Annotated in this window: 40 protein-coding genes and 11 pseudogenes (2 of these 51 cut by a window edge); 24 read left to right on the plus strand and 27 right to left on the minus strand. The window is 67.1% G+C overall.

All coding sequences use genetic code 11. The annotated features are described in order from the left end of the window. The 7 genes and pseudogenes from KZO24_RS17050 to KZO24_RS17080 form a co-directional block, all read left to right on the plus strand. Positions 1 to 675: pseudogene (locus tag KZO24_RS17050) on the plus strand (beta-ketoacyl synthase N-terminal-like domain-containing protein); its annotated part reaches 375 nt to the left of the window's first position; the annotation flags it as partial. A gap of 98 nt (positions 676 to 773) precedes the next feature. Next, positions 774 to 950: pseudogene (locus tag KZO24_RS17055) on the plus strand (ketoacyl-synthetase C-terminal extension domain-containing protein); the annotation flags it as partial. A gap of 143 nt (positions 951 to 1,093) precedes the next feature. After that, complete coding sequence (locus tag KZO24_RS17060; RefSeq protein WP_486486662.1) at positions 1,094 to 1,984, plus strand: acyltransferase domain-containing protein; 891 nt, start codon at positions 1,094 to 1,096, stop codon at positions 1,982 to 1,984. 11 nt (positions 1,985 to 1,995) lie between these two features. Next, positions 1,996 to 5,961: an SDR family NAD(P)-dependent oxidoreductase gene (locus KZO24_RS17065; protein ID WP_486486663.1), complete on the plus strand. Its 3,966-nt coding sequence runs from the start codon at positions 1,996 to 1,998 to the stop codon at positions 5,959 to 5,961. Beyond that, positions 5,943 to 6,134 (plus strand): hypothetical protein, encoded by a 192-nt coding sequence (locus tag KZO24_RS17070; protein ID WP_486486664.1) that lies wholly within the window; start codon positions 5,943 to 5,945, stop codon positions 6,132 to 6,134. Before KZO24_RS17065 ends, KZO24_RS17070 begins: the two co-directional genes overlap by 19 nt. Before the next feature lie 8 nt (positions 6,135 to 6,142). Further along, entirely contained in the window at positions 6,143 to 7,153 is a 1,011-nt protein-coding gene (locus tag KZO24_RS17075) for a glycosyltransferase family 2 protein (RefSeq protein ID WP_486486665.1), read from the plus strand. 4 nt (positions 7,154 to 7,157) lie between these two features. Next, positions 7,158 to 7,853 carry a 4'-phosphopantetheinyl transferase family protein gene (locus tag KZO24_RS17080; RefSeq protein ID WP_271181366.1) on the plus strand — a complete coding sequence of 232 codons (696 nt, stop codon included), beginning with the start codon at positions 7,158 to 7,160 and terminating at the stop codon, positions 7,851 to 7,853. 39 nt (positions 7,854 to 7,892) lie between these two features. Here the strand turns inward: KZO24_RS17080 and KZO24_RS17085 are convergent, their stop codons facing one another. Together KZO24_RS17085 and KZO24_RS17090 are read right to left on the minus strand one after the other, a co-directional pair. Further along, the gene (locus KZO24_RS17085; RefSeq protein WP_008830144.1) at positions 7,893 to 8,126 is read right to left on the minus strand and encodes a response regulator transcription factor; all 234 of its coding nucleotides are present in this window, start codon (positions 8,124 to 8,126) and stop codon (positions 7,893 to 7,895) included. Between the two features lie 217 nt (positions 8,127 to 8,343). Then, entirely contained in the window at positions 8,344 to 9,177 is an 834-nt protein-coding gene (locus KZO24_RS17090) for a response regulator transcription factor (RefSeq protein ID WP_271181365.1), read from the minus strand. Between the two features lie 429 nt (positions 9,178 to 9,606). On the opposite strand from KZO24_RS17090, the gene rfbC reads away from it, so the two are divergent. Together rfbC and rfbA are read left to right on the plus strand one after the other, a co-directional pair. Next, positions 9,607 to 10,185 carry a dTDP-4-dehydrorhamnose 3,5-epimerase gene (gene rfbC / locus KZO24_RS17095; protein WP_271181364.1) on the plus strand — a complete coding sequence of 193 codons (579 nt, stop codon included), beginning with the start codon at positions 9,607 to 9,609 and terminating at the stop codon, positions 10,183 to 10,185. 91 nt (positions 10,186 to 10,276) lie between these two features. Further along, positions 10,277 to 11,139: pseudogene (gene rfbA / locus KZO24_RS17100) on the plus strand (glucose-1-phosphate thymidylyltransferase RfbA); the annotation flags it as partial. Between the two features lie 203 nt (positions 11,140 to 11,342). On the opposite strand, the gene KZO24_RS17105 reads toward rfbA, so the two are convergent. Both KZO24_RS17105 and KZO24_RS17110 read right to left on the minus strand, forming a co-directional pair. Beyond that, a complete protein-coding gene (locus KZO24_RS17105; RefSeq protein WP_271181362.1) occupies positions 11,343 to 12,608 on the minus strand; it encodes a family 43 glycosylhydrolase in 1,266 nt (421 codons plus the stop codon). Between the two features lie 175 nt (positions 12,609 to 12,783). After that, positions 12,784 to 15,639 carry a TonB-dependent receptor gene (locus tag KZO24_RS17110; protein WP_271181361.1) on the minus strand — a complete coding sequence of 952 codons (2,856 nt, stop codon included), beginning with the start codon at positions 15,637 to 15,639 and terminating at the stop codon, positions 12,784 to 12,786. A 445-nt stretch (positions 15,640 to 16,084) separates the two neighbouring features. On the opposite strand from KZO24_RS17110, the gene KZO24_RS17115 reads away from it, so the two are divergent. Together KZO24_RS17115 and KZO24_RS17120 are read left to right on the plus strand one after the other, a co-directional pair. Further along, entirely contained in the window at positions 16,085 to 17,431 is a 1,347-nt protein-coding gene (locus tag KZO24_RS17115; RefSeq protein WP_486486666.1) for an MFS transporter, read from the plus strand. Then, positions 17,428 to 19,266 (plus strand): DUF8034 domain-containing protein, encoded by a 1,839-nt coding sequence (locus KZO24_RS17120; RefSeq protein WP_271181359.1) that lies wholly within the window; start codon positions 17,428 to 17,430, stop codon positions 19,264 to 19,266. Before KZO24_RS17115 ends, KZO24_RS17120 begins: the two co-directional genes overlap by 4 nt. A gap of 129 nt (positions 19,267 to 19,395) precedes the next feature. On the opposite strand, the gene KZO24_RS17125 is transcribed toward KZO24_RS17120, so the two are convergent. Then, positions 19,396 to 20,028, minus strand: coding sequence for a LysR substrate-binding domain-containing protein (locus KZO24_RS17125; protein WP_486486667.1), 633 nt, complete (start codon positions 20,026 to 20,028; stop codon positions 19,396 to 19,398). A 128-nt stretch (positions 20,029 to 20,156) separates the two neighbouring features. Next, positions 20,157 to 20,285 (minus strand): annotated as a pseudogene (locus KZO24_RS17130) (LysR family transcriptional regulator); the annotation flags it as partial. 161 nt (positions 20,286 to 20,446) lie between these two features. Between KZO24_RS17130 and kdgD the strand changes: the two are divergent. Then, on the plus strand, positions 20,447 to 21,373 hold the full coding sequence (gene kdgD, locus KZO24_RS17135; protein ID WP_271181358.1) for a 5-dehydro-4-deoxyglucarate dehydratase: 927 nt from the start codon (positions 20,447 to 20,449) through the stop codon (positions 21,371 to 21,373). A 133-nt stretch (positions 21,374 to 21,506) separates the two neighbouring features. Here the strand turns inward: kdgD and KZO24_RS17140 are convergent, their stop codons facing one another. The 3 genes and pseudogenes from KZO24_RS17140 to KZO24_RS17150 form a co-directional block, all read right to left on the minus strand. Beyond that, positions 21,507 to 22,487, minus strand: a complete 981-nt coding sequence (locus KZO24_RS17140) for an alpha/beta hydrolase (protein WP_486486668.1) — start codon at positions 22,485 to 22,487, stop codon at positions 21,507 to 21,509. Between the two features lie 2 nt (positions 22,488 to 22,489). Further along, positions 22,490 to 23,769 (minus strand): annotated as a pseudogene (locus tag KZO24_RS17145) (MFS transporter). A 52-nt stretch (positions 23,770 to 23,821) separates the two neighbouring features. Beyond that, positions 23,822 to 24,619, minus strand: coding sequence for a 2-keto-4-pentenoate hydratase (locus KZO24_RS17150; protein WP_271181355.1), 798 nt, complete (start codon positions 24,617 to 24,619; stop codon positions 23,822 to 23,824). A 293-nt stretch (positions 24,620 to 24,912) separates the two neighbouring features. Between KZO24_RS17150 and KZO24_RS17155 the strand changes: the two are divergent. From KZO24_RS17155 to KZO24_RS17175, 5 genes and pseudogenes are all read left to right on the plus strand, one after another. Continuing rightward, a pseudogene (locus KZO24_RS17155) lies at positions 24,913 to 25,931 on the plus strand (LacI family DNA-binding transcriptional regulator). Between the two features lie 182 nt (positions 25,932 to 26,113). Then, a complete protein-coding gene (kduI, locus tag KZO24_RS17160; protein ID WP_008831744.1) occupies positions 26,114 to 26,950 on the plus strand; it encodes a 5-dehydro-4-deoxy-D-glucuronate isomerase in 837 nt (278 codons plus the stop codon). 121 nt (positions 26,951 to 27,071) lie between these two features. After that, positions 27,072 to 27,830: a 2-dehydro-3-deoxy-D-gluconate 5-dehydrogenase KduD gene (gene kduD, locus KZO24_RS17165; RefSeq protein ID WP_271181353.1), complete on the plus strand. Its 759-nt coding sequence runs from the start codon at positions 27,072 to 27,074 to the stop codon at positions 27,828 to 27,830. A 41-nt stretch (positions 27,831 to 27,871) separates the two neighbouring features. Continuing rightward, entirely contained in the window at positions 27,872 to 28,882 is a 1,011-nt protein-coding gene (locus tag KZO24_RS17170) for a sugar kinase (RefSeq protein ID WP_271181352.1), read from the plus strand. 116 nt (positions 28,883 to 28,998) lie between these two features. Continuing rightward, a pseudogene (locus KZO24_RS17175) lies at positions 28,999 to 30,538 on the plus strand (carboxylesterase/lipase family protein); the annotation flags it as partial. A 65-nt stretch (positions 30,539 to 30,603) separates the two neighbouring features. Here the strand turns inward: KZO24_RS17175 and KZO24_RS17180 are convergent. Together KZO24_RS17180 and KZO24_RS17185 are read right to left on the minus strand one after the other, a co-directional pair. Beyond that, positions 30,604 to 30,957 (minus strand): cupin domain-containing protein, encoded by a 354-nt coding sequence (locus tag KZO24_RS17180; RefSeq protein ID WP_036530740.1) that lies wholly within the window; start codon positions 30,955 to 30,957, stop codon positions 30,604 to 30,606. Positions 30,958 to 30,995: 38 nt separating this feature from the next. Further along, positions 30,996 to 32,297, minus strand: coding sequence for a pectate lyase family protein (locus KZO24_RS17185; RefSeq protein WP_271181350.1), 1,302 nt, complete (start codon positions 32,295 to 32,297; stop codon positions 30,996 to 30,998). 299 nt (positions 32,298 to 32,596) lie between these two features. Between KZO24_RS17185 and KZO24_RS17190 the strand changes: the two genes are divergently transcribed. Together KZO24_RS17190 and KZO24_RS17195 are read left to right on the plus strand one after the other, a co-directional pair. After that, positions 32,597 to 35,479 carry a TonB-dependent receptor gene (locus KZO24_RS17190; protein WP_486486669.1) on the plus strand — a complete coding sequence of 961 codons (2,883 nt, stop codon included), beginning with the start codon at positions 32,597 to 32,599 and terminating at the stop codon, positions 35,477 to 35,479. Positions 35,480 to 35,554: 75 nt separating this feature from the next. Continuing rightward, entirely contained in the window at positions 35,555 to 36,565 is a 1,011-nt protein-coding gene (locus KZO24_RS17195; protein ID WP_271181348.1) for an alpha/beta hydrolase, read from the plus strand. A 271-nt stretch (positions 36,566 to 36,836) separates the two neighbouring features. Here KZO24_RS17195 and KZO24_RS17200 read toward each other — a convergent pair whose 3' ends face one another. The 6 genes and pseudogenes from KZO24_RS17200 to KZO24_RS17225 form a co-directional block, all read right to left on the minus strand. Next, a complete protein-coding gene (locus KZO24_RS17200) occupies positions 36,837 to 37,610 on the minus strand; it encodes an aldose 1-epimerase (RefSeq protein ID WP_486486670.1) in 774 nt (257 codons plus the stop codon). Next, positions 37,607 to 39,055, minus strand: a complete 1,449-nt coding sequence (locus tag KZO24_RS17205) for a sugar porter family MFS transporter (protein ID WP_379525476.1) — start codon at positions 39,053 to 39,055, stop codon at positions 37,607 to 37,609. Before KZO24_RS17205 ends, KZO24_RS17200 begins: the two co-directional genes overlap by 4 nt. A gap of 153 nt (positions 39,056 to 39,208) precedes the next feature. Next, positions 39,209 to 40,087 (minus strand): SMP-30/gluconolactonase/LRE family protein, encoded by an 879-nt coding sequence (locus tag KZO24_RS17210; RefSeq protein WP_271181556.1) that lies wholly within the window; start codon positions 40,085 to 40,087, stop codon positions 39,209 to 39,211. Further along, positions 40,071 to 40,861, minus strand: a pseudogene (xylB, locus tag KZO24_RS17215) (D-xylose 1-dehydrogenase). The gene KZO24_RS17210 and the pseudogene xylB overlap by 17 nt, the downstream one beginning before the upstream one ends. A gap of 159 nt (positions 40,862 to 41,020) precedes the next feature. Next, the gene (locus KZO24_RS17220; protein WP_379525477.1) at positions 41,021 to 42,157 is read right to left on the minus strand and encodes a fumarylacetoacetate hydrolase family protein; all 1,137 of its coding nucleotides are present in this window, start codon (positions 42,155 to 42,157) and stop codon (positions 41,021 to 41,023) included. Positions 42,158 to 42,313: 156 nt separating this feature from the next. After that, a pseudogene (locus KZO24_RS17225) lies at positions 42,314 to 43,959 on the minus strand (family 43 glycosylhydrolase). Positions 43,960 to 44,062: 103 nt separating this feature from the next. Between KZO24_RS17225 and KZO24_RS17230 the strand changes: the two are divergent. Continuing rightward, a complete protein-coding gene (locus tag KZO24_RS17230) occupies positions 44,063 to 44,935 on the plus strand; it encodes a LacI family DNA-binding transcriptional regulator (protein ID WP_486486671.1) in 873 nt (290 codons plus the stop codon). After that, positions 44,896 to 45,096: a substrate-binding domain-containing protein gene (locus KZO24_RS17235; RefSeq protein WP_486486672.1), complete on the plus strand. Its 201-nt coding sequence runs from the start codon at positions 44,896 to 44,898 to the stop codon at positions 45,094 to 45,096. The genes KZO24_RS17230 and KZO24_RS17235 overlap by 40 nt, the downstream gene beginning before the upstream one ends. 138 nt (positions 45,097 to 45,234) lie before the next feature. On the opposite strand, the pseudogene KZO24_RS17240 reads toward KZO24_RS17235, so the two are convergent. Beyond that, positions 45,235 to 46,664 (minus strand): annotated as a pseudogene (locus KZO24_RS17240) (mannitol dehydrogenase family protein). After that, positions 46,661 to 48,101, minus strand: a pseudogene (uxaC, locus tag KZO24_RS17245) (glucuronate isomerase). The pseudogenes KZO24_RS17240 and uxaC overlap by 4 nt, the downstream one beginning before the upstream one ends. Before the next feature lie 80 nt (positions 48,102 to 48,181). On the opposite strand from uxaC, the gene KZO24_RS17250 reads away from it, so the two are divergent. Then, positions 48,182 to 49,684, plus strand: a complete 1,503-nt coding sequence (locus KZO24_RS17250) for a UxaA family hydrolase (RefSeq protein WP_370424842.1) — start codon at positions 48,182 to 48,184, stop codon at positions 49,682 to 49,684. Between the two features lie 113 nt (positions 49,685 to 49,797). Here KZO24_RS17250 and KZO24_RS17255 read toward each other — a convergent pair whose 3' ends face one another. The 5 genes from KZO24_RS17255 to panC form a co-directional block, all read right to left on the minus strand. Further along, complete coding sequence (locus KZO24_RS17255) at positions 49,798 to 51,153, minus strand: sensor histidine kinase (protein WP_271180771.1); 1,356 nt, start codon at positions 51,151 to 51,153, stop codon at positions 49,798 to 49,800. A 55-nt stretch (positions 51,154 to 51,208) separates the two neighbouring features. Then, complete coding sequence (locus KZO24_RS17260) at positions 51,209 to 51,895, minus strand: response regulator transcription factor (protein ID WP_271180772.1); 687 nt, start codon at positions 51,893 to 51,895, stop codon at positions 51,209 to 51,211. Positions 51,896 to 52,084: 189 nt separating this feature from the next. Next, complete coding sequence (locus KZO24_RS17265; RefSeq protein ID WP_271180774.1) at positions 52,085 to 52,222, minus strand: hypothetical protein; 138 nt, start codon at positions 52,220 to 52,222, stop codon at positions 52,085 to 52,087. Positions 52,223 to 52,334: 112 nt separating this feature from the next. Then, positions 52,335 to 53,099, minus strand: coding sequence for a CsgG/HfaB family protein (locus KZO24_RS17270; protein WP_271180775.1), 765 nt, complete (start codon positions 53,097 to 53,099; stop codon positions 52,335 to 52,337). A gap of 311 nt (positions 53,100 to 53,410) precedes the next feature. Beyond that, positions 53,411 to 54,268 (minus strand): pantoate--beta-alanine ligase, encoded by an 858-nt coding sequence (panC, locus tag KZO24_RS17275; RefSeq protein WP_271180776.1) that lies wholly within the window; start codon positions 54,266 to 54,268, stop codon positions 53,411 to 53,413. 131 nt (positions 54,269 to 54,399) lie between these two features. Here panC and KZO24_RS17280 point away from each other — a divergent pair, with 131 nt between their 5' ends. Both KZO24_RS17280 and KZO24_RS17285 read left to right on the plus strand, forming a co-directional pair. Then, positions 54,400 to 55,212, plus strand: coding sequence for a division plane positioning ATPase MipZ (locus tag KZO24_RS17280; protein WP_271180777.1), 813 nt, complete (start codon positions 54,400 to 54,402; stop codon positions 55,210 to 55,212). Positions 55,213 to 55,223: 11 nt separating this feature from the next. After that, a complete protein-coding gene (locus tag KZO24_RS17285; RefSeq protein ID WP_271180778.1) occupies positions 55,224 to 55,508 on the plus strand; it encodes a J domain-containing protein in 285 nt (94 codons plus the stop codon). Positions 55,509 to 55,652: 144 nt separating this feature from the next. Here the strand turns inward: KZO24_RS17285 and KZO24_RS17290 are convergent, their stop codons facing one another. From KZO24_RS17290 to pheT, 3 genes are all read right to left on the minus strand, one after another. After that, positions 55,653 to 56,402 (minus strand): SDR family NAD(P)-dependent oxidoreductase, encoded by a 750-nt coding sequence (locus KZO24_RS17290; protein WP_271180779.1) that lies wholly within the window; start codon positions 56,400 to 56,402, stop codon positions 55,653 to 55,655. Between the two features lie 10 nt (positions 56,403 to 56,412). Beyond that, complete coding sequence (locus tag KZO24_RS17295; protein WP_271180780.1) at positions 56,413 to 57,294, minus strand: aldose 1-epimerase family protein; 882 nt, start codon at positions 57,292 to 57,294, stop codon at positions 56,413 to 56,415. 130 nt (positions 57,295 to 57,424) lie between these two features. Continuing rightward, positions 57,425 to 57,671, minus strand: the end of a protein-coding gene (gene pheT / locus KZO24_RS17300; RefSeq protein WP_271180781.1) for a phenylalanine--tRNA ligase subunit beta. The gene runs 2,144 nt beyond the window's last position; 247 of the gene's 2,391 nt are visible here — the last part of the coding sequence; its start codon lies off the right edge, out of view; its stop codon occupies positions 57,425 to 57,427.

Below are 57,671 nucleotides of genomic sequence, written 5' to 3' on the forward strand. Positions count from 1 at the left end.
CTTACCAACGGCAAGCTGGTGAACGAGGTCGGCCTGTTCCTGCTGCGCCATACCAGCAACGACAAGGACTTCCTGACGACGCGGGTGTCGTACCTGTTCGACCTCAAGGGGCCGAGCATCAACGTCCAGACCGCGTGCTCGACCTCGCTCGTCTCGATCCACATGGCGGCGCAGAGCCTGCTGTCGGGCGAGTGCGACATGGCGCTCGCGGGCGGAACCTCGATCGAACTGCCGCACCGCCGGGGCTACCTCTACGAGCAGGGCGAGATCCTTTCCCCCGACGGCCTGTGCCGTCCCTTCGACGCGGACTCCAAGGGCACCGTGTTCGGCAGCGGCGTCGCCGTGGTGGCGCTGCGCCGACTGGAGGATGCCATGGCCGCCGGCGACCACATCCATGCGGTGATCCGGGGCTCGGCGATCAACAACGACGGCGCGGGCAAGGTCGGCTACCTCGCCCCCAGCGTGGACGGGCAGGCGGCGGTGATCGCCGAGGCCCTCGCGGTGTCCGGCATCGCGCCTTCGGCCATCGACTATGTCGAGGCGCACGGCACCGGCACGCCGATCGGCGACCCGATCGAAGTGGCGGCGCTGCGGCAGGTCTTCGCCCAGTCTGGTGCAAGGCCAGAGCCCTGCGCGCTGGGTTCGGTGAAGGCCAACATCGGCCACACCGACACCGCCGCAGGCGCGGCGGGCGTCATCAAGGTGGCGCTGGCGATGCGCCACGCCGAGCTTCCCCTGTTCCGCATTTCGGGGCCGCAAATCCCGAATGCGCGCTGGATACTGGCCTTTTCCGCGTACAGGCCACCAGCGCGCCCTGGCTCCGGCGCGACGATCGCCCCCGTCGCGCCGGGGTCAGCTCACTCGGCGTGGGAGGCACCAATGCCCACATCGTCATGGAGGAAGCGCCGCCGCGCGCGCCCAGCGGGCCGAGCCGCCGTCGCCAGCTGCTGATGACCTCGGGCGCCACGCAAGGTGCGGCGGATGCCAATGCTGCGGCGCTGTCCGCGTATTTTGGGGCGCAGCATTCTGCGGCAACCCCTCCGTCATTGCGAGCGAAGCGAAGCAATCCAGGGCCGTTGACGCCGCCTCTGGATTGCCGCGCCCCTTCGGGGCTCGCAATGACGAAGCAGGGGAGGAGGGCTGTGTCCTCGCCGATGCGGCCTTCACCCTCAACACCGGCCGTCGCGCGCTGGCATGGCGCCGGTTCGCCGTAGGGCAGGACGGGGCTGAAGCCGCCGCTGCGCTCGAAACCGCAAGTCGCCAGTCGTCCGCGAAGCAGGTTTGCGTGCCCGGCCGCCCGGTCGCCTTCCAGTTCTGCGGCGGCGGGCTGCAGCATGTCGACATGGCGCTGGGTCTCTATCAGACCGAGGCCACGTTCCGCGCCGACGTGGACAAGGGCCTCGCCGTGCTTGCGCGCATCGGCGTGCCGGACCTCAAGCGCTGGCTGTTCCCGGTCGAGGCCGACCGCGACGCCGCGGCCGCCGAGCTGGAACGTCCCTCCAACGCGCTGCCCGCGCTGTTCATCGTCCAGACCGCGCTCGCCCGTTTCTGGATGGCGCTGGGGATCGCGCCGGCCGCGATGATCGGCCACAGCTGCGGCGAGTATGCTGCGGCGCATGTTGCGGGCGTGGTGGACCTCGAAGCGGGCCTGCGCATCGTCCACGCGCGCGGCCGCCTGTTCGAGACGACCGCGAAAGGCGGCATGATAAGCGTGCCGCTTTCCGAGGCGGAACTTGCGCCGATGCTGCCGCCCGGGGTTTCGATCGCGACGATCAACGCCCCGTCCCTGTGCGTCGTATCGGGCGCGGCGGACGCGGTGGCGGCCTTCCTCGACGACTTGCGCGCGCGTGAGATCGAGGCGCAGCCGATCCCCATCGAGGTCGCCGCGCATTCGGCGATGCTCGACCCGATCCTGCCCGAATTCCGCGCCCTGCTGAAGACGATCACGCTGCGCGCGCCGCAGACCCCTTCGCCTCGAACCTGACCGGGCGCTGGGTGAGCGCGGCGGAGGCGACCGATCCCGAATACTGGGTGCGGCACTTGCGTGAGCCGGTGCGCTATACCGACGGCCTCGAATGCCTGCTGGGCGAGGCGGACCAGGTGCTTCTGGAAGTCGGCCCCGGCCGCGCCATGACCAGCCTCGCCCGCCAGCACCCGGCGCGCAAGGCCAGCCAGCCGGTGGTCGCCTCGATGCGCCATGCGGGCGAGGACGTTGCTGACGACCAGCGGTTGCTCGAAGCGCTCGGCGAACTCTGGGCGCTGGGCGTCGAGATCGACTGGACCGCATGGTGGGGCGAGGAGCGCCGCCTGCGCGTGCCGCTGCCGACCTATCGCTTCGAGCGCGAACGGCACTGGATCGAGCCGGGTGCGAGCCTGCACACGGCGGCGTCCGGGGGCGATGCAGATACCCGCCTCGCGCTGGGCGACTGGGGCTACGAGCCGGTGTGGAGCCGCGAGGATCCGGTGGCGGGAGAAGCCGTGGGCGGGGCTGCAGGCGGTCCGGCTCTGGTGCTCTGCGATGACGACGGGTTCGGCGCCAGCCTTGCCGCGCGGCTGCGCAAGGCGGGGGTGGAGACCGTCACCGTCCACGCCGCGACGCGCTTTGCCGCGAGCGCCGCCGACGCCTTCGCGCTGCGGCCCGACGTGCGCGAGGACTGGGCGCGGCTGTTCGTCCGGCTGGGCCGTGACGGGCGGATGCCGCGTCAGGTCTATCATTGCTGGCTGGCGGGCGGGGTAGCCGCGCCGAAGCGCCGGGATGCGGCGATCCTCGACCGGGGGCTGCATGCGCTGATCGCGATGGTGCCCGAACTCGCCGCTCAGGTGGACGAGGGGCCGGTGGTCGTCGCGCTCGTCACCGACAAGGCGCAGCGCGTGGCGGGCGATGCGGACCTCATGCCGCTCAAGGCCACGGCGATCGGCGCCGCGCGCACCGTCTCAGCCGAGTATCCGGGACTCGAGGTGCGCGCGATCGACATCGATCTTGCCGCCGTGAACGCCGCCGACCTTGCCGACGCGGTGATCGCCGAGGTTTCCGGCCCCCGTGCTTCCGGTGACGTCGCCTTGCGCGCGGGCGAGCGCTGGACGCTCGCCTACCGCAACGCGCGCGAGCCGCTGGCCGAGGGACAGCCGACATGGCTGCGCGAGGGCGGTGTCTATCTCGTCACCGGCGGGCTGGGCGGGCTGGGCCTGTCCATCGCCGACCACCTTGCGCGCGGATACAAGGCGCGCCTCGCTCTCGTCGGGCGCAGCGCCTTACCGCCGCGCGGGGAGTGGGCGCAGCGCCTCGCAAGCGGCGACCTGCCGCTGGGCGTCGAGGACAAGGTGCGCAAGCTGCTCGCGCTCGAAGCGGCGGGGGCGGACGTGGAACTGATCGTCGCCGACGTCGCCGATGCGAAGGCGCTGGCGAAGGGCGTGCGCAAGGCGGTTTCCCGCTTCGGCCCGATCGACGGCGTGTTCCATGCCGCCGGCGCGCTCGACGACGGGCTGATCGAGACCCGCAGCCGCAAGGCGGTGGACGCCGTGCTGCGACCCAAGATCGCGGGCACCCTGGCGCTGGAGGAGGCGCTCAAGGGTCAGGCGCCGGGCTTCCTGCTGCTGTTCTCCTCGGTCAGCGCCTTCGCGGGGCTGCCGGGGCAGGTGGACTATGCCGCCGCCAATGCCTTCCTCGACGCCTATGCGCAATCGCGGCGCAGCGATGCGCGCACGCGGGTGCAGTCGGTCGGCTGGAGCCAGTGGGCCGAAGTCGGCATGGCCGCCGCGCTCGGCGGGCGCGAGGGCGGAGCGCCTGAAGGAGGGATGGGCGCGCTGCCCGACGACCTCGGGGCAGGGAAGGCGATCGAGCATCCCTTCCTCGAACGGCTCTGCACCATTTCCGACGATGAGTTTGTGGTCACCGGCATCCTAACCCCCGTGCGGCATTGGGTGCTCGACGAGCACCGAGTCGTTGATGCCGGTGCGCTGCTGCCCGGGACATCTTTCCTGGAGATGTCTCGGGCAGCAGTTGCGCTGGTCCACCAGGGCGCGCTGGAACTGTCCGACTTCACGTTCCTCAAGCCCTTCGCTGTGCCTGACGGGGAGGCGCGCGGCTTGCGGGTCCATGTCCGTCGGCGCGGCGCGAGCGGGTGGAAGGTCACCATCCTCGGCCGCCCCGAACAGGGCGGCGAATGGATCGAGCACGCACACGGCGTGGTCCGCCCGCACACGCTGACGCCGCTGCGCTCCACGCTTGACCTCGGCGCTATCGCCGAGCGCTGCAGCCCCGCGATCTGCGGCGGCGCCGACCAGCCGATGATGAACTTCGGCCCGCGCTGGGATACGCTCGTGCAGGCGCTTGCTTCCCCTCATGGCGAAGCGCTGCTCCAGCTGGAACTCCCTGCGGCCTACACCGCCGAGGCCGAGGCGATGGGCCTGCACCCGGCGCTGCTAGACTTCGCGACGGCGGGCGCGCAGACGCTGATTCCCGGGCGCGACCGGAGCCGTGATTTCTACGCGCCGTTCACCTATCGCCGCTTTCTCCTCCACGCCCCGCTGCCCGCGCTCGCGTGGAGCCACATCCGGCTGGTCTCCTCCGATGGCCAGACGGCGGTGTTCAACGTGACGATCACCGACGCCGACGGCCTCGTCGTCGCCGAAGTGCGCGAATTCACGATGATGCACATGGGCGACGCGGCGCTGCTCGCCCGCGCCTCCGCGACGCCGCCGCGCGCCGCGAAGGCCGCCACCGGCGAGATCGCGGCAAGCTCCGAGGGCATACTGCCCGAAGAGGGCACCGAAGTGATCGCGCGCCTGCTCTCGGGCCGGTGCCGCCCGCATACGGTGATCTCGCCCTACGACCTCGCGCCGGTGCTCGCGCGCCTGCGCAGCCCGCCGCGCGCCAGCCGCCGGGAGGCTGCGAGCGGCGATCCGGCGGATCTGCCCGCGACCCCGGCCGAACAGGTCATCGCCGACTTGTGGTGCGACCTGCTGGGCATGGAGGCGGTCGGGCGGCACGACAACTTCTTCGATCTTGGCGGCCATTCGCTGCTGGCGGTGCAGTTCACCAACCGCCTGCGCAAGAAGACCGGCCGTACCCTGCCGCTCGCGGCGATGCTCGGCCAGCCGACCGTCGCGGGGCTTGCCGCCGTGATCGACCCGGACAGCCGCGCGCCCGATATGCCCGCCGCCGCCGAGGCGGAAGGACCGGGTCTTGGCTTGGGTCACGGCATCGTCACCATCCGCAAGGGCGGCCCGGCGACGCCGCTGTTCCTGATCCACGACGGCCTCGGCGAAACGCTGCTCTATCGCGGCCTGGCGCTGCGGCTGGACGGCGCGCGGCCGGTACTGGGGATAGAGCCGCTGCGCAAGGCGGACGGCAACTACGCCCACACCCGCATCGACGAGATGGCGACGTACTATATCGGCAAGGTGCGCAGCGTTCAGCCGCAAGGCCCCTATCTCCTCGCCGGGCTCTGCGCCGGGGGCGTGATCGCCTTCGAGATGGCGCAGCAACTTCAGGGGATGGGCGAGCAGGTGGCCTTCGTCGGCGTGATCGACGCCGCCGACGTCGAGGCGCGCAAGCATCGCTTCGGCGAGAGCCGCGCCCGCCTTGGCCGCGTGCTGGGCGTGCTGAAGTCCGGCAATCCGCTGCAGATCTTGCCCGACCTCGGCCGCCGCGCCTGGAACCTCGCGCGCTGGGAGGTCGAATCGCGGATGCGACGGGCCGAGGACCGCCGCACCGTCGATGCCCTGCGTACCGCCGATGCGGGCGCCAGGATGGAGGAGGCGGGCTCCCCCGCGATCCCGTTCCTCAGGCTCTACGAAGCGGCGCACAAGGAGCACCGCCCGATCGGCATCCTGCAATCGACCAGCGTGGCGCTGTTCAAGGCCAGCGACGATACCGACCTTGCCGACGACACCCCTACCGCGCGGTCTATCGCGACTATGCGCTCGGCTGGGGCAAGCGGGTGCGCGAGGACATCGTGATCCTCGACATTCCCGGCGGCCACATGTCGAACCTGCAGGAGCCGCACGTCGCCACGCTGGCGCCGCTGTTCCAGAATGCGCTCGACGATGCCGTGTCCGAGCATGGTCCGTGGAGCCGCCCGGCGACGACGCACGGAGAACCGATCGACTTCTTCGAGGAGGCCGCAGAATGAGCGGAGGCATGACAGAGGCCATGAGCGGGGGGATCAGCGGGCGCAATTTCCGCCGGGAGCCGGATTTCCCGATCGACGTGGTCATCGTCAATTACCGGACCGGGCCGCTGGTGGTCGAGTGCCTGTCCAGCCTCGATGCCGAGCGCCGCTCGGGCGCGCGGCTGCGGGCGATCGTGGTCGACAACGATTCGCGCGACGGTTCGGCCGAACTGCTGCAGGCGACGATCGCGCGCGAGGGCTGGGACTGGACGACGCTGGTGCGCTCGCCGACCAACGGCGGGTTCGGCACCGGCTGCAACATCGGCATCGAGCATGCCCTACGTGACAGCGAGGCGCGGGGTGTCTGGCTGCTCAATCCCGATACGCGGGTGATGCCCGGTGCCGTCAATGCGCTGGCGAGCTTCATGGCGGCGATGCCGCGCGCCGGGATCGTCGGCACCGCATTGCTGCTGGGCGACGGATCGCCATGGCCTTACGCCTTCCGCTTTCCCACCGTGCTCGGCGAACTGGAGCGCGCCTTGCGCTGGGGGCCCGCCACACGCCTGCTGGCCGGGCACATGACCGCGCGGCGGATGGACGGGCGCGCGCAGCAGATGGACTGGGTCTCCGGCGCCAGCATGGCCGTGCGTCGCGAGGCCTTGCAGCAGGGGCTGCGGTTCGACGAGGACTACTTCCTCTATTATGAGGAGACCGACTTCTGCCGCGAAGCCAAGGCGCGCGGGTGGCAATGCTGGTATGCGCCCCGGCCGACCGTGCTGCACGTCGCGGGCCAAAGCACCGGGCTTACCGCCGCGGATGCTCATGCGCGGCGGGTGCCGCAATACTGGTTCGCCTCGCGGAGGCGCTACTTCCGCAAGAACCACGGCTGGGCTTATGCGCTGGCGGCCGATCTCGCCTGGGTGGCGGGGCACTGTCTCCACCTCGTCAAGCAGCAGCTGCGCCGCAAGCCGCGCGAAGACCCGCCGCGGCTGCTGAGCGATTTCGTCTGGTTCGGGATGCTCGCACCCGAACGGCGTTGAGGCGATGAAGGCCATGGGAGAGGACTTCATCGCCACGCTGGCCCGCCACGGGATTATCGGCGAGCGGATCGCGGCGCCGTTCGTGCTCTGGCTGGTGCGCCCTGACACGGGCGACCAGGCCGCAGTGTCGGCGCTCCTGAGCGATGCGGAGGCAGAGCGGGCGGGGCGGTTCAGGATCGACGCTCTCGCCCGGCGTTACCGGGCGGCGCATGGCGCGCTGCGGCTGCTGGTCGAGGCGGAGTTCGGAATCGCGGCGGCGCGGCAGCGCTACGGAGCCAATGAATTCGGCAAGCCGCATCTGCTCGATGAGCCGGATGTGCAGTGCAATGTGAGCTACAGCGGCGATTTCGCGATGGTCGCCCTGGCGCGGGGCGTGGAGATCGGCATCGACCTTGAGCGGGTGCGCCCTGTCGATGACGCGGCCGGACTGGCTGCGATGTACTATACCGATCGCGAATTAATGCAGCTGAATGAAAGGCCGGGTGCGTTTTCCGACCATGAATTCCTGACGGTCTGGGTCAGGAAGGAAGCGTGTTCGAAGGCACTCGGGCGGGGTCTTTCGATTGCCCCGTCATCGTTCGAGTGCGGAGTGGGCTGCGGCCCGAGGAACGTGCTTGTCGATGGAGAAGTGGTGGAAAGCGATGTTGTCGACCCGAAGGGCGGTGTGCTGATGTCTTGGGCCGTACGAGGCCAGTGTTAGTTCCCTGGTACTAACCGACATTCTTGCTTTTCTCTGCTCTTAGTTAGCCTGCGACTGAAGAAGGCCTTCGCGGATGACGTAGGCGATCATGTGCGCGCGGTTGCGCGTGCGGGTCTTGAGACGCACGTTTTCCACGTGGCGCTCGACCGTGCAGGGTGCGATGTTGAGTTCGATCGCGGTTTCCTTTGCGGAACGACCCATTGCGACAAACTGCAATACGTCGAGTTCGCGCGAAGTGAGCTGGACGTTTTCGGTGCCTTCAATTCTGTACATTTAAACCCCCGTTGATTCAAATGGAGTCAGTTAACCCCATAAACCCAATGTCGCATCGCTCTTCCGGAGAGTCACGCAATATTTTGGGGGAATATACCTACTTCATCATCCTCTTGAGGCACTAATCAGTACTACAATGGGACTCTGAAAATTCAGGATAGGTACGTCATCTGGAACGCGATCGCCTAACAAATGCAGTTAGATGACTCTAAATCACCTATTGCAACAACGTGTTCCTGCTCTTGGGTGCAAGAGTCGTTTCAGGCAGGCGGGGACCGGAAAAATGCCTAATGCTTGAATCGGAAGAGATCGAACCAAGATCGAACCGACTCGCTAGCGGCGGATGGCTCGTCTGGGGAACCTCGACGTTTCCCTCCACGGCCTCCTGTCCGACGAGGCTGGATGGACGGTTAATTAATTCGCGAGCCATCACCGCGGCCTGGGTGCGGTTTTCGACGCCAAGTTTGCGCAGGATGGCCTTAACTGCGGCTTTTACTGCGGTCTCGTTGATCCCCATCTCGCGTGAGATCGCCTTGTTCGGCTGGCCGAGCGCCAGATGTTCCAGCACCCGGACTTCCCTGTCGCGGAATCCGAACGCCTCGATCGCCGGGGCGGGGGCGGCATGGCGGGTGGCTGCAGGCAGGCTGACGAGGAAGTCGATCACTTCCGGAGGCGCCACTTTCTGCCCGTTCGAGACCATCTGCAGGATCGCGACCAGCGAAAGATAAGGCACGTTGTCGGGAAAATAGGCATAGGCTCCCGCCGCATAGAGCGCGACCATCTCGTCGAAGTCGAAAGCACCGGTGAGGACGATGATCCGCATGTCCGGATCATCGCGCTGCATGGTCTCGATGGTGTGGGTACAGTTGTCCTGCAGCAATTCGCGCTCGACGACGATGATCTGCTGAATGTCTTCAGCATGGCCCCCAAGGGTCAGTTCTTCGAGCGCGGATACCGATTCCGCCACCTCGAAAGACGCATCGGTGAAGATGCGTCGAAGGCCTTCGCGGATGATCGAGTTCGTGATCGCAATGGAAATGGATGCCGGCATGTCGGTTCGTATGCCCCTCTTCGCATTTTCGCCCCCATGCGTGGCGGGCACCATGGATGATGATTAATAGTTTGACAATGCCGTAAAAATCAGTGCTCAGAAGAGTAAGGATTGTTGCTGATATGTTGCAACATAGGCTCAAGTCACATGGTCATTATTAATGATCGGCGGTGTTTCTGAGAAGTTATCATCCCGGTCTTCATTTCATCGTATCGTCGAAAGGTCGCCAGATGTGCGTTCGACTCTTTTGGGATACGTAAAATTCATAGGGCCCAAGTCGGAATAGGATACTCGGGCCGGTCATCGCCGAATAGCAGGTTCCCGGCAAAACTGGCTTCCTGTCTCTAGCGGGGCCTGCCGGTCGTGCGTTCATGCGAATACGCGAATGAAGACATTTCTCGCCCGGCAGGAGGAGCGGGAGCCTCGATAATGATCGTCAAGTCGTATGAAATAGCCGGCCCCTGCGCCTTCGTGCCCAGTCGGATTGCAGACATGCGCGGCTGGTGCGCCGAGACTTTCCGACATGACCTGTTCGCAAGGTACTGCGGGGAGGCGATCTTCGTGCAGGACAACGAATCCCGCAGCCTGGCCGTCGGCACCGTGCGGGGCCTGCACTATCAGCGCCCGCCGCATGCGCAGGGCAAGCTGGTGCGCTGCACCGCCGGGGCGATTCTCGACGTGGCGGTCGACATCCGCGCAGGCTCGCCCACCTATGGGCACTGGATCGCGGAGACGCTGACGCCTGACAACGGCACGCAGCTCTGGATACCGCCCGGCTTCGCGCATGGCTTCTGCACATTGCTTCCCGACACCGTGGTCGCCTGCAAGGTCACGGACTATCACTGCGCCGAGTGCGACCTTGGCATGCGCTGGAACGATCCGGTGCTGGCAATCGCCTGGCCCGAGCTTGTCAATCCCGCGAGCCTCTCGCCCAAGGACCGCGCGCAGCCGCTGGTCTGCGAGCGGCCTGCCCATTTCATCTTCGAGGAGCTTGCCGAATGCGCCTGATCGGTTCGCCTGTCCGCAGCTGCGGGGAGAATGCGCACGACCGGGCCATCGCCCGGCACCAATCCGTGAACCAGTCTTCGGGAGTCCGCGCATGAAGGGCATCATTCTTGCTGGAGGCAGCGGTACCCGGCTTTATCCGATGACGCTGTCGACTTCCAAGCAGCTGATGCCGGTCTACGACAAGCCGATGATCTATTATCCGCTCAGTACCCTGATGCTTGCGGGCATCCGGCAGATCCTGATCATCTCCACCCCGCGCGACCTTCCTTCCTTCCGCGAGCTGCTGGGTGACGGATCGCAATGGGGGCTTGAACTGGAGTACGCGGCCCAGCCGCGCCCGGACGGGCTGGCGCAGGCTTACGTGATCGGTGCGGATTTCGTGGGCTCTCAGCCATCGGCGCTGATCCTGGGCGACAACATCTTCCACGGCCACGGCCTGCCCGACCTGCTCGCCCGCGCGGGGAGCGCAAGCGCGGGGCGAGCGTCTTCGCCTATCACGTGCAGGACCCCGAGCGTTACGGCGTGGTCGAGTTCGACAGTCGGGCGCGCGCCATCTCGATCGAGGAGAAGCCGAGCCTGCCGCGTTCCAACTGGGCGGTGACCGGGCTCTACTTCTACGACGCGCAAGTGGTGGAGATCGCCGCCAACCTCGCTCCTTCGCCGCGCGGCGAACTGGAGATCACCGACGTCAACCGCGCCTATCTGGAGCGCGGGCAACTGTCGGTGGAGATGATGGGGCGCGGCTATGCCTGGCTCGATACCGGGACGCCCGACAGCCTGATGGACGCAGCCGAGTTCGTGCGCATCCTCGAGAAGCGGCAGAGCACCAAGATCGCCAGCCCCGAGGAAGTCGCCTATCGCCGGGGCTTCATCAGCGAGGCGGGGCTGGAACGCGCCATTTCGCGGCTCGGCAAGTCGGAATACGCGCGTTACCTGCGGCACGTTCTGGAGCAGGGAGGGATCACGCCCGACACGGCGTTGCCGGGGGGCGGCTGGAAATGGACCCGCATCCCTCGGTGCAGTAAAATCCAGCTGCACCCGTTCGTCATTGCGAGCGCAGCGAAGCAATCCAGGGCGGCCCAAGACTGCCCTGGATTGCTTCGCTGCGCTCGCAATGACGAAGTGTGGTGGGTTAGCGAAGGGGCCGGAGCCGAGCCTCAGGCGCGCGGCGTGAAGTCCGGCACCAGATGGCCCTTCTCGTCCATCCGCGCCGGTACGATCCCCGGTTTCTCGCGGAAGGGCGCTTCGTCGTCGTTGCCGAAGATGGTGCACCACCAGCGGCCTTCCTTGTCCTTGAAGATGTTGCCGCCGCCGCCGCACGGCACGCTCTCGTAGCGATCGCGGTACGGGCCGAACGGCGTGTCCGAGGTCGCCAGCGCGAAGGAATAGCGGTTGGGGTGGAAGCGATCGACGGCGCCGAGGTAGTATTTGCCGTCATGCTTGAACATCGTCGCGCCCTCGAAGCCGATGTCCTTGAAGCCGCGGTGGACGCACTTTTTGTTGTGGTGCAGCGGGTCTGGGGCGGGTGTTTCCAGCGTGATCGGGGTCCACTCTCCGTCGTAGCCAGAGAGGTCGGGCTTCAGGCGCACCATCTCGAAGGCGCCGCCGTAGGTCAGGTAGACCGCGCCGTCGTCGTCGCCGAACAGGGTGGCGTCGATGCCGTTGCGCAGCGGCTTGTCGGGCGAGAAGGCGTGGACGTAGGGGCCGGTCGCCTTGCCGGTGGTGCTGCGCAGGATCGCGATGCCGGAACGGCTGATCGAATGGCAGATGTAGTAGTTGCCGTTGATGTAGTGGATCTCCGGCGCCCAGATCGCGCGGAAGTAGTCGCCCTTGCGCACGGTCCACTGCTTCTCCCAGCCGCCGTCCTTCTCGATGCTCCAGACGAGGCCGAGGTAGTCCCACTGCTCGAGGTCGGCCGAGCGCCAGAGTTCGACGCCGTCGTTGGCCTTCCAGATGTCGTCGCCGGTGGAGCCGGTCATATAGTAGAAACCGTCACCGCCGAGGCACACGATGGTGTCGCGCAAGTGGACGTGGATCAGCGGCTTCACCGGCGGGATCAGGCCCTGCGTGACGACGCGGCCGGAGTCGGAATCGTTCCACGGCAGCGCGTTCTTCGGCGGCGTGCCGGGGCCTTTGAAACGCACGCCCTTGCGGTCCACCGCCGCCTCGCTGGTGACCCAGCCGCCGCGCTCGGTTTCGGGAGTGACCGGCAGGCCGGGACCGCTGCGCGTGGCGACGTCGTAGTAGCCCGCAGGCGGTGGGGCGATTGGACGGCCGTTGTCGTCCTCGACCGGGAAGGGCGGGCGCTTCAGCGGCTCGGCGGCAAGGCCGAGCGAGGGGCGCGTGCCCAGCAGCGCGAGGCTGCCGGCAACCACCGCGCGGCGGCTCAGTTCGAAGCCCTTGGTCACGTCATCTCTCTCCATCGGTTCGTTCCCCCAACGGTTCGTCATTGCGAGCGTAGCGAAGCAATCCAGGGCGTTCTTGCGCCGCTCTGGATTGCTTCGCTACGCTCGCAATGACGAAGGGTTTTTGGTCATTGCCCGGCACTCGAACGAAAAAGTCCCGGCCCTCGCGTTAAGCGGGGACCGGGACAGGTCGTCAGTACTTGAAGCGGACGCCGAAGTAGAACTGGCGGCCGAAGCTGTGGTTGAGGACGACGCGGTCGGCATCGCCGATGTACATGTCCTTCACCTCGTTCGTCAGGTTGTTGCCCTCGATGGTGAGGGTGATCTTGTCGGTCAGGTTGACGCCGATCGAGGCATCGACGTTGATCGCGCTGTTGACGCCTTCCTGCGTGCTCTGTTCACGCGCGCCGCCGCCGAAGGCTTCGACGTAGCCAGAACGGTAGGACACCGAACCGCGCAGGGAGAGCAGCTTGTCCTCGTAGAACAGGGTGCCGTTGGCGGTGTGCTTCGACAGGTTGGTCAGCGGGCCGACCACGGTGCCGATGCCGCCGGGGCCGGGGTACTTTAGGTCCGCCTTGACGTACGTGTAGTTCGCCAGGACGCCGAGGTTGCTGAGGAAGCCCGGCAGGAAGTCCAGCTGGTGCTGGTAGTTCAGCTCGAAGCCGCGCAGCTTGCCGCCGTCGCCGTTGATCGTGCGGCGCACGGTGACGGGCACGTTGGCGGGCAGGCCCTGATCGGTCGCGAGGTTGAGCGGGAAGCCCAGCTGGTCGAACGGCACCAGCGTCGAGATCTGCGTGCCCGAGAGCGAGCCGATGTCCTTCTGGAACAGGCTGACGCCCAGCAGCGAGCCCGGTGCGAAGTACCACTCGGCCGAGAAGTCGAGGTTGAAGGCTTCGGTGGGGTTCAGGTACGGGTTGCCCTGGTTGAACACCTGGTTCGCCTGCTGCAGCGTCAGGCTGCCGCCCGGCGACAGCGAGCCGAGGCCCGGACGGGTGATGACCTGCGCGGCGCCGAAACGCAGCAGGAAGTCGGGGGTGATCTCGGCGACGAGGTTCATCGAAGGCAGCCAGTTCTCGTAGCTGCGCTTGACGGTGATCGGGGTGGCGACGCCGCTGGCGAGGCCGTAGCCGAACGAGGTCTGGCCGGTGCGGACATAGCGCACGCCCGCATCGCCGCGGAACATGATGCCGCCGATCTCGCGCTCGAAATCGATCTGGAACCACGCCGCCTTGTCGACTTCCTTGATCGAGCCGGTGTTGCTGGCCGCCGTCGCGTTGGGGTTGGTGCCCGCCACGTCACGTCCGTTGACGCGGAAGTCCACGTCGCGGCCGTTGATGTTGGTCACGCAGTTGCAATAGATATTGAGCGTATCGACGAAGCCCTGCAGGTCGGGGATCACGTAGCCCGAATAGTTCGGGTCGCCGGTCTTGCCGTTCAGCGGCTTGGTCAGCGCCGCGATCTGCGCCGGGGTCAGCGTGCCCGAGGAGGTTTCGGCGACGAAGCGGCGGCTCTCGAAAGTTTCGTAGCGGAAGCGGCGGTATTCGCCGCCGAACGACAGCTTGAAGCCGTCGGCCACGTCCCACTCCGCGCCCAGCTTGGTCGAGAGATAGTCGTTGGTGACCTCGTTCCTGCGGATGCGCACGTCCGAGGTGCCGTTGGTGAACGACCAACTGGCCGGGTCGCTGGGATCGAAGCCCCAGTTGATGGTCGGCGCGCGGCTGTTGTCGCGGTAGTCCCACGAGAACCCGTCCGAGTTGGCGCGGTCGAGGACCACGGCGGTCTGCTCGGGGCTGTCGAACTTCGACTTGGAGTAGCCTGCGTAGCCGTTGAGGCGGAAGGTATCGCTCAGTTCCTGCTTCACCACGGTGTTGTACTGATAGAAGGTGGTGCTGAAGCGGTCGTGGCGCGATTCGATGCGCATGTCGACGTCGTCGAATACGCCGTAGACCAGCGAGTTGTTGGCATCGACCACGCCGTCGCGGATGATCGTCTGCGACTTGCCCGAGGAGCCCGAGCGGCTGAACGAGAGCGCCTCGATGTAGTTTTCCCAGCGCTGCGTCTTGGACTTCGCATAGAGCCCCTCGACGACGATTTCGGTGCGATCCGAGGGCTTCCACTGGACGGCGCCGGTGAGACCCAGGCGCTTGATGTCGTTCTTCCAGGTGTCGTAGCGGGGAATGCGCGGGTGATAGATCAGGTCGCCCCAGTTCGAACCGTCGGCGGCGGGGGCCTGGTTGATCTGGGCGGCGGTGTAGCCGGGCAGGGTGGAGGCCGCGTTGAAGCCGCCGTTCACGCCCGCCGGGCTCCAGCGCACGGTCGAGTGGCCTTCCTCCTCGATGGTGCGGGTGGAGTACGCGGCCGAGGCGAGGACGCCGAACGTGCCCGAATCGTTCTGCCAGCTGACGAGGCCCGCAAGGCGCGGGTCCCATGCCTTCGACAGATCGTTGTAGCCCGCGCGGGCGGACCCGGCGACGACGAAATTGTCCTTGAAGTCCAGCGGGCGGGCGGCCTGCAGGTCTACCGTGGCGCCGAGCGAGCCTTCCTCGACCGAGGCCGAGGCGGTCTTGCGCACGGTCAGCGAGTTGAACAGTTCCGAGGCGAAGATGTTGAAGTCGAAGCCGCGGCCGCGGTTGACGCCGCCGCCTGCATCCGAACCGCCGGTGGTCGCCACGGCTTCCATGCCGTTGATGCGCACGCGGGTATATTCGGGGCCAAGGCCGCGCACCGAGATCGCGCGACCCTCACCGCCTTCGCGGCTGATCGCGACGCCGGGAATGCGCTGGAGCGATTCCGCCAGGTTGTTGTCGGGGAACTTGGCGACGTCCTCGGCCTTGATCACGTCCACTGCGGCGGTGGACTGGCGCTTTTCGGCCTGCGCGGTCTGCACCGAGTTGCGGAAGCCGGTGACGATGATGTCGGCGGGCGTCGCGCCGTCGATCTCGGAGGTCTGCGCGTCCTGCGCATAGGCCGGCGAGATGCAGGCGACGGCCAGAACGGTCGCGGACGCACCGCGCACCAGGCGACGACGAAGAATTGCGGAACTGCGCACCCTGATTTCCTCCCCATTTGTAGACCGGCGACGCGGGACTTTCCCGTCCTCGCCTTGACCGGCCCAGCCTCCCTTTTATGGTCGAGCTTGATACCGGTGTCAGAGACTACGAACAACACGCAGATTGATACGCCCGGCGCTTCATTGCTTCGTGCGCGAAAAGGGCTTGATCGATGCAGTCGGTGCATCGGTTCGGGGAAGAAAGCGGGATTGTCGAATGCCGAACTTCCGTCCCGTCATTGCGAGCGTAGCGAAGCAATCCAGGGCAATTCCACCCCGCTCTGGATTGCTTCGCTACGCTCGCAATGAAGAAGCGACGGCGACGATGCACAGCGCACATCGATCAAGCTGCACAGCGGCATGGATGGAGTGGACGCCGCGCGCGTAAGTCTGAAGGCACGGAAAAAGCCGCAAACCAGTGCGGCGGATGTGGGGCGATGGAGAGATGGATTTGTCAGGTTCGATAGAAGCGGCCACCCCGGCGGGTACGCGCCCGACGAAGGTGCGTTTTCTCATCATCGCGCTGATCTTCGTCATCACCTCGCTGAACTACGCGGACCGCTCGACCTTCTCGATCGCGGGGGCTTCGGCCTCGGCGGAGCTGGGGCTGGATGCGGTGCAGACCGGGTTCATCCTCTCCGCCTTCGCCTGGGCCTATTCGCTGGCGCAAATCCCCGGCGGCGCGCTGCTTGACCGGTTCGGGACGCGGCCGATCTATATCGCCGCGATCGGGACGTGGTCGTTCTTCACGGTGCTGCAGGGCTTCGCGGGCTTCATCCTCGGCGCGACGGTGGTGACGCAGCTGTTCCTGCTGCGCTTCCTCGTGGGTCTGTGCGAGGCGCCCTCGTTCCCCGGCAATGCGCGCATCGTCGCCGCATGGTTCCCGGCGCGCGAGCGCGGGACGGCCTCGGCGATCTTCAATTCGGCGCAGTATTTCTCGCTGGTCGCCTTCGCGCCGCTGATGGGCTGGGTGGTCCATGAATTCGGCTGGCGCGCGGTGTTCTTCGTGATGGGCGCGCTGGGCCTGATGGCGATGTGCGCCTTCGCCGCCTTCATCCGCGAGCCGACTCGCCACAAGTGGGCCAACGCCGCCGAAGTCGAACTGATCCGCGAAGGCGGCGGCCTCGTCGAACCGGAAGGCCGCAAGGACAAGGCCGCCGAGCCGACCTTCACCTGGAGCAACGTGCGTCAGCTGCTGACCAGCCGCATGATGATCGGCGTCTACCTCGGCCAGTACTGCATCAACGTGCTGACCTATTTCTTCGTGACCTGGTTCCCGATCTATCTGGTCAAGGATCGCGGCTTCAACATCATGGAGGCCGGCTTCGTCGCCGCGCTGCCCGCGCTGTGCGGGTTCGTCGGCGGCGTCGCGGGCGGCGTGATGTCGGACGTGCTGCTGGCGCGCACCGGCTCGATCACGATGGCGCGCAAGGCGCCGCTGCTGGCGGGGATGCTGCTCGCCAGCCTCATCATGGTCGCCGCCAAAGTGGAAAGCCAGGTCGGCGTGGTGCTGCTGATGTCGGTCGCGTTCTTCGGCAAGGGCGTCGCTTCGCTCGGCTGGGCGGTGATGTCCGACGTGGCGCCGCGCAAGCTGGCGGGGCTGGCGGGCGGCGTGTTCAACACCTTCGGCAATGCCGCCGGAATCGTCACGCCCATCGTCGTGGGCATCCTCGTCGCGCAGGCGGGGTCGTTCGACACCGCGCTCGTCTTCGTCGGCGCGCATTGCCTCTTGACCATCGTTGCCTATTTCGTCGTCGTGCAGAAGCTCGAGCGACTGGAGCTTGCCGCATGAATCTCGACCGTCGTACCGTACTGCTGGCCACCGGCGCGCTGATGCTGGTTCCGGCCATAGCCCGCGCCGGATCGGCCGAGATCGCCATCGACACGCCGATGGCCGCGCCGCGCTGGGCGGTGCTGCAGCGCCACCTCATCGCCATGCAGGGTGACGCCGCCCGCGCCTTCCACGACCGCTACTTCAACGCGAAGCATGAGATCGAGGCGTTCCTGCGCTGGGGCGCCAACGACGGCCCCGACGACGCCATCGAGGCGATCAACGACTGGCCCTACCTCTACCTCATTGGCGGCGAGGCGGGCCTGCTCGACCTCGCGCAGAAGGTGCAGGAAGCCCACTTCGCGCAATACTCCCGCGCCCGCACCAAAGACGTGCTGATGGGCCGGAACGGCATGTACGTGCGCGAATTCCCGCCGCAGATGGACTGGCAGCACATCAGCGAGGGCCTGACGACCTTCAACCAGCTCGGCCTGTGCAACCCGGACGACCGCAAGCTGATCGAGCGTGCCCGCCGCTTCGCCGATTTCTACACCGGCCGCGATCCCATCGCGCGCAACTACGATCCGAAGCTGAGGCTCATCCGTTCGATGTTCAACGGCAGCATCGGCCCGCTGATGCGCCCGGCGACGATGCTCGACTGGGCAGGCGACCCCTTCGACACCGCGCCGTTCGAGATGGTCCACGGCGAATCGAGCTACAAGGACACGCTGGAGCACTACCGCGAATATACCGAGACGGTCGGCGACAACCCGCTGAACCTGCACTCGACCGCGCTGGGCTTCAACGCCTGGATGCTGACCGGCGAAGCGCGCTTCCGCGACTGGATGCTGGAGTATGTCGAGGCATGGGCGGCGCGGGCCAAGGCCAACGGCGGCATCCTGCCCAGCAATATCGGGCCGGACGGCAAGGTCGGCGGCGGCGCGGGCGGTCACTGGTGGGGCGGCACCTACGGCTGGGGGTTCAGCCCGATCAACCCCGTCACCGGCAAGCGCGAGGACCGCAACCGCATCCCGCGCGCGATCATGGGCTTCATGAACGCCTACATGGCGACCGGCGACGACCGCTACCTGCAGGTCTGGCGCGACCAGAACGCGGCGATCAACGCACAGTCGCGCAAGATCGACGGCGTGCTCTCCGCGCCGACGATGCACGGCGCGCAGGGCTGGTACAGCTTCAAGCCCGGACCCTACCGCTTCAACACCGGCGAGATCTGGTATCTCTCCCAACGCGAGGCCGACCGCGCGGCGATGGAGCCGACGCCGTGGACGCAGTTCCTCGAGGGCAAGCAGGACGGCTGGGCCGAACAGGCGCTGCTCGACGACATGGAGCGCGTGCGCACGCAGATGGTCCGCGTCCACGAGGACAAGACGACTGCTGCGACGCGCCTCGCCGACAACCCGATCGAGCGCAACCCGGTCTCGGTGACGGCGCTGCTGCACCAGACCATGGGCGCGATCCACGTCGCGCGGCCGCCGTGGTCGAAGACCTCGCCCAATCAGGGCGGCACGCTGCTCTTCGCGCGGTTGCGGCACTTCGACGCCGACCGCAAGCGTCCGGGCCTGCCCGAGGACGTGGCGGCGCTGGTGGAGAAGATGGATGCCGGGACGACGACGCTCTCGCTGGTGAACCTCAACCCCGCGCTGGCGCGGCGGCTGGTGATCCGCGGCGGCGGCTACGGCGAGCATCGCATCGAGGCGGTGCGGATCGGCGACAGGCGCATGCCGGTGGGCGATCGCGACGTGGCGCTCAGGCTGGAGCCGGGCGCGGGCGCAAGGGTTGTGCTGGAGATGAACCGGTTCAGCCAGCCGCCGACACTGGCGTGGCCGCAGATGTAATCGTCGTCCCGGACTTGATCCGGGACCGCTGGCCATGAACGGCCCACCTTGCTGCGCGCGCAGCACGCTCTCGCCTAAAGACAGCCACCGGTCCCGGATCAGGTCCGGGACGACGTCATTACTATCGCGTCATTCCGCCATCGCCTTCAGACACAGTTCCCTGAACGCCGGCAGCGCCGGGTTCTCGCTCTCCCGCCGCCACGCCAGATGCAGTTCCACCGGCGCGGCGGGCTCGCTCTCGAAGGGCCGGAACACCACCCCGCGCGGATGGAGCCCCGCCGCCGCCTCGGGCACGATCCCAGGCGCGAGCCCCGCGCCGACCAGCCCCAGCAATGAGTGGATCTGCGTCACGTACTGCACGTAGCTGGGCGCTGCCCCGGCCCGCTCGAACAGGCTGGACAGCAGCAGGTTGAAGTACCCGGCCCCGCGCTGGGCGTACATGACGAGATCCTGCCCGTCGAAATCCCCCGGCGCGAAACGCTCCTGCCCCGCGCGCGGATCGTCCTCGTGCAGCGCCACCAGCAGGCTTTCCAGCAGCAGCGGCGCCGAATCGAACTGTACCTTGTCCACCGGCGGGCGCACCAGCGCGAGGTCGATCATGCCGGTATGCAGCGCCTCGAACTGATCGCCCGAGACCAGTTCGTGCAGCTGCAGTTCCAGCCCCGGCAGTTCCACCGCCGCGCGCTTGACGATGCGCGGCAGCAGGACATAGCCCGAGACCGCCGTAAAGCCGATCGAGATGCGCCCGGTCTCCCCTTCCACACCCGCCGCGCCGCCAGCGCCGCGCTTTCGGACAGGCGCACGATGCGGCGCGCTTCGTGAAGGAAGGTCTCGCCCGCCAGCGTCAGCGTCACCCGGCGGCTGGTGCGGTTGAACAGCTCGACGCCGAGGATGCGTTCGAGCACCTGGATCTGGCGGCTGAGCGGCGACTGGGTCATGTGCAGCCGCTCGGCGGCGCGGCCGAAGTGCAGTTCCTCGGCGAGGACGACGAAGCAGCGCAAGTGCGTGAGTTCGAACATCGTCGATGCCTACCGCGCATGAGGCCGGAGGAAAAGCGCGCGATGCATCGATGGGCGCTGATCGATGCCGCTGCGACATAAATCGATCCAGTCCCAGCGATGGGCGCGGCCGCCCCGCGCAGGTAGCAAAGGCTCTACAGGATCAATTGGAGCATTAAGCGATGTCGCCTCAGGATTTGGCCGCCCGTATCGGCGGGGGTCTCCTCTCGTTTCCGGTCACGCATTTCGACGCCGACCTGAAGTTCGACGAGGCGGCCTATCGCGACCATCTCGGCTGGCTGTCGGACTACGACGTGGCCGGCCTGTTCGCGGCGGGCGGCACCGGCGAGTTCTTCTCGCTCACCCCGGCCGAAGTGCCGGGAATTGTCAAGGCGGCGGTCGAGGAAGCGGCGGGCAAGGTGCCGGTGCTTTCGGGCTGCGGCTACGGCACCGCGATCGCGGTGGAGATGGCGCAGAACGTCGAGAAGGCGGGCGCCAACGGGCTGTTGCTGCTGCCGCCCTACCTCGTCAATTCGACTCAGGAGGGCCTTGCCGCCCACATCGAGGCGGTCTGCAAGGCGACCTCGCTGGGCGTCATCGTCTACAACCGCGACAACGCGATCGTCACCGAGGACACGCTGGCCGGTCTTGCCGAGCGCAACCCCAACCTCATCGGCTACAAGGACGGCGTCGGCGATGTCGAGCTGATGATGCGCATCTACGCCAAGCTGGGTGACCGCCTGACCTACATCGGCGGCCTGCCCACGGCCGAGACCTTCGCCCCCGCCTATCTGGAAATGGGCGTGACGACGTACTCCTCGGCGATCTTCAACTTCATGCCGGAGTGGGCGCTGGCTTTCTACAAGTCGGTCCGCGCGCGCGACAAGGCGGCGATCCTGGCGGGCCTGATCGACTTCGTGCTGCCCTATATCGCCATCCGCAATCGCGGCACCGGCTATGCGGTGTCGATCGTCAAGGCGGGCATGAACGTGATCGGCCGCCCGGCGGGTCCGGTCCGCTCGCCGCTGACCGACCTCTCCGCAGAAGAGCAGGCGATGCTCGCCGCGCTCGTCGAGAAGGCCCAGGCTTCGCTGCGCGAGACGGCCTGACGGTACTCACCCAAGGCGCGGGTGGCTCCAAACGCCCGCGCCGTGACGCAGGGATGAACTTGCTCCCACCCCTCCGGGAGCCGGTTCATCCCTGTTTTTGTGTCCGTCGTCCCGGGTCGAGCCCGGGACGACGTCAGCCGAGCCCCACGCCGCTCGCCCAGTCGAGCCAGAGGCCCGGCCACGCGGCCACAGGCTTGCCCGCGATGTTCCACAAGTTGAACCCGTGCCCGCCCTCGGCGAAGAGGTGGAGGTCCACGCTCACCCCCGCTTTTCTCAGCGCCGCGCGCAGACGCAGCGAGTTCTCGACCGGCACGGTGGCGTCGTCCTCGGCATGGACGATGAAGTGCGGCGGGCTTTCGGGCGTCACGTTGCGATCCACCGAATGCGCCGCCTCGAGCGCGGGCGTCGGGTTCGGGCCGAGCAGCTTCTCGCGCGATCCGGCATGGGCGATGGCGCGGTCCATGCTCACCACCGGGTAGAGCGGCGCGGCGCAGAACGGCCGGGCGGAGAGCCTGTCCGCCGCGTCCACCGGCGCGTAGGCGGGAAACGCGAAGCGGCTGGCAAGGTCGGCGCACAAGTGGCCGCCCGCTGACGATCCCATCACCGCCACCCGCTCCGGCGCGATGCCGTAGGCGGCCGCCTTCGCGCGGATCAGCCGCATGGCGCGCTGGGCATCGGCAAGCGGCGTGTTGGAGCGATCCTTCCAGCCCTCGCCGGGCAGGCGGTAGGTGAGAACGAATGCGGTGTAGCCGTGCTCGGTCAGCCACTGCGCGACCTGAATGCCGCCCTTGTCGAGCGATTCCTCGCGGTAGCCGCCGCCGGGGATCACCAGCAGCGCCGCGCCGTTGGGATACTTCGGGCGGAAAGCAGTGATGCGCGGCCGGGCGATCCCCGCGATCACGCGGTCGGGCTGGGCGGGGTTGGCGGAGCGCTCGGTCGCGATCTCCACCGGCAGCGGGGAGGGTGCTCCCGGCGGCGGCCCGGGCCAGAGGTCGATGACCTCGCCGGTTTCATGAAACGGACGCGGCGGGAGCGTTGCCCCCGCCGCCGGTATCGTGCGGATCACCGAAGCCGCGAGGGCTCCGGCGAACAGAGCCCTGCGGTCGATTGCCATGGTCAGACCCGCGCCTGCGCCAGACGCGGGCTGAGGACGTGGACTGCCAGCAACGCGATCAGGTAGGCGCTCGCGCAGATGGCGAAGAGCACCTCGTAGCTGTGCGTGGCGTCGAGGATGTAGCCCGCGAACAGCGCCATGCCCATGCCGCCGAAGGCGCCCACGGTGCCGCCGATGCCGACCACCGAGCCCACCGCGCCGCGCGGGAACACGTCGGAGGGCAGGGTGTAGAGGTTGGCCGAGAACGCCTGATGCGCCGCCGTGGCAAGGCCGATCACCAGCACCGCGACCCACACGTTGTCGACGCTCTGGACGAACCAGATCGGCAGCACGCACAGCGCCGAGAGCAGCATCGTCGCCTTGCGCGCGAAGTTCGGGGTGCGCCCCGCCTTGATGAGCTTCGAGGACATCCAGCCCCCGCGATGCTGCCCACGTCCGAGATCAGGTAGATCGCGGCGAGCGGCAGGCCGAAGGTCTTGAGGTCGAGGTCGTAGCGCTCGAACAGATAGCCGGGCAGCCAGAACAGGAAGAACCACCAGATCGGGTCGATCAGGAACTTGCCCAGAGCATAGGCCCAGGTCTCCTTGACGACCAGCAGGCGGCTCCAGCCGATCTTCTCGACGGGGTCGGCGGGGTCCTGCTTGATGTAGGCGAGTTCGGCCGCGGTGACGCGCGGATGCTCGTCCGGGTGGCGGTAGACGGCCCACCACACGGCGAGCCAGATGATGCCGAACAGGCCGGTGACGAAGAACGCCATGCGCCAGTCGAACCACAGCACCAGCAGCGGCACCAGCAGCGGGGTGACGATCGCGCCGACGTTGGCGCCCGCGTTGAACACGCCGATCGCCAAGGCGCGCTCCTTCTGGGGGAACCAGTCGGTCACGGCGCGGATGCCGGCGGGGAAGTTGCCCGATTCGCCGACGCCGAGGCCGAAGCGCGCCATCGCGAACGAGGTCAGGCCGGTGGCGAAACCGTGTGCCATGTGGCTCACCGTCCAGATGACGATGGCGACGGTGTAGCCGAGGCGCGCGCCGAGCGTGTCGACGATCTTGCCGAACGACAGGTAGCCGACCGCGTAGGCCAGCTGGAACCAGAACACGATCCCCGCGAAGTCGGACTCGGACCAGTGGAACTCCGCCGACAGCGTCGGCTTGAGCACGCCGATCATCTGACGGTCGACGTAGTTGATGGCGGTTGCCGCGAACAGCAGCGCCACCACGACCCAGCGATAGCGCCCGACTTTTGCCGTCTGGCCTACCGTACCGCCGGTTCCTGCATCCATTTCCCTACTCCCTTGCGACCGTCTTGTTCGTGTGCCGCTCTAATTGGTTCTGTCAGGCGGGTTTTGCCGCGACGATGCCGCAGGCTACCGTACCGTGCCCCGCGAAAGTCGCCAGTACCTGCTGGCCGGGCACGACCTCGTGAACCCCGGTGACAGCGCCGGTCGAGACCCAGGTGCCGCCGCTGCAGTCGATCCCGCGCGCGACAAGGTTGCCGAGCAGGAAGCGCACCGCGCCCAGCGGGCCGTCGAGCATCGTCGCCGTGGTGGCCTCGCCCGCCGTCTCGCCGTCGATGTCGAGGCGGACGGTGATCGCGTTGAAGTCGATCGTCTCCCAGCCTTCGAGCACCGGCCCGATGACCATGCCGTAGTTGTTGCCGTAGTCGGAGACGGTCACCGGCGGCCCGTCCGCGTTGATGCGCGGGTAAGGCGAACTGGCGACCTCGATGCCGATGTGCACCGCGTCGAGGACCGCGCGGGTGGCCGCGTCGTCCTGCGGCACCGTGCCGTCCCAGCCTGCCGCGACGTGAAGCAGGAACTCCGCCTCGCCCGCTGCGAAACCTTCGGCGAAGACGGGCATCTCGGGCGATTCGCCCGCTGCCACCGTCACCACGCTGTCGGTGAAGATCGGCCCGGCCAGACGGTTCGCGCCCAGTTGTCCGTCAAGCGGCGGGTTGATCTTGCCGACCTTCCAACCGGCGACCTCGCGCCCGTCGAAGGCGAGGGCGAAATCCTGGATCGCATAGCCGCCGCCGAGGTCGGTGGGGGCTTGTCCGGGATAGGAATCCAATGCGCGCTTCTCGCGCCGCGCCGTCACGAATGCTTCGGCGACTGCCTTTGCCGTGTCTGTCAAAACAATCCCCACACCCAAGAATACCGTGCTTCGGTCAGTTCGGCGCTGGATTACCGGCGACACCGGTGTCATCCAAACGCCCATCCTGACCCGTCTGTACAGAGTGTCCGCTCTGTCGGATTGGTCACCCGCCGGTACGCCCTGCGAGCGTTCCGGCATCTTTCCATCCTATGCAAATGCACAGGCGATGGAATGGTAACCGGTGTCATCTTGCCTTTCGTCCCGCTTGAAGGCAAGCCGGAAAAATTCGGCCCATCGACCAACGCGCCGACGCAAGACCATAAGGACGCCGCATGGCAGAAGGCCAGAAACCCACGATCAACGACGTTGCGCGCATTTCCGGCGTGTCCAAGAAGACGGTGAGCCGCGTCATCAACAAGTCGCCGCTGCTCAATCAGGCGACGCGCGAGAAGGTCGAATCGGTCATCGCCGACCTTGGCTATGTCCCCAATCCGCAGGCGCGGGCACTGGCGCTGCGGCGCAATTTCCTGATCGGCCTGATTCACGACAACCCCAACGCGCAGATGGTGCTGGGGGTGCAGGAGGGTATCCTCGACACCATCCGCGACACCGAGTTCGCCCTCGTCGTCCATCCCGTGAACCGCCATTCGCCGACGCTGGCGGAGGACATCCGCCGCTTCATCGAGCAGCAGCGGCTCTACGGCGTGATGCTTCTGCCGCCGCTGTCGGAGCGCGACGATCTCGCCGAATTGTGCCGCGATCTCGGCTGTACGCTGGTGCGGATGGGCTCGGCGCGGCTCGACGACGACGAGCACCTCGTCGCCTCGAACGACCGGCAGGCGGTGAGCGAGGCAGTCGCGTGGCTCGTGGAACTGGGCCACACGCGAATCGGCTTCGTCGCCGGGCCGGAGGGCTTCCGTTCCGCCAACGAGCGCGAACAGGGCTTCCTCGACGGACTCGCGGCGGCGGGCCTGACGCTCGACCCGGCGGTCGCGGCGCGCGGTACTTATCGCTTCGAATCGGGCAAGGCGGCGGGCGAGAAGCTGCTGTCGGCCGCCGAACCGCCCACCGCCGTGTTCTCCAGCAACGATGAGATGGCGGCGGGCATCCTCCACGCGGCGCGCGAGCGGGGCTGAACGTGCCCGAAGACCTGTCGATCATCGGCTTCGACGATACCGCCACCGCCGCGCACATCTGGCCGCCGCTGACGACAGTGCGCTGGCCGATCCGCACGATGGCCAGCACGGCGGCGGCCAAGCTGATCCGCCCGGCCTCGGCAGCGTCGGAGCCTTCGTTCTTCCTATCGGACCTGATCCGGCGGGCTTCGGCGGTGCCATACCCGAAACCCTGACATCCCGTCATTGCGAGCGCAGCGAAGCAATCCAGGGCAGCTCTACACCGCCCTGGATTGCTTCGCTGCGCTCGCAATGACGGGATGCGGTGAAGGATGATTGCAACGCGCGCCAACCCCGTTGACACCGGTTACCTAAAGCGGATACGAATGCCGCCAAGACCTGAACGGGAGAGTTCACAGTGTTCTGCAAGACGTACCACGCCACCCATCCGGACATGATGGAGTGTGTCTCCAATGAAGAACTGCGCGACCGCTATCTGGTCACCGGCATGTTCAAGGCCGGCGAGGTCAACCTCAACTACTCGCACAACGAGCGCTTCATCATCGGCGGTGCGGTTCCGGGCGCTGAGCCGCTTGCCCTGCCGCTGCAGACCGTCCCCAAGAGCGCGGAGGGCAAGTCCTTCTTCGAGCGCCGCGAGGCCGGCATCACCAACATCGGCGGCCCCGGCGCGATCACCGTCGACGGCCAGCGCTTCGAGATGAAGAACAAGGAATGCCTCTACGTCCCCATGGGCACGAACGAGGTGATCTTCGAGGGTGAGGGCGCGCGCTTCTACATCGCCTCGGTTCCCGCCCACAAGGCGCTGCCGATCAAGCACATCACGCTCGACCAGGCGAACCCGCTGGCGCGCGGCGACCTCGCCAACTCGAACCAGCGCACCATCTACCAGCTGGTGATCCCCGGCGTGTGCGAGAGCGCGCAGCTGCTGCTGGGCCTGACCGTGCTGGAAGAAGGCTCGGTCTGGAACACGATGCCGCCGCACCTCCACGACCGCCGCTCGGAAATCTACCTGTACTTCGAGCTGCCCGAAGAGAACGACCGCATCTTCCACTACATGGGCGAGCCCGACCAGATGCGTCACATCGTCATCGCCAACGAAGAGGCCGTCATCAGCCCGCCGTGGTCGATCCACATGGGTTCGGGCACCAAGAAGTACGCCTTCATCTGGGCGATGGGCGGGGAAAACCTCGACTACACCGACATGAACGTGCTGGATATCTGCCAGCTCCAGTAAGTCTTCGCCTACCCCCTGCGCTCGTCATTGCGAGGAGCGCAGCGACGAAGCAATCCATCGAGCCAGCGTCGCAACCGCCCCGGGTTGCGTCGCTGCGCTCGCAATGACGAGAGAGGGTATCATGGCAATTTCCTTCGACCTGACGGGCAAGACCGCGCTCGTCACCGGCGCCAACACCGGCATCGGCCAGGCCATCGCCGTCGCGCTGGCACAGGCGGGCGCCGATGTCGCCGTCGCGGGCCGCTCGGAGCCGACCGAGACGCTGGCGCTGATCGCCGCGACGGGCCGAAAGGCGGTCAACATCAAGGCCGACCTGTCGAGCATCGAGCCGGTGCAGCGCGTCATCGACGAGGCGGTGGCAGGGCTGGGCAAGGTGGACATCCTCGTCAACAACGCCGGTATCATCCGCCGCGACGACCTGCTGCAGTTCTCAGAAGAGGACTGGGACGCGGTGATCGACACCAACCTCAAGACCCTGTTCTTCCTCAGCCAGGCGGCCGCGAAGGACATGGTCGAGCGGGGAACCGGCGGCAAGATCGTCAACATCGCCTCGCTGCTGACCTTCCAGGGCGGCATCCGCGTGCCGAGCTATGCGGCGGCGAAGTCCGGCGTATCGGGCGTCACTAAGGCGATGGCGAACGAACTGGCGCCCAAGGGCGTGCAGGTCAACGCGATCGCGCCGGGCTACATCACCACCAACAACACTGCCGCGCTTTCCGCCGACGAGACGCGCAACCGCCAGATCCTCGAACGCATCCCGACAGGCCGCTGGGGCAAGCCGGAGGATATCGCGGGCGCCGCCGTGTTCCTGGCCTCTCCAGCCTCGGATTATGTTACCGGTCACATTCTTGCTGTCGACGGCGGCTGGCTGGCTCGCTAAGCCGCTGCGGCGACGAATGGAAATGTGAGAGGGGTGGGTAGATGAGCGGTCATGTCCTGTGTTTCGGCGAAGTGCTGCTGCGCTTCGCCACCCCGGCCGCGCGGCTGACGGTGCAGTGCGATGCGCTGGACATGGTCGTCGGCGGGGCCGAGGCCAATGTCGCGGCGGGGCTCGCCTCACTGGGCCATGACGTGAAGATGCTGACGCGCCTGCCGTCCAGTCCCTTGGGCGACAAGGCGCGCGCAGCCCTCGCCGCCGCCGGGATCGATACCGCCCACGTCGGGCGCGATACCGGCCGCATGGGCCTCTACTTCCTCGAGAGCGGAGCAGGCCTGAGGCCCTCGTCGATCACTTACGATCGCGCGGGTTCCGTGTTCGCAACCTCCAAGGCGGACCAGTTCGACTTCGCCTCCGCGCTCGAGGGCGCCCGACTGCTCCACCTGTCGGGCATCACGCCGGCGCTCGGCCCCGGAGGCGTCGCGCTTGCGCAAGCCGCCGTCGCCGCGGCCAACAGCGCCGGCGTGCCTGTCTGTTTCGACGGCAATTACCGCGCACTGCTGTGGGATGCTTGGGACAGCGATCCGCGCGCGATCCTGACCGACCTGATGCAGTCGGCGACGGTCATGATCGGCAACCACCGGGATATTTCGTTGCTGCTGGGCAAGGCGTTCTCCGGCGATGGCTCCGACCGTCGGCGCGAGGCCGCGCTGGCCGCCTTCGAGGCGTTCCCGAAGCTGCAACTGATCGCCTCGACCGCGCGGCACGTGGTGAACTCCGGCCATCACCGTATCGCCGCACGTCTCGATGCGCGGGACGCGGCGCACCAGACGAGCGAGGTCGATGTCACCGGCATCGTCGACCGCATCGGCACCGGCGACGCCTTTGCGGCGGGCGTGTTGCACAAGTGGCTAGCAGGTGCCGGGCTGGTCGAGACGGCGCAGGCAGGGTTGGCCTATACCGTGCTCAAGCATACCGTGCCGGGTGACATGTGCCTTGTTGGACCGGCGGAGCTGGAAGCCTTCTCGACTTCGGGCGGGGACGTCAGGCGCTAAGAGAACAAGGCCCACCCCAGCCCCTCCCGCAAGCGGGAGGGAGCGAGACTTGGCAGCTTGCTGCCTAGTCGCAGCGGGGTGGGTGAGCGGCACGCACTTCAGCTTGGGAGAGCAATATGACCGATCTTTCACGCCGCACCCTCGTGAAATCGGCGGCAGTGCTCGCCGCCACGGCGCCGCTCCCTCTCTCGCCCGCAGCGCGAAGACGCGCCGAATCGGCCGTTACACCGCCGTCCCGGAAAGCGGCGTCCATGCCTTCAAGGGCATCCGCTACGGCCGCGCCGAACGCTTTGCCCGTCCCATCGCCGAGCCGCTCGAAGGCCCCCGATCACCGCCGCGAAGTTCGGCCCCATCTGCCCGCAGCGCGCCATGGCGGGCGAGCCGCAGTCCGAGGACTGCCTGTTCCTCAACGTCTGGACTCCCGAGGCGGACCCGCGCGCGAAGCGGGCGATCATGGTCTATTTCCACGGCGGCGCCTACACCACTGGCTCGGTCACCGATCCGCTGACCCACGGCGCGAAGCTGGCCGCCGACGGCGATGTCGTGGTCGTCACCGTCAACCACCGGCTCAACGCGCTGGGCTATGCCTGGCTGGGGCCCTTCGGTGCGCGTTATGCCGATAGCGGCAATCTCGGCCAGCTCGATCTGATCCTTGCACTGCAATGGGTGCGCGAGCACATCGCCAAGTTCGGCGGCGATCCGGCGCGCGTCATGGTGTTCGGCCAGTCGGGCGGGGGCGCCAAGATCGCCACGCTCATGGCGATGCCCGCCGCGAAGGGCCTGTTCCACGTCGCCGCGACGATGAGCGGGCAGCAGGTGCAGGCCAGCGGCCCGGCCCATGCCTGGGCGCGCACGCAGGCGTTTATGGCGGCGCTGAAGCTCGCCCCTGGCGACGTCGAGGGCCTGCGAACGATGCAGATCGAACGGCTGGTCGAGGGTCTTGCCACCACTGATCCCATCATGGGCGGCGGGGTCTACTTCGGCCCCGTGCTCGACATGACCAACCTGCCGCGGCATCCGTTCTGGCCCGATGCCGCGCCGCAGTCGCTGGGCGTGCCGATGATCCTTGGCAACGTGCGCGAGGAGACGCGCGCCTTCCTCGATCCGCGCGGGGCGAAGCTGCAGGGGCTGTCGTGGGAGAACCTTGCCGCGCGCATCGTGCCCGAGATCAAGATCGACCTCGACCCTGTCTGGGTCGTCGAGCAGTACCGCGCCCATGAACCCGGCTGGACGCCCGAGCAAGTCTATTACGCAGCCACCACGGCGGGCCGGTCATGGCCGGGGCAAGTGATCGAGGCGGATGCGCGGGCGGCGGCCGGGGCGGGATCGACGTGGGTGTACCAACTCGACCGTCCCTCGCCGACGGACCCCTTGCGCGGGGCGGCACATACGGACGACATTCCCTATGTCTTCGGCACGCTGGACGCGCCGGGCAGCTATTCGGGCACCGACGACGGGGCTCGCAGGCTGAGCGGAGCGATGATGCGCGCCTTCACCGGTCTGGCCAAGACCGGGCGACCGGGGCTGGCGGAGTGGTCGCCGTACCGCCTGCCCGCGCGCGCGACGATGGTGTTCGGCGATACCGTGCGCGTGGAGAACGATCCGCGCCGCTGGCAGCGCGAATTGTGGGCGAGGGCGCCCTACGTCCAGCCGGGGTGTGACGCAAATTCCTCCCCGAGCTTGTCTCGGGGAGGAATTTGCAGAATCCGTCGTGCCGAAACCTACTTGGCGGCGGGCGGGTTGGGATAGGCGATTACCAGCGAAAGCGGTTCCTCGCCCCGCTGCCAGATGCCGACCACGGCGCCGTCGTAGAGATAGGCGGTCATTCCCGGCGTGAGCTGCGCGCGCTTGCCGTCGGAGACGACTTCGCCCTCGCCCGAGAGCACGTAGTAAACCTCATCGTGCGCGATGGGATGCTCGCCGATCGCCGCGCCCTTGTGGAGGACGCGGCGGCGGAATTCCATCGTGCGCGGCGCTGGCGCTGCGTCGGAAATGCGATAGGCGGTGCTCATGCCGATGGCGCCGTGCGGAGGGGCTTCCTCGCGCACGGTGTCACGCTCGTCGATGACGGCCATCGCCGGAGCCGCCGCCAGCAGCAGGAGCGCCGCCCCGATCACTTCGCGTTCTCGCGCATGGCTTCGTCGCGGGCGGAGAGTTTCTCCTGCGCGCCGTCCTTCTGGCCCGGATAGACGCCGGATTTCGGCTCCATGGTCTTGAGGTTCCAGTCCTTGTCCACGAAGGGCGCGGCGGTCGGGCTGGGGTGCGGGTAGCCGCCGACGACCTTTTCGTCGTCGATGATCTCGCCGCGCCCCTCGGCGACGAAGAACAGTACGCGGATATCATCGGGCGCACGGTCCCACGGACGCGCGCCGACCGAGGCGAGCAGGCTGGTTTCCAGGTCCTTGGCGGGCATCACGTCGAGGCTGCCCAGGCTGGCCATCGGCGAATCCTTCTCGATCAGCTTCGCCTTGGTCACGCCGTAGCGGCCGAACATCGGCGCCGGGTTGCCCCAGCGATCGACGTTGATGTTGTCCTTGGAATACCACGCAAGATCGCCGTCGCCGCCCAGCGTCAGGAACGGCAGGCCGGGCGCGGTCGAATTGCCCGCGCGCATGACGTTGCCCACGGCGGTGATCTCGCCGGTGACGTAGTCGTGGCCGGCCCACTCCAGGTTCATCAGGTTGTAGTGCACCGCGCGGTGGCCGGGGTCGAAGATCATGTTGTTGACCATCAGCACTTGCGCGCCGCCCTTCACCAGCGGCGAACGCTCCATGTTGTGGGCGTAGACGTTGCGGTAGAGCGTGATGGCAGTGGCGTTGTCGTGGATCAGCGTGCCCTTGGAGTGCTCGCCCTTGGGATGGCTGGCGTCGGCGAGGCCTTCGGCCGCGAGGTTCTCGCGGAACAGCACGTCATGGCTGGTGGCAGCGCGCCATTCCTTGACGGTCTTGCCGTTGAAACGGGGGCCGGAGGTCGACATGTTTTCGTCGATCGCCCAGAAGAAGCTGCAGTGCTCTACGATCACGTTGTGCGCGGCGACGGTGGAGAAGGCGTCCGCCTCCCAGCCCGAGAGCTTGGCCTGGCCGTCCACCCCGGTCATCACGCGGATGTGGCTGATCTTGACGTCGTGGCCCTTGAGATCGATGCCGCCGCGCACGATCGTGATGCCCGGCGAAGGCGCGGTCTGCCCGGCGATCGTCAGGAAAGGCTCGTCGATGTTCAGGATCGTGCGCTGAAGGTCGATGACCCCGCCGACCTCGAAGACGACGATGCGCTTGCCCTTTGCTTCGACCGCGGCCTTGAGCGATCCGGGGCCGTCCTTCGCGAGAGTGGTGACGCGGATGATACGGCCGCCCTCGCCGCCGCGGGTGGGTTCTAGCGGGGCTGCGTGCAGCAGCGCCGGGGTGGAAGCAACCATCAGAATCGGAAGGACAATCTGGCTCGCGAGCCTGCGGATTTTCACTATCGATCTCCCATTGGCGGAGCTTGTGGACTCCGAGTATTGACAGGGCGTTCTCCCTGCGTCACATATTGATGACACCGGTTACCAAGGATCGCAAGGATGATCTTCGGAACGGGTGGGGCGATTTTGGAGGTCGCCCGAGGTGCTCCGAAAGGGGCGGGAGTAGAGGTGCCGGAACAATGCGCGCGTTAGCCGCGCTTCCTTCTGACACCGGTATCATTTTTGACCCGCAAGGGTCGTGAGGGGATGTTGTCATGCGCCAGCATGTTACCGGAATTTCGCTTTTGAAGGCTGCCCTGTGCGCGGGCAGCGCTCTCGTGTCGTCGGCTGCGATGGCGCAGGACGCGGCGCCCGCGCCGCAGGACGCGGCGGATACCGCAGCTCCTGCGGACGAGACCGCGACTGCGGGCGACATCATCGTCACCGGCTTCCGCCAGTCTCTGCAGGCTGCGCTCAACGTGAAGCGCAGATCGATCTCGGCGGTCGATGCGGTCGTGGCCGAGGACATGGCCAAGTTCCCCGACCAGAACCTTGCCGAGTCGCTGCAGCGCATCCCCGGCATCTCGATCCAGAAGGACGGCGGCGAAGGCCGTGCGATCACCGTGCGCGGCCTCAGCGCGCAGTTCACCCGCGTCCGCGTCAACGGGCTGGAGACGATCGCCACCAGCTCGGACGGCGCCTCCGCCAACCGCGACCGCTCGTTCGACTTCAACGTCTTCGCTTCGGAGCTGTTCAGCAGCCTCGTCGTCCACAAGACCGCCGAAGCCAGCCTCGACGAAGGTTCGCTGGGCGCGGTGGTCGATCTCAACACCGGCAATCCGCTGGCGGCCAAGGCGGGCCTGACCGGCGTGCTCAACGTCCAGGGTTCTTACAACGACCTGTCAAAGAACGTTGGCCCGCGCATGGCCGGGCTGCTGTCCTGGCGTAACGATGCGGGCACGTTCGGCGTCAACCTCTCGGCCGCCTATTCGCACACCGACACGATCGAGAACGGCAACAACACCGTGCGCTGGGCGCAGGCCTACTTCAACTCGGTGGACGGAACGCCCTGCTACTACTCGGACGTCGGGCCGACCGGCGGCGTGCCGGTAAGCTCGGGCGGCGGCTATCGCCCCTCGGCGGCGTGCGACGCCGCCAGCCTCGCGTTCCACCCGCGTATCCCGCGCTACGGCGTGGTCGAGCATGACCGCAAGCGCCTCGGCCTGACCGGCTCGATCCAGTTCGAACCCACCGACAAGACCAAGTTCTCGATCGACGGACTCTATTCGTCGTTCAAGGAAACCCGCGCCGAGCAGTGGCTCGAAGTGCTCGCCCGTTCGAACGAGCGCCGCTTCGACGTCGTCGATCCAGTCTACGACGACAACGGCAACATGGTCAGCGCGACCCTGAACAATGCTTACGTCCGCACCGAAAGCTACCTGCGCAAGTCGAAGACCGAGTTCTGGCAGGTCGGCGCGACCTGGGACCAGGACGTCAGCGACAGCTTCCGCTTCACCCTGCTGGGCGGCATGTCGCAGTCGAACGCCGACATCCCGGTCGAAACCACGATCGCCTACGACAACAAGAACGCCGACGGCTTCAGCTACGACTACTCGGACATGAAGTCGCCGGTGCTCAGCTATGGCATGGACGTCACCGACCCGGCGAACTTCCAGCTTGCCGAAATCCGCGATCGCCCGTCCTACGTGAAGAACAAGTTCAAGACCGCGCAGCTGCGCACCGAATGGGACCTGACCGACGGCTTCACCGTCAAGGCCGGCGCGGTGTGGCGGCGCTACAACTTCCAGACCCAGCTGTTCATGCGCGATACCGCCGCATGCGGGGCCAACGGCACGCAGGACCTGATCCTCGGCACCGTGACCTGTTCATCCAGCGTCTACGGTTTGCCGGTGACCTCGGGCATCTCGCAGCTCGTCGATCTGGGCGATGCCGGCCAGCCCGGCGGCTCCACGAGCCAGTGGATCGTCGCCGATATCGCGAACGCGGCGGACTACACCAACCTCTATGGCCGCACCGCCAAGGAGGACTTCGGCAACAACCGCCGCGTGCAGGAAACCACCTCGGGCGGATATGTGCAGTTCGACGTCAAGGGCGAACTCTTCGGCCTCGAATATGCAGGCAATGCGGGTATCCGCTATGCCCATACCGACCAGAAGTCGACCGGCTACTCCGCAGGCGTCGCCGCGACCGTGCAGCGCACGTATGACGATTGGCTGCCGTCGATGAACCTTGCGTTCTATCCGCGCCATGACGTGATCGTGCGCGGTGCGATCGCCAAGGTCATCACCCGGCCCGCGCTGAGCAACCTCAATCCGGGCGGCTCGGTCGACGGGTTCAACTACCGTGTGAATTTCGGCAACCCGTTCCTCGATCCCTATCGCGCCACCAATTTCGACGCATCGATCGAATGGTATTTCGCCCCGCAGGCGCTGCTTTCGGTGGCGGGCTTCATCAAGAAGATCGAGAGCTTCCCGGTCGCCGGGCAGTACACCGCCACCCTGCCGCAGCTTGGCCTGGGCCGCGATGTCCTGGGCACCAGCACGCCTGCCTACATCAACTACGACCCCAATCAGGAGTACGTGGTGTCGGCACAGGTCAATGGTGAGGGTGCGACGCTCAAGGGCGTGGAAGTGGCGCTGCAGCTGCCCTTCACCTTCCTGCCGGGCATCCTGAGCCACACCGGCTTCCAGGGCAACGCCACGTTCATCCAGAGTAAGGCGGACTACACGATCACTGGTCCAGCGGTTACGGCCTGTACCCGTGTGACGACCGCCTGCTCCCTCGTCGGTGTTCCGGATACCTACACTAATACCCTGTTCGGCGTGTCGAAGCGCGCGTGGAACGCGACGCTGTACTATGACGACGGCAAGTTTAGCATCCGCGGCTCGGTGAGCTATCGCGGCCCGTTCGTGGATGGCGCCAGTGCAACGAACAACATCTTCGAAGGGTACGGTTCGTACACCAGCTTCGATGCGGCGATCCGCTACAAGGCGACCGAATGGCTGGAGCTGTCGATCGACGGCAACAACCTGACGGACGAGTATCGCTATCGCTTCAACGACGTCTACGCGACCCGTAACTACGAGAACAATCACTTCGGGCGCACGATCCTGTTCGGCGCGCGCGCGAAGATCTGATCTCCTCCCCTGACGCGGGGTTCGCGGGTTCCGGCCCGTGGACCCCGCTCCTTTTGTTTTCCAAGGGAGCCCGGAGTGGATTTCGATCGCAGAACCCTGATCGCAGGCTCTCTTGCCGCTGCGGGACTGGCCGGAAGGGCCCCAAGTCCTGCCAATGCGCAGACACCGCCTCCCGCTGCCTCCAAAGCGCTCCCGCCCGGCCTGCCGCAGCCGACCGAGACCATCGACCTCTGGCCCAAGGGGCCGCCCGCACGTCTCAAGGCGCCGCTGACCGAGACGGTGGACGAGCGGTCCACCGATGCCCTCGTCACCGACCGCGCGGTCTACGGCGTGACCCGTCCGCGCATGGCGGTGTTCCGTCCCGACCGGCCCAACGGCGCGGCGGTGATGATCACGCCGGGTGGCGGTTACCGCTGGATCGTCGTCGACAAGGAAGGCTACGAGATCGCCCGCTGGCTGACGGCGCGCGGCTTCACCGCCTTCGTGCTGTTCTATCGCCTGCCGGGCGAGGGCTGGTCGAGCGGCCCCGACACCCCGCTTGCCGACGCGCAGCGCGCCATGCGCCTGATCCGCCACCGCGCGAAGGACTTCGCCCTCGATCCCGAGCGGGTCGCGGCGATGGGCTTCTCTGCCGGAGGACACCTTTGCGCCGATCTTGGCGCGCGCTTCGCGGCCAAAGTCTACGAGCCCGTGGACGCGGCGGACAGGCTCTCCGCAAAGCCATTCTGCGCCGCGCCGATCTATCCGGTGGTGAGCATGGACGCAGGCATCGCGCATCCCGGATCGCGTAATTTGCTGCTCGGCCCTTCGCCGACGCCGGAGCTTGAGGCCGCGCATTCCCCCGACCGCATGGTCCCGTCCGATGCGCCGCCGCATTTCCTCGTTCATGCCGAGGACGACGACGTCGTTCCGGCGGAGAACACCGTAAGCCTGCGCGCGGCGCTGAAAGCCCGCAAGGTGCCGGTCGAGGCGCACTTTTTCGCCAATGGCGGTCACGGTTTCGGCCTGCGCCGCGCCATCGGCAAGCCGGTCGAGATCTGGCCCGAGATGTGGCGCGCTTGGGCGCGGACGGTCGGGTTCGGATAAGCCGTCGTCCCGGACTTGTCCGGGACCGCTGGCCGCGAACGGCCTTGAAATCCGCGGGGCGCCTTGCCGGAAGCGCTATCGATGCCCGCCCTGGCGTGATTGAAACGCTCCCCGTCATCCCCGCGAAGGCGGGGACCCAACCGATGCCCGTGCAAGAGGAGCCGGCAGGAGATGGGTTCCCGCCTTCGCGGGAATGACGGCGAGATAATTGACCCGGATCAGGCCTGCAACACCATCGTTAACGCCTGTGTCTCACCCGGCTCCAGTACCGTCATGCCGCTGCTGACCCGTCCGAACGCATCGGGCATCGCCGTCGTAGGCTCAAGGCAGAGGAAGTCCTCCCCGGCGGGGCGTAGAGATGCAGGAACCCGGCCTCGGGCGACGTCACGCTGACTGTCCCAAGCCGTGCCTCGCCCTGCCAGCCGAACCAGCAGTTGTCGGTCAGAGTCATCGGGTCGGGTACGGCCCCTCGCGCGAAGTCTCCGAAGGTATCCGCAAGCGCTGTCTCGCTGGGGATCATCCGCGCGTCGCTCAGCCACACGCCCTCGGCGGCGAACGTCACCCGCGCATCGGGTTCGCGCACGAAGTAGGGGTGTTGGCCCAGCGTACAGGGCATGGCGCGCTCGGACTGGTTGGCCACCTCCAGCGTCACGTGCAGCGCGCCGTCTTCCAGCACGAAACTCTGCGTGGCGGACCAGTCCCACGGCCAGTGCGCGTCCGCCGAATGCATGCAGGTGAGGACCGCGCGGTCGGCCTCCTGTGCCCTGACCATCCACGGCATGATCCAGCCGAGACCATGGATCGGATGCTCGAAGCCCGCGACGTTGCGGGGGAGGGCATAGTCCTTTCCCGCGAAGGAGAAGCGCCCATCGGCAATGCGGTTGGCGTAAGGAACCATCGGAAAGCAGGCGGCGTCCAGCGGGCTCGCGGCGTCCGCCGGGGTTGGACGCAGGATGTCCCTGCCGCCGACCGCGAACGAACCGATGGACCCGCCCAGATGCGGCAGCAGCGTGGCTTCGCTGCTGCCCGAACGCAGCTGGATCAAGCCGCCATCTCCTCAAGCGTGCGGCCGCGCGTCTCGGTCACCATGGCGCGCACGAAGAAGAACGAGAGGAAGGCGCTGAGCGCATAGAACCCGTACGTCAGCGGCAGGCCGAGCCCGGCAGCCATCGCCGGGAAGCTGACCGAGATGCCGAAGTTGGCGATCCACTGCGCGAAGCCCGAGACGGCCAGGGCCGAGCCGCGAATCTGGTTGGGGAACATCTCCCCCAGCATCACCCACATGACCGGGCCCCAGCTGACGTTGAAGAACACGACGTAGGCATTCGCGGCGATCAGCGCGACGGTGCCGGTCTGGTCCGAAAGGGTCAGGTGCCCGCCGGTGAAGCTGCCGCTGGCGAAGCACACCGCCATCGTGCAGAGGGTCACCGCCATGCCCGCCGAACCGATCAGCAGCAGCGGCTTGCGGCCCAACCTGTCGATCAGTAGCACGGTGACGAGGCAGGCCAGGATCGAGAGCGAGCCGGACAGGATGTTGATGAGCAGCGCGTCGCTTTCGGAGAAGCCGACCGACTGCCACAGCACCGCGCCGTAATAGAACACGATGTTGATGCCAACCAACTGCTGGAACACGGCGATGCCGATGCCCGCCCAGACCAGCTTGCGCCAGCGGCCGGTCTTGGGATCCTTGAGGTCGGCGAAGCTCGGGCGGTGATGGTCGGCGGCGATCGCGATCAGGCTGGCACGGATGTCGGCGGTCATCTTTGCGGCCGTCTCGGCTCCGAAGATGCGGGTGAGCACGGCCTCGGCCTCGGCATCGCGCCCGGAGGCGACAAGGAAGCGCGGGCTTTCCGGGATCATGAACAGGGCGACGAGGTAGATCACGGCGGGGATCACCTGCATCCAGAACATCCAGCGCCAGGCGGGCAGGCCCAGCCACAGCGGCGCGGTGCTGGACCCGGCATGGCTGGCCAGCGCCCAGTTGGCGACGAAGGCACCGGTGAGGCCGGTGATAATCATGATCTGCTGCAGGCTGGACAGGCGCCCGCGGATCGAGGCGGGGGCCACTTCGCTGATGTAGACCGGCGCCAGCACGCTGGCCGCGCCCACGCCGATGCCGCCGATCAGGCGGGCGATCACGAACAGCAGCGATGATGTCGCCGCGCCCGCGCCCAGAGCGCTGACCACGAAAAGCGCCGCGCCGATCATCATTACGGTGCGGCGGCCCCAGATGTCGGCGAGGCGGCCCGCCACGAAGGCGCCGATCGCACAGCCCACCAGGATCGCGCCGACATTGAGGCCGGTGCCCAGCTTGGAGAGGGCGAAGGCCTTTTCCAGCCCGTCCTGCGTGCCGTTGATGACGCCGCTGTCGTAGCCGAACATGAAGCCGCCGATCGTCGCCACCGCAACGATCATGGCGACGAAGGCCATGTTGACCTTGCCGCCGTACTCCACGCCGGTTGGCGCGCTTCCCATGTCTATCGCCGCCATTCTTGCATCCTCGTTTATAAGTTATGTCAGGTCGTCAGCGCCAATCCCTCCCCTTCGTCATTGCGAGCGCAGCGAAGCAATCCAGTGCAGCGTAAACCGCCCTGGATTGCTTCGCTGCGCTCGCAATGACGAAAGGTGGGTGATCGGCATCGGCTAGTTCGCGGGGTAAATCGGCGGAACGCCGGGAACATCCACCGCGAACGTGAAGAGGTCCCCGGCATGGGGTTGTGCCGCCAGTTCGGCCGCTGACAACCCCTTGCGCGCCGTCGTCGCATAGACGGTGCAAAGGTCCACGCCGCCAAACGCGATCTTGGTGACGTTGGCGACCGGGAACTCCACCCGGCCCAGGAGTTCGCCCTCGGGCGAGAAACGGGCGACGCCCCAGCCGCCGAACAGGCCGACCCAGACGGTGCCCGCGCTGTCCACGGAGGGACCGTCGGGATAGCCCATGCCGTCCGGAATGCGCGCGAAGACCTGAGCCTCGCCGGGATGCCCGTCCGCGCCGACACTGGCGGACAGGATCACCCGCTCCAGCGTATCGACGAGATAGACCGTCCCGCCATCTGGCGAGAAGGCCGGGCCATTGGTGATGACCATCGGCTGGGGCGAAAGCGCGGTGCAGGCGCTGCCGTGAAAGCGGTAGTAGCCACCGCTCGGCGCCTCCTCGGCATTGTCCATGGTGCCCAGCCACACCGAGCCGTCCGGGTGGACGGCAGCATCGTTGAGGCGGTTGCCGGGCAGGTCGGGCTCGACCGCGTGGAGCAGCGCGAAGGCGTCCTTCGCGAAGCGGTGCACGCCTGCCCTGGCGCCGACCAGCAGCGCGCCGTCGGCCAGCGGGATCACCCAGCTGGGCTCCTCGGGCGCATCGATCGTTTCCAATTCGCCATCCGCAGGATCGAAACGGTGGAGCTTGTGGCCCTTGATGTCCACGAACCACAGGCAACCGCGCGCGGCGTCCCACACCGGACCCTCGCCCAGCGTCGAACCGACCCTGCAGGCGACTTGAGGCGTCATCTCAGCGCCAGCCCGCATCGACGAAATACTCATGCCCCGTACACATGCGCGCGTCGTCGGAGGCGAGGAACAGCGCCAGCGCCGCCACGTCGGCCGGCTGCACGCGGGCCTTCAGGCACTGTGCATCGAGTATCTCGCGCTCGCCCTCGGGGGTGTACCACTTTTCCTGCCGGGGCGTCTGGACGTTGCCGGGCACGATCGCGCAAACACGGATGTTCCGCTCGCCCAGTTCGCGGGCCATCGCGCGGGTCATGCCCTCGATCGCGGCCTTGGCGGTTTGGTAGAGCGAGAGCTGGTCGAGTGCGAGGTGCCAGCTGATCGACCCGAAGTTCAGGATCACGCCGCCGCCCGCCGCTTCCATGTAAGGCACGGCGGCCTGCGCGGCGAAGAACAGGTGGCGCAGGTTCACCGCCATGCGCTCGTCCCAGTATTCCGGGGTGACGTCGGCGATGGCGTGGCGGTCGTCGTTGGCGGCATTGTTGACCAGCACGTGGAGGCCGTCGAGCGCGTCATGCGCCGCCGCGACTTGCGCCTGCACGAAGTCGAGGTCCTTGAGATCGCCGGCGACGAAGCGGGGGTGAACTCCACCGTGCCATCAAGGCTCGCCACCAGCGCTTCGGAAGGTTCGGCGGCGATGTCGACGAAGGACACTTTCGCCCCCTGCCGCGCGAAGGCCTCGACGAGCGCCGCCCCAATCCCGGAGCCGCCGCCCGAGATGAACACCCCCTTGCCCGCAAGCGAGGGAAAGCGCGCGGCCTGCGCGGTGGAGGAGGGGGTCGTGGTGGTCAACATGGAAGTCCTTGGAAATGCGGGTATTCGTAAGCGGGTGCGGTGCATTCCGGCCCCAAACTCCGCTCGTCATTGCGAGCGGAGCGAAGCAATCCAGGGCGGTCTATGCTGCCCTGGATTGCTTCGGCGGTTTCACCGCCTCGCAATGACGGGGAGGAGGAATCAGGCAAGCGCGTCGGCTTTCGCGCCGATCAGTCCGCGCGCGGCGAGGTTGCGGTAGAGGGCGGAAATCCCGGTTTCCCAGGCAGGCGCATCGCGCGAGGTGGCGACGGTGTTGACCAGCGTGCCGAGGCGATCGCTGGAGATCGTCACGACATCGCCGACCTTGTGGGTGAACCCGCGTCCCGGTGCATCGCGGTCCTGCGTCGGCGCGAACAGCGTGCCCAGGAACAGCACGACGCCGTCCGGGTATTGATGCTCGGAAAAGCACTGGCGCAGCAGGTCGAGCGGCGGGCGACTGATCTCCGACATGCGGCTTTCGCCTTCGAGCAGGAAACCTTCCGGCCCCTCGATGCGCAGCAGCACTCGTGCATTCTCGACGTCGGCCACGGTGTAGCCCGCGTCGAACAGGCGCACGAACGGGCCGATCGCGCAGCTGGCGTTGTTGTCCTTCGCCTTGCCCAGCAGCAGCGCCGAGCGGCCTTCGAAATCGCGCAAGTTGACGTCGTTGCCGAGCGTCGCGCCCACGGCCTTGCCGCGTGCGTCGGAAAGGATGACCACTTCCGGCTCGGGGTTGTTCCAGCCCGAATCCGAACGCACGCCGATCGCCGCGCCCGAACCCACGGTGGAAAGCACCGGCGACTTGGTGAAGACTTCCGCATCCGGCCCGATCGCGACCTCGAGGTACTGCGACCACATGCCGTCCTCAATCAGCGCGGCCTTGAGCGCCGCCGCCTCGGGGCTGCCGGGCACGACTGAACGGATCGAGCCGCCGATGCGCTCCTCGAGCCCGCTGCGCACCGCCTGCGCCTTGTCGGCATCGCCGCGCGCGCGTTCCTCGATCACGCGCTCCAGTGCGGAGACTGCGAACGTCACGCCCGCCGCTTTCACGCACTGCAGGTCGATCGGGCTGAGCAGGGTGGCACGGGCCAGAACGTCCTCGGCGGCGCCAAGGGCCTTGCCCTGCGCGGGATCGAAGGCGCCTGCATCGACGAGGTCGGCCACGGTCGGCGCGATGCGGCTCATATCATAGGTTACGCCGCCCTGCAGCAGCACGGGGGTCGGGCCTTCGCCAAGGTCGAGACGGCCGAGGAAAAGGCCGTCCTTCCAGTCGGCAGGGAGCATATCGAGCGAGGTCATGCCGTTCGTCCTTTTCGTCTTTGGGGCCGTCGTCGTCCCGGGCTCGACCCGGGACCGGTGGCTGTCTTTAGGCGGGCGCTGCCGTGCCGGGCGCCCTGAAGCTATGGGGGCTGGTCACGGCCAGCGGTCCCGGATCAAGTCCGGGACGACGATCACTTACAAAGCCTTGAACTTGAAGTTGCTAAAGCGTGCCTCGCCCTGTCCGGCCGAGTAGAGACCCGGCCGCAGCATCAGGAAGCCGCCGCGCACATTGTGGTGATAGCCGGAGACTTCCATGCCCCGGTCGAAGCGCTTCCACGTTTTCCCGCCGTCGCCGCTGGTGTGGAAGGCGACGATGTGGCGATCGTTCCGCACCCGCATCAGCATCTTGCGGCCGTGGTAGTTGGCCGGGCGGCCGCGCTCGATGCCGTATTGGTGCGTCATGAACTTGGCCGCGTCGAAGCCCAGCCCGCAGTAGAGTTGCTGGTCGTAGAACAGCAGCAGGCCCGCAGTGACGCCGGGGTCGATGTCGATCTCGCACTGGAATTCGTAGGCCTGGTCGCCCGCGATCAGCAGCAGCGGCGAGGAATCGACCGGGGCCTTGCCGGCGGCGGTCAGGTGCAGCGTGTTGTTCGCCACCCGCGCGCGGTCGCGCTCGGTCGGCGAGGGCTTGAAGAAGTTCCAGCGCCGCCCGATCTCCAGCGACGAGAAGTCGTCCGACAGCGGCATCCCGTGCGGGCCCGCCTTGCGGCCGCCCTTGGGTGTGCGGATCGGCTTCGACAGGTCGCCGCCCTCCATGCGGAACCAGCCGTCGGCGGTCCAGCTGACGGGATCGAGCAGGGTCTGGCGGCCGAGCGTCCAGAAGTCCTTCTCGTAGCCGTGATAGACCGACCACCAGTCCCCGGCAGGCCCCTCGAACAGCGTGGCGTGTCCGCGCGACCACCAGGCTTCCGACAAGTCGGTGGTGCGCACGATCGGGTTGTGTGGGCAGTTCTCCCAAGGGCCGTGGATCGACTTGGAGCGCGCGGCGATCACCATGTGCCCGGTCGGCGGACCGGCCGTGCCGCCCACGGCGGTGACGAGGTAGAAGTATTCACCGCGCCGCACGATCTTGGGGCCTTCGGGGAGAATCCCTCTACGTCCCAGTCCTCCGGGTAGTGCCAGGGGTCGTAGACGTGTTCCACCGCGCCGACGGTGGAGAGGCCGTCCTCGGCAAGCCGGATGCGGTCGCCGCCGGAAAGGAACAGCCAGCGCGAACCGTCCTCTCCGACCGCGTGGCCGGGGTCGATATGGTCGGGCAGGCCGAGGCTGACGGGCTCGCTCCACGGGCCTTCGGCCTTGTCGGCCCAGACCACGTACTGTGCGTTGGGCGTGGCCTTGACGGTGAAGTAAATGAAGAACCGGCCGCCGTGCTTGCTGATGTCCGGCGCCCAGACCGAGCCGAGGTTCTTCGTCAGCGCGGCGGTGAGGGGGCGCCAGTTGATCAGGTCGGCGGAGTGCCACACGACCAGCCCCGGATAAGAATCGAAGGTCGAGAAGGTCATGTAATAGTCCTTCCCGTCCCGCACGATCGTCGGGTCGGGATGGTCGCCCGCCATCAACGGGTTGAGGTACGTGCCGTTGCCCTGATCCGGGATACGCTGGTCGTCGAAGCCGCGCCGGTACTTCGAAGCGCCGACCGAAGCGGGCTTTGCAGGCGAGGCGGCGGCCGTCGCTGCGCTTGCGCTGCCTGCCAGCGCCGTCAGCGATGCCGCGCCGCCTGCTGCGCCCAGCGCTGCGGCCCTACCCGCTGTAAACAGGGCCTCTCGGCGGTCGAACTTCATGGCTCTCTCCGGTTCTGCTTTTGATTTATGCTAGCGCTATCATATATGGCATCGGTGTCAATGAAAATTGCAGGAACGCGCGATCGGCCATACAAGCCTGGCGATGCACGAAACCCCAGCAAGAGCGCGCGAAGGCGATCCCACCATCGAGGACGTGGCCGCCGCCGCCGGGGTCTCGATCCGCACGGTTTCGCGGGTGCTCAACAAGTCGCCCAAGGTGAATGCCGAGACCCGCCAGCGGATCGAAGCCGCGATCGCCGCGCTCAGGTTCCGGCCAAGCGCTCGGGCGCGGGCGCTGGCGATGCGGCGTTCGTTCCTGATCGGGCTGATCCACAACGACCGCAACGCGCTGGTGCTCGATTCCATCCAGCGCGGCGTCGTCGCCCTGACCGCGCCGCGCGGCTATGAGGTGATCGTCCACCCGACCCCGCTGGAAACCGAAGCGGCGATCCGCGACGTGCTGGGCTTCGTCGAGCGGTCGCGCGTGGACGGGCTGGTGATCCTGCCGCCGGTTTCGGGCGTGCCGGGTCTGGCCGAGGCTCTGGCCGAGGCGCAAGTGCCGGTCGCGGCGCTGTCGTCGGTGCCGATCGCGGGCTTTGCCGACGTCATCGTCAGCGAGGAGCGCGCGGCGGGCGCGCAAGTCGCGCGGCATCTGCTCGATCTGGGGCACCGGCGGCTGGGCATCGTCAACGGTCCCGCCGATACGGCTTCGGCCATGGAGCGCCGGGCGGGCTTCATCGAGGAGGCGACGCGTGCCGGGGCAAGCGTGGCCGAAGCGCCGGGCGACTACGACTTCGCCTCGGGCGTGGCCGGGGCGGAACAGCTTCTGGCGCGGGCCGAGCGGCCGACGGGCATCTTCGCGGCGAACGACATCATGGCGGCGGGCGTGCTCAAGGTCGCGGCGGTGCGGGGGATCGCGGTGCCGGGGGGCTGTCGGTGGTGGGCTTCGACGGCAGCCTGCTCACGCGGATGCTGAGCCCGGCACTGACCTCGGTGCTGCGCCCGTTCGGCGACATGGCGGCGGCGGCGGCAGAGCGGCTCATCGCGCGGATCGAGGGCGGCGAGGCGCCACCGCCGTTCGAGGTGGAACTGCGCGTGGTTCCGGCGGAATCGACGGGGCCTGCGCCTTCGGTCTGATTGCCGTTGAGACTTGGGTGATGATCCTCTCCTCATTCGTCATTGCGAGCGCAGCGAAGCAATCCAGGGCGGCTTAGAACTGCCCTGGATTGCTTCGCTGCGCTCGCAAAGACGAGGTGTGTGGGGTCGAGGAGGTGCTCAGGCCGCCATCGGCTCCAGCCGTCCGGCCTCCAGTGCCGCCAGCCCGGCTTCCACCGCGCCGACGAACCGTCCGTCCGAACCCAGATCGCCGAATACCTCGCGCATCGCCAGAACGCTGCGCCAGTCGCTCGCCCGCTCCAGCAGCGGGGCGGCGAGGGGGTCGGTGATCGTTTGGCCGTCCCGCGCCGCGCCTGCAAGGAAGCGCAGCCATGCCGCGATCGGGAGCGCCAGCCGCTCGACCGGCCGCCCGGCCGCGAGCGCCTCGCGCGTGGTGTCGAGCAGGCGGTAGGGCAGCTTCTGCGACCCGTCCCACGCGATCTGCGACAGCAGATGCCGGATCTCGGGATTGCGGAAGCGGGCGAGCACGTCGGAGATGTAGCCGGCGAGGTCGAGCCCGGGGGCGGCGCGATCGACGGCGCGATGTCCTCGCGCATCAGCCGTTCGGCGAAAGCGGCGAGTTCGCTGTCGGCCATGGCCTCGCCGACCGTCTCCAACCCACGACCAAGACCGATGTAGGCGAGCGACGAATGCGCGCCGTTGAGCAGGCGCAGCTTGGCCTTCTCGAAAGGACGCACTTCGCTCGCGAACGTCACGCCTGCGAGATCAAGCGCCGGTCGCTCCCCGGCGAAGCGGTCCTCGATCACCCACTGGGTGAAACGCTCGCGCTGGATCGGCCAGACGTCTTCCAGCCCGGTGGCCACCGCGATGCGGGCACGCAGCGCGTCGTCGGTGGCGGGGGTGATCGAATCGACCATCGCGTTCGGGAAAGCGACGGTGTCGGCGATCCAGCGGGCGGTGTCGGGATCGATCGCCTCGGCCAGCGCGATCGTCGCGGCCTCCAGCTTGCGGCCGTTGTCGGTGAGATTGTCGCAGCACAGTACGGTCACGCCGGGGAGCCCCGTGAGACGGCGTGCCTGAAGCCCGCGCACCAGCCAGCCGGTGAACGAACCCGGCGTCCAGCCTTCCGAACGCGAGGCATCGAGGTCCGCCTTGATGGCCGGGTTCGCGAAATCCAGCGCTCCGTCCGCGCCGAGGCAGTAGCCCTTTTCGGTCACGGTGGAACTGACGATGCGGGTGTCCGCATGAGTCAGCTCGCCGAGGATCGCGGCCGGATCGTCCTTCGTGAGAATTCCGCCGATGGCGCCGATCACGCGGTACGCGACCTCGGTGTCCAGCAGGGCGAGGGTGTAGAGCCCGTCCTGTGGGTTCAGCGCATCGGCCACCCCGCGCGAATTGAGGCTCACGCCGGTCAGCCCCCAGCGGGGATCGCTACCCAGCAGGGTGTCGAAGGCGGCGGCCTGATGCGCGCGGTGGAACGCGCCCGGCCCGAAGTGGACGACGCCGCGCTTGACGGCAGAGCGGTCGTACTGCGGCCGGATCACGCCTGCGGGGAGCGCGGAAAGGGTGTTTTGCGATAGACGGGTCATGCCGGTTCCACCTCGCGCGCGGGCGCTTCGAGGCCGTAGGCCTTTCGCACCAGCCCGACGGTCAGTTCGTGGGCCAGTTCGGCAGCCTCCCAGTCCTCCATGCGATGCTCGGCGACGAGGCGGGCGAGGAAGCCGCAGTCGATCCGCCGCGCGACGTCGTGGCGCGCCGGGATCGAGAGGAAGGCGCGGGTGTCGTCGTTGAATCCCACGGTGTTGTAGAAGCCCGCCGTTTCGGTGGTCATCTCGCGGAACCGGCGCATACCTTCCGGGCTGTCGTGGAACCACCATGCCGGGCCGAGCTTGAGGCACGGATAGTGCCCCGCCAGCGGCGCGAGTTCGCGGGCATAGGTCGTCTCGTCCAGCGTGAAGAGGATGACCTTGAGGTCCGGCTCGTTGCCCAAGAGGTCGAGCATCGGGCGCAGCGCCTCGACATATTCGGTGGCGCGCGGAATGTCGGCGCCCTTGTCGCGGCCGTGGCTGGCGAAGAGGCGGGCGTTGTGGTTGCGGGTGGAGCCGGGGTGGATCTGCATGGTCATGCCGTCCTCCACGCTCATGCGCGCCATTTCGGTGAGCATCTGTGCGCGGAACAGCTCGGCCTCGTCGGCGTCGGCTTTCCCGCCCATGACCTTGGCGAACAGCGCCTCGCATTCCACCGTCGAGAGGTTGGCGGTGCGGGCGGTGACGAAGCCGTGGTCGGTCGCCGTCGCGCCCATCGCGCGGAAGTCGGCGCGGCGCTTGCGGTGCGCGGCGAGGTAGCCGGTCCAGCTCTCGACGTTCTCGCCGGACAGGTCGGCGAAGCGCACGATGTCGCGCGCGAAGCTGTCGTGCTCGGGGTCGATCACCGAGTCCGGGCGATAGGTGGTGACGACCTTGCCCTGCCAGCCCGATGCCTGAATCGCCTTGTGATGCTTCAGGTCGTCGCCCGCGCCCTCGGTGGTGGCGAGCAGTTCGATGTTGAATCGCTCGAACAGCGCGCGCGGGCGGAATGCGGGGAGGCGAGGGCCTCGCCGATGGTGTCGTAGTAGAAGTCGGCAGTGCTCTCATCCAGCGCCACGTCGATGCCGAAGACTTCGCCGAAAACGTGGGGCAGCCACATGCTGGATGGCGTGCCGCGGAACAGCTTCCAGTTCGCCGCGAACAGGCGCCATGCCTCGCGGGGGTCGGTGGCGGGCATCACGCCGCCCTTGCGGGGACGGCCAGCGCGTCGAGGTCGATGCCCTGCGAATAGAGCATGCGGAACAGGTAGTGGTCCGGGGCCAGCAGCAGCTCGGTCGCGTTGGTCCAGGCCGCGTCGGTGGCGAACCATTCCGGGTCGGTGTGGCCGTGCGGGCTGACGATCGGCAGGCCGGCGATTTCGGCATAGAGTTCGCGGGCGATGGCGCGCGTCGTCGGGTCGGCCGGCAGCAGGCGATCGGGGTGCAGCGAGAGCTTGGGCATCCTTGGGACTCCTCGGAAGAGTGCGTTTGCGGCTCGATTACCGAGTTGTGCCAGCGCTGGCAATGCTGTATCGGCGGGCCATGGTCGAAACGCTTTCCAAACCTGTCACCGTGATGCGGATTTCCGCCGAGGATCACGTCGCCGTCGCCCTGGAGCCGCTTGAGGCAGGCGCGGAAGTCGTTGTGGACGGTCAGACGATCTGCCTCAGTGATGCGATTCCGGCTGGCCACAAGTTCGCCGTCATGCCTGTTGCCGCGGGTTCGCCGGTTCGTCGCTATCGCGCGCCAATCGGCCTCGCCACGCGCAACATCGCGGTGGGCGAGCATGTCCATGTCCACAATGTCCACACCGCGCTTTCGGGCGAGAAGGCCTATGCCTTCTCCGGCGCGCGGGCCGAGGAGCACGCGGCGCAGTCCTCGCGCTCCTTTCGGGGCTACGTCCGGCCGGACGGCAGCGTGGGCACCCGCAACGAATTGTGGATCCTGCCCACGGTCGGCTGTGTCGGCCGCCTGGGCGAGCGGCTGGCGGCGAAGGGCAACCTGCGGTCGCCCGCGACCGTCGATGGCGTTCATGCGTTCAATCACCCGTTCGGCTGCTCGCAGCTGGGGGCGGACCTCGATGGCACGGCGGCGGTGATCGCCTCGCTGGCGCTCAACCCCAACGCGGGCGGCGTGCTGCTGCTGGGTCTCGGCTGCGAATCGAACCAGCTGGAAGAACTGCTCAAGCGCATTCCCGACGACCGCCGCGATCGCTTGCGTGTGCTGCGCGCGCAGTCGGAAAGCGACGAGTTCGCCGCCGGGGAAGCGCTGATCGACGAACTGCTGGGCCTGATGGCCGAGGACCGGCGCGAGGACGTGCCGCTCTCGAAGCTGCGGCTGGGCGTGAAATGCGGCGGCTCGGACGCGATGAGCGGACTGACCGCCAATCCGCTGATCGGTCTGATGGCCGATGCGGTGACCGACGCGGGCGGTGCCGCGATCCTGACGGAAATTCCCGAAATCTTCGGCGCCGAGAACCTGCTGCTCGAACGTGCCACCAGCGAAGAGGTGTTCGACAAGCTCTCGGGCCTCGTCAATTCCTTCAAGCGCTACTTCATCGAGAACGGCGAGCCGGTTTCGGAGAACCCCAGCCCCGGCAACATCGCGGGCGGCATCACCACGCTGGAGGAAAAGTCCCTGGGCGCCGTGCAGAAGGGCGGGCTTGCCCCGGTCTGCGACGTGATCGGCTATGGCGAGCGGATTTCGACGACGGGACTGACGGTGCTCGAAGCGCCCGGCAACGATGCCGTTTCCACCACCGCGCTGGCGGCAGCGGGGGCGACGATCACGCTGTTCTCCACAGGGCGCGGGACGCCGCTCGGCAGCCCGGTACCGACGATGAAGATCGCCTCGAACCATTCATTGGCCGAGCGCAAGCCGGGCTGGATCGACTTCGATGCCGGACTGGTGCTGGAAAAGGGCATGGCGGGCGCGGCGGCCCTGCTGCTCGACCGCATCATCGCCGTCGCGAGCGGGGAACCGGCGCGCAACGAGAGTAACGACGAACGCGCCATCGGTATCTGGAAGCGCGGCGTTACGCTGTAAGCGTGCTCACCGTGCCGACGGGACGCCGTATAAACGCCCGATGCCCTCATCATCGCGAGTGAAGAGAGGGGCTAGATGCCTGCCACACGACCTTGCGTCGCCGCCCGAAGCGATCATCGTCTGAATTCCGGTGCAATAGTGAAGCAGGCGCCTCTTTCGCTGGGGGCGAGCGAGATTTCGAGATGATGCCGTTCGGCTATCGCGCGGCATAGTGCGAGGCCGAGGCCTGCTCCTTCGGTGCCGAGCGAACTACCGCCGCGGGCGAATTTCTGGAAAATCCTGTCGCGCTGGTCTTCGGCAATGCCTGGCCCGTCGTCGCTGACGATCAGCAACGGCCCTCGTCGCAGCGTGAGGCGGACCGTACCGCCGGGAGGTACGAACTTGAAGGCGTTATCCAGCAAGTTGGTGATCAGCCGGGTAAGCGACATTTCCTCGCCCGCGATCGAGACTTCGGGCTCGATGTCGAGGATTAGCCGGTGGCCGGATTCCTCGGCGCTGTCGGCGTAGAGTTCGCCGAGGCGGGCGGACAGGGAACTCAGGTCCACGGGGATGAGGCCATGGCGATCGCCGCGCCGCGCCTCGCTGGCAGCGATGTCCAGCAGCGATTCGAGCATGCGGATGATACCCCGGATCTCGGTACGAGCATCGGCGATACGCGCGGCCGTCTCGGCATCGGGCGTGGCGGCGAGTGCTTTCACCAGCCGGTTGTCGAGATGCATCAGCGGCGTGCGCATCTCGTGCGCGACATGGTCGGTCGTTTCGCGGTGGGCTGCGGCGAGTCGTTTCAGGCGGCCAAGGGCGTTGCCCGAGTGGGCGGCCAGTTCGTCGATCTCGTCATGCCCGGCCGAGCCGCGTGCCAGTTCCTGCAGCGCTGCGTCGTCGGGCTGGCGGAAGGCGGCGTTGATCCGTTCCAGCCTTCCTGCCAGGCGATGCGCTGCAGTCCAGCCGCCAAGCGCCACCGCCAAGGTCGCCAGCACGCCGCCGGTGAGGAATACCAGTGCCACCTGCCGCAGCAGCATGGAAAGGTCGCGATACTCGTGCGCGACCAGCAGCTTGAGGTTGGGGCCGAGCTGGGTGGCGCGGGCGAAGGCGAGTTCGCCGCCCTCTATGCGGATGTCGGCGGCCTCGGAGATGCCGGCATGCAGCCCCGGCCATTGGGTCAGGTCTCCGGCGATAGGTTTCCCCTGCGCATCGGCGAGGAGGTAGTGCGCGGGATCGCCGTTGCGCGGTTGCAGTGCGAGGCGGTCCTTGATGCGCTTGCCGAGTTCGTCGCGATCGCCGCTGGCGTAGATGTCGACCATGCCAGCAAGATCGACGTCGACAGCCCGTTCCAGCGCTTGCCGGTTGGAGCGCTCGATCGTGGCGTTGGTCAACAGCCACAGCCCGAAGGTGATCACCGCTGCCGTGGCGATCGCCCAGACGACGATCTGAGCGAAAATCGAATTACGGATGAAAGCCAGCCGCTTCATGGGCATACGTAGCTTGGCAGCGGATCGCGGACCGATGACGCTATGAAGGGCCCGCTCACCGCCCGTCCAGCAACCTGTAGCCGGAGCCCCAGATGGTTTCGAGTGCGGGCTTGTCGAAACCTTCTTCGAGCTTGCGGCGCAGGCGGCCGATGTTGACGTCCACCACGTTGGTCTGCGGATCGAAGTTCATCTTCCACACGTCGCGTAGCAGCATCTCGCGCGTCAGGACTTCGCCTGCGTTCTCCATGAAGTGGCGGAAAAGCTCGAATTCCTTGGGGCTGAGTGCAAGGTGGCGATTGTCGCGAAAGGCGGTGCGGGCCTTCACGTGGCACTCGAAGGCGCCGTAGAGGATGACGGCGGAATGCTCGCGGCCGGAAGAGCGGCGGTGCAACGCGCGCAGGCGGGCGAGCAGTTCCTCACCTTCGAAGGGCTTGGCGAGGTAGTCGTCGGCCCCGGCGTCCAGCCCTTCGGCGCGGTCAGTCGAGCGGCCGAGCGCCGAGAGTAGCAGGACCGGCGTGCCGACCCCGCTCTCGCGCAAGCGAGACAGGATGGTGATGCCGTCCAAGTCAGGAAGCATGCGGTCGAGGATGATGACGTCGAACCGCTCTGCGCCGGCGCGTTTGAGGCCTTCGTTGCCGGTTGCGCACCATGTGAGTGCGTCCCCGGCCCCGACTGCAAGCTCCTTTACTTGGGACGCTGCGCGCATATCGTCCTCAATGTAGAGGATATTCATTCCAACCATCATGCCGCTTTCACAGCCAAGTGATTATCGTTATCTATTGCAGCTATTAATAAGCGCGTGGTGGCCCACCGTCGCCTGACAATGCTTGTTATTATTGGGTCGGTGGCTTGCGTCTCGTTTCCTGGTCCATCTTTTTCAGAAAGACGGGCACTTTTGGCCCGCTTTTCTTGTTTTTCCATCTGGTGCAATTCAACCGAAGAAGAAGCTCCAGAAGCTCCGCGCGGTACCGGTGTCCAGATTGCCGGGGACCGTTTCGATGGCCGCATTTGCTACCGTGGCCGAAAAAACCAGGGCAGCACTGACTGCTGCGATCGCGAACTTTTTCATCGATGAACTCCTGTGCCCCTGGCAATATCGGAATCAAGCAAAGGCGCTATTCCGAGGTCTGCAGGATATGTTGCGACAAGTGCGCGTCAACACTTCCACGAGTTAAATATAGTTATTGCGCCTTGGGCGCTGCCGCCGAGGCATCGACAGGCAGGCCGCCAAGCTCGGTGACCAGCTTGGTGTAGGCGTCAAGGTAGGCGAGCACGATGATCTGGCCGATCTGCGTGTTCTGGTAGCCGCCGCCGCCTGCTGCACCGAAAGTGCCGCCGAAGAAGCCGCCGCCGCCCGCGCCGAAGCTGACGTCGGATTTGCGGGCATAGCCCTCGGTCAGCGCCTCTTCCACGGTGGTGCGCGAATTCACGATCGAGAGGGTGACGTTCGCCTCGCCCTTCTTGACGTTGAGACCACCGGCGATCGCACCCACGCCGCGCCCGAACAGGCCGCCGACGCCGCCCAGCACGCCGCCGATGCCGCTACCGCCCGAATTGTTGTTGGTCGAGACGATGTCCGGCTGCAGGAAATAGTCCGCCGCCTTGATTTGGCCCTTGCCGATGTTGGAGCCCTTCTGCAGTTCACCCTGTTCGGCGAGCGCGCGCTCCATGGCGCTGTTCTGCAGCGAGCGGCCGCGGTTGACCATGGTGAAGCAGCCCGACTTCTGCACGAAGACGCGCAGAATCGCCTCGGGGCTGCCCAGGCTCAACTCGCGCCACCACTGGGTGTCGGGCTCGATGATGGCGACGGTGCCCAGGTTCTTGCGGCAGACGGGGATCGACTGCTGGCCCTTTTCCTGCAGTTTTCGACCCGAGGACTGGTCGGCGAGGGCGGGGGTGGCCGCAAGGGTGGTGAGCGCGGCCAGCGCGCAAACGAACGTCTTCATCAGTAGTGCTCCCTATTGTCTCGCGCGGACGCGAAGTGCCCAATCCCCAGGGCGACGAACTCCTTATGCGGTCACTCTTGCACGAACAAATGACGATGTCTGTGAGAATCTTTCGCAATTTAGTGTGCGTTTTCAGAATCAAGTGAGGTTCGTGCCATTTTCGCGATTGCGCAGGAACCAGGCGCGCACCGCCTTCCTGGATCGTCATTGCGAGCGCAGCGAAGCAATCCAGGGCGGTTTACGCGGCCTTGGATTGCTTCGCTGCGCTCGCAATGACGAGGAAGGTGTGACGGATGCTCTGGCGGGCCGGTTCAGGCCGGAGACACGGCCATGTTGTCGATCAGCCGCGCGGGGCCGATCCGTGCCGCCACGATGAGCCGCATCGGCCGGTCCGATCGGGTGGTCAGTGCCGTAAGATCATCCGCATCGCGCAGTTCGGCATAGTCAACCGAGCGGAAGCCACCCGCGACGATTTCGGCCTCCAGCTTGGCGAGGGTTTCCGACACATCCGCCCCGCCTTCGATGGCGGTGATGGCGGTGCACATCGCGGTCGGCAGTGCGACCGCCGCCTTGCGCTCCCCGGCCGAGAGGTAGGCATTGCGCGAGGACATCGCGAGCCCGTCCGCCTCGCGCACGGTCGGCACGCCGAGGATGGAGCCAGCGGCGGGGCGGGTGAGGTCAAGGTCGCGCGCCATCCGGCGGATGACGGCCAGTTGCTGCCAGTCCTTCTCGCCGAACAGGGCCATGTCTGGCATGACCTGGTTGAACAGCTTGCACACCACGGTGGCGACGCCGTCGAAGTGGCCGGGCCGCGACGCGCCGCACAGGCCCTCGCTGACCCCGGCGACAGAGATGTTGGAGGCGAAGCCGGCCGGGTACATCGCCTCGACCGTGGGTGCCCAGAGCAGGTCCACCCCTTCGGCTTCCAGCAGCGCCGAGTCGCGGGCAAGCTGGCGCGGATAGGCGTCGAGATCCTCGTTCGCACCGAACTGGAGCGGGTTGACGAAGATCGATACGACCACGGCCGCGCCCCGGCTTTTCGCCTCGCGCACGAGCGTCAGATGGCCGTCATGCAGTGCGCCCATCGTGGGCACGAGCGCGACCTGACCGGTCTTGCGAAGCTCGGCAACCGCATTGCGCAGTGGATCAAGAGCGTGGACGGTTTGCATTGGGCTTGGCTGCTCCGGTATGATGGGCGCGACCGAAAGGTGCGTTTGGGCCTTAGCCCCGGCGCACCTGCGGGGGCAATGATTTCAACGTCGGGCCGGGCGACCGGTCCCGCGAGCAGGATAACGGTCACGTGACAGCGCATCGCATCGTCTTCGCCAACGAGAAGGGCGGCACCGGCAAGTCCACCACCGCCGTCCATGTCGCCATCGCGCTCGCCTACCAGGGCGCGAATGTCGCCTGCATCGACCTCGACCACCGCCAGCGCACGCTCTACCGCTACCTCGAGAACCGGATCGAGACCGAGCGCAAGCGCGAGATCGCGCTGCCCGGCGCGCGCTTCGCGGTCTACGATGGCGACGACATCGGCGAACTCGACGATCTCGCCGAGCAGATCGCGGAGGGCTACGACTTCCTCGTCTTCGACACGCCCGGCCGCGACGATCCCTTCGCCCGCCACGTGGCGACCACGGCGGACACGCTGGTCACCCCGCTCAACGACAGCTTCGTCGACTTCGATCTTCTCGGTCAGGTCGAGAGCGAGACCTTCAAGGTCAAGCGCCTCTCGTTCTATGCCGAAGTCATGTGGGAGGCGCGCAAGAAGCGCGGGCTCAAGACCATCAACGAAGGCCGCCGCGAACTCGACTGGGTCGTCGTGCGCAACCGCGTCCAGCACGTCGAGGCGCGTAACATGCGGCGCATCGACGGGGCGCTTCAGGAACTGTCCAAGCGCGCGGGCTTCCGCGTCGCGGCGGGCCTGTCCGAGCGCGTCATCTTCCGCGAGCTGTTCCCCTCGGGCCTGACTCTGCTCGACAAGGGATTTCTGGGCGATCTGGGCACCAGCCACCTCGTCGCGCGGCAGGAACTGCGCGGGCTGGTCGCCGGGCTCAACCTGCCGGTGCCGGTACGGCGGGAGTCCGAAACGGCCTTCGCCGCCGCAGGCTGACGGGAAGGCCCATGATCAAGCTGCTCTGGCTGGTCGCGCTCGGCTGCATCGTCTGCCGGATGCTCATCGGCCGCTGGCCCTGGGAAAAGAAGCGCAAGGTCGCGGGGCCGTCCTTCGAGACGGCGCAGGCGCGGGCGCTGCTGGGCGTGGACGCGGGCGCCGACCGGCGCGAGATCGTCGAGGCGCACCGCCGCCGCATCGCGCTGGTGCACCCCGACAAGGGCGGCAGCTCCGAGCAGGTGCACGAGGCGAATGCCGCGCGCGACGTGCTGCTGGCGGTGCTGCCTGCGGATTAGAATGCCATCGTCTTTGGCTGAAACACCATTCGTCATCCCCGCGAAGGCGGGGACCCATCTGATGATGGTTCAATCTGCCACGTCAGGAGATGGGTTCCCGCCTTCGCGGGACTGACGGCGATAAAATTACGAGGCGAGCACGCTTTAATTTTCCCGCGCGATCTGGAAGCCCGCGAACGACTGGTTCACCGGCATCAGTTCCAGCGTGTTGATGTTGACGTGCGCGGGCAGGGTGGCGACCCAGAGCACGGTCTCGGCGATGTCCTCGCCGGTCATCGGGTTGACGCCTGCGTAGAACGTGTCGGACGCGGCCTGATCGCCGCCGTTGCGAACCACGGTGAACTCGGTTTCCACCATGCCGGGCTCGATCGAGGTCACGCGCACGCCGGTGCCGCTCAGATCCGAGCGCAGGCCGAGCGCGAACTGGCGCACGAAGGCTTTGGTGCCGCCGTACACGTTGCCGCCGGTGTAGGGATACGTCGCCGCGACCGAGGACAGCATCACGATCCCACCCTTGCGCGCGATCAGGCCCGGCAGCAGCTTGTGCGTCAGCGAGACCAGGCTGACGACGTTGGTGTCGATCATCGTCTTCCAGTTGGCGAGGTCGGCTGCCTGCGCGGGCGCCGCGCCCAGCGCGAGACCCGCGTTGTTCACGAGGCAGTCGATCGCGGCGAAATCGGCCGGAAGCGCATCGAGCGCGGCGTCGCGGGCGGCTTCGTCACGCACGTCGAAGACGGCGGCGTGGAAGCGGTCGGCACCCAGTTCGTCCGTCAGCGCCTGAAGCCGCTCGGCGCGGCGGCCGGTGCCGATCACGCGCCATCCGGCCTTCACGAAAGCGCGCGCGCAGGCTTCGCCGATACCGGAAGTGGCGCCGGTTACAAGTACGGTCTTCATGGGGATTCCTTCAATCTGCGGAGAGGACGGTGACGTCCATGCGGAAGCTGCGCGCCTCTCCGGGCGCCAGCGTGATCACGCCCGGCTTTTCGCGGAAATCGCCGGCAAAGCCAAGGGGGTCGGCATGGCCCTGCCACGGTTCGATGCACAAGTAAGCCGCGCCGGGCTTCTGCCAGATGCCCAGCATCGGGGTGTCCGGAAAGGCGATGGCGAGCTGTGTCCCGCCCGGTGCGCCGTATGTGAGCGCGCGGCTGGAGAGGCGGTCCCAGATCACCGCGTCCTCCTCGAACAGCGCGGCGTCCAGCGGCAGGATATGGCCCTCGACCGGCGATGCCACAGGCTCGGGCAACAGGAGTCCGCTGGGACCGTCGATGCGGCGGATCGGCTGGGGTTCGGGCTGTTCGAAGGCGACCACGTGGTCGGCCTTGGTGGCGCCTCCCGGCAGCGGCCAGGCGAAGCCGGGGTGGAAGCCCAGGCTGAATGGCAACGGGGCATCGCCGGCGTTGAGCACCCGCGCCTCGGTGAACAGGGCTGTGCCTTCCAGTCGGAACGCCATCTCCAGCATGAAGGCGAACGGATAGACCGCGCGCGTTTCAGGACTGTCGGTCAGGCGGAAAAGCGCACGATCGGTGCCCGCTTCCAAGACCTCGAACACCGACTTGCGCGCGAAGCCGTGCCGGGGCAGGGCGTATTCCTCGCCGTCCAGCCGGTAGGTGTCGCCGTTCAAGGCCCCGACGATCGGGAACAGCAGCGGCGCGTGGCCGGTCCAGAACGCCGGGTCGGCATCGGTCATGTATTCGCGGCCGAAACTGTCGGTCAGCGACCAGAGTTCGGCGCCGAGCGGGTTGATCCGGGCGGTGAGATCGCCGGAGGAGATGGTCACGAAGTCCACGTCAGTCCCCTTGTCGTACTTCCCACCTGAGCCAGTTTATGCGGCCGGGGCTTCGACAAGCTCAGCCTGAGCGGGCTTGGGAGGTTTTACCCTGCCTCCGCTCACCCTGAGCTTGTCGAAGGGTCTTGCATCACCCCCGCAGCACCGCGCCCAGCTTGGCGGCGGCGGCGGTCACCTTTTCGCTGATCGCCTTGAGGTCGGCTTCCTTGTAACTGGCCTCGACCGGCTGGAGCGTGACTTCGAGCGCGAGCGACTTCTGCCCCTCGGGCACGCCGTTGCCACGGAAGTCGTCGAACAGGCGCACCGCGACGATGTTGGCCTTGTCCGCGCCCTGCACCAGCCGCACGAGATCGCCCGAGGGCAGCTCTGCGGGCACG

The sequence above is a fragment of the Novosphingobium sp. NFX11 genome, from assembly GCF_057376415.1.

Coding starts and splice junctions, on each gene's coding strand:
- KZO24_RS17075 (WP_486486665.1), top strand. CDS start 6,143: ATGACAGAGGCCATGAGCGGGGGGATCAGCGGGCGCAATTTCCGCCGG.
- KZO24_RS17080 (WP_271181366.1), top strand. CDS start 7,158: ATGAAGGCCATGGGAGAGGACTTCATCGCCACGCTGGCCCGCCACGGG.
- KZO24_RS17085 (WP_008830144.1), bottom strand. CDS start 8,126: ATGTACAGAATTGAAGGCACCGAAAACGTCCAGCTCACTTCGCGCGAA.
- KZO24_RS17090 (WP_271181365.1), bottom strand. CDS start 9,177: ATGCCGGCATCCATTTCCATTGCGATCACGAACTCGATCATCCGCGAA.
- rfbC (WP_271181364.1), top strand. CDS start 9,607: ATGATCGTCAAGTCGTATGAAATAGCCGGCCCCTGCGCCTTCGTGCCC.
- KZO24_RS17105 (WP_271181362.1), bottom strand. CDS start 12,608: ATGGAGAGAGATGACGTGACCAAGGGCTTCGAACTGAGCCGCCGCGCG.
- KZO24_RS17115 (WP_486486666.1), top strand. CDS start 16,085: ATGGATTTGTCAGGTTCGATAGAAGCGGCCACCCCGGCGGGTACGCGC.
- KZO24_RS17120 (WP_271181359.1), top strand. CDS start 17,428: ATGAATCTCGACCGTCGTACCGTACTGCTGGCCACCGGCGCGCTGATG.
- kdgD (WP_271181358.1), top strand. CDS start 20,447: ATGTCGCCTCAGGATTTGGCCGCCCGTATCGGCGGGGGTCTCCTCTCG.
- KZO24_RS17140 (WP_486486668.1), bottom strand. CDS start 22,487: ATGGCAATCGACCGCAGGGCTCTGTTCGCCGGAGCCCTCGCGGCTTCG.
- kduD (WP_271181353.1), top strand. CDS start 27,072: ATGGCAATTTCCTTCGACCTGACGGGCAAGACCGCGCTCGTCACCGGC.
- KZO24_RS17170 (WP_271181352.1), top strand. CDS start 27,872: ATGAGCGGTCATGTCCTGTGTTTCGGCGAAGTGCTGCTGCGCTTCGCC.
- KZO24_RS17180 (WP_036530740.1), bottom strand. CDS start 30,957: ATGGCCGTCATCGACGAGCGTGACACCGTGCGCGAGGAAGCCCCTCCG.
- KZO24_RS17185 (WP_271181350.1), bottom strand. CDS start 32,297: ATGGTTGCTTCCACCCCGGCGCTGCTGCACGCAGCCCCGCTAGAACCC.
- KZO24_RS17190 (WP_486486669.1), top strand. CDS start 32,597: ATGCGCCAGCATGTTACCGGAATTTCGCTTTTGAAGGCTGCCCTGTGC.
- KZO24_RS17205 (WP_379525476.1), bottom strand. CDS start 39,055: ATGGCGGCGATAGACATGGGAAGCGCGCCAACCGGCGTGGAGTACGGC.
- KZO24_RS17210 (WP_271181556.1), bottom strand. CDS start 40,087: ATGCGGGCTGGCGCTGAGATGACGCCTCAAGTCGCCTGCAGGGTCGGT.
- KZO24_RS17220 (WP_379525477.1), bottom strand. CDS start 42,157: ATGACCTCGCTCGATATGCTCCCTGCCGACTGGAAGGACGGCCTTTTC.
- KZO24_RS17230 (WP_486486671.1), top strand. CDS start 44,063: ATGCACGAAACCCCAGCAAGAGCGCGCGAAGGCGATCCCACCATCGAG.
- KZO24_RS17250 (WP_370424842.1), top strand. CDS start 48,182: ATGGTCGAAACGCTTTCCAAACCTGTCACCGTGATGCGGATTTCCGCC.
- KZO24_RS17255 (WP_271180771.1), bottom strand. CDS start 51,153: ATGAAGCGGCTGGCTTTCATCCGTAATTCGATTTTCGCTCAGATCGTC.
- KZO24_RS17260 (WP_271180772.1), bottom strand. CDS start 51,895: ATGGTTGGAATGAATATCCTCTACATTGAGGACGATATGCGCGCAGCG.
- KZO24_RS17265 (WP_271180774.1), bottom strand. CDS start 52,222: ATGAAAAAGTTCGCGATCGCAGCAGTCAGTGCTGCCCTGGTTTTTTCG.
- KZO24_RS17270 (WP_271180775.1), bottom strand. CDS start 53,099: ATGAAGACGTTCGTTTGCGCGCTGGCCGCGCTCACCACCCTTGCGGCC.
- panC (WP_271180776.1), bottom strand. CDS start 54,268: ATGCAAACCGTCCACGCTCTTGATCCACTGCGCAATGCGGTTGCCGAG.
- KZO24_RS17285 (WP_271180778.1), top strand. CDS start 55,224: ATGATCAAGCTGCTCTGGCTGGTCGCGCTCGGCTGCATCGTCTGCCGG.
- KZO24_RS17290 (WP_271180779.1), bottom strand. CDS start 56,402: ATGAAGACCGTACTTGTAACCGGCGCCACTTCCGGTATCGGCGAAGCC.